At 58.9% G+C, this 57,671-nt stretch carries 49 protein-coding genes and 1 pseudogene (2 of these 50 cut by a window edge); 19 read left to right on the top strand and 31 right to left on the bottom strand.

Going from position 1 to position 57,671, the window contains the following annotated elements; all coding sequences use genetic code 11:
- The 19 genes and pseudogenes from tssK to tssA all read right to left on the bottom strand — a co-directional run.
- Positions 1-1,083, bottom strand: partial view of a type VI secretion system baseplate subunit TssK gene (gene tssK / locus ACR0KL_RS11535; RefSeq protein WP_170378397.1) — the 5' portion only. 258 nt of this gene lie to the left of the window's left edge; 1,083 of the gene's 1,341 nt are visible here — the first part of the coding sequence; it begins with the start codon at positions 1,081-1,083; the stop codon falls past the left edge of the window.
- Positions 1,084-1,122: 39 nt separating this feature from the next.
- Entirely contained in the window at positions 1,123-2,550 is a 1,428-nt protein-coding gene (gene tagH / locus ACR0KL_RS11530; protein WP_170378399.1) for a type VI secretion system-associated FHA domain protein TagH, read from the bottom strand.
- Positions 2,551-2,560: 10 nt separating this feature from the next.
- A complete protein-coding gene (locus ACR0KL_RS11525) occupies positions 2,561-2,866 on the bottom strand; it encodes a PAAR domain-containing protein (RefSeq protein ID WP_170378401.1) in 306 nt (101 codons plus the stop codon).
- Between the two features lie 2 nt (positions 2,867-2,868).
- On the bottom strand, positions 2,869-3,480 hold the full coding sequence (locus tag ACR0KL_RS11520; RefSeq protein ID WP_480777047.1) for a DUF6931 family protein: 612 nt from the start codon (positions 3,478-3,480) through the stop codon (positions 2,869-2,871).
- A gap of 12 nt (positions 3,481-3,492) precedes the next feature.
- Positions 3,493-5,595 (bottom strand): type VI secretion system tip protein TssI/VgrG, encoded by a 2,103-nt coding sequence (locus tag ACR0KL_RS11515; protein ID WP_170675842.1) that lies wholly within the window; start codon positions 5,593-5,595, stop codon positions 3,493-3,495.
- 34 nt (positions 5,596-5,629) lie between these two features.
- On the bottom strand, positions 5,630-9,484 hold the full coding sequence (locus ACR0KL_RS11510) for a type VI secretion system contractile sheath domain-containing protein (RefSeq protein ID WP_480777067.1): 3,855 nt from the start codon (positions 9,482-9,484) through the stop codon (positions 5,630-5,632).
- Positions 9,485-9,544: 60 nt separating this feature from the next.
- A pseudogene (tssB, locus tag ACR0KL_RS11505) lies at positions 9,545-10,045 on the bottom strand (type VI secretion system contractile sheath small subunit); the annotation flags it as partial.
- On the bottom strand, positions 10,038-10,895 hold the full coding sequence (locus tag ACR0KL_RS11500; protein ID WP_170676137.1) for an ion transporter: 858 nt from the start codon (positions 10,893-10,895) through the stop codon (positions 10,038-10,040). The gene ACR0KL_RS11500 and the pseudogene tssB (ACR0KL_RS11505), both read right to left, overlap by 8 nt.
- A 57-nt stretch (positions 10,896-10,952) precedes the next feature.
- The gene (locus tag ACR0KL_RS11495) at positions 10,953-12,170 is read right to left on the bottom strand and encodes a hypothetical protein (protein WP_170549437.1); all 1,218 of its coding nucleotides are present in this window, start codon (positions 12,168-12,170) and stop codon (positions 10,953-10,955) included.
- Between the two features lie 83 nt (positions 12,171-12,253).
- Positions 12,254-13,810, bottom strand: coding sequence for a hypothetical protein (locus tag ACR0KL_RS11490; protein ID WP_170675844.1), 1,557 nt, complete (start codon positions 13,808-13,810; stop codon positions 12,254-12,256).
- A 41-nt stretch (positions 13,811-13,851) separates the two neighbouring features.
- Positions 13,852-16,569: a type VI secretion system ATPase TssH gene (tssH, locus tag ACR0KL_RS11485; protein ID WP_170675845.1), complete on the bottom strand. Its 2,718-nt coding sequence runs from the start codon at positions 16,567-16,569 to the stop codon at positions 13,852-13,854.
- Between the two features lie 2 nt (positions 16,570-16,571).
- Positions 16,572-17,642: a type VI secretion system baseplate subunit TssG gene (gene tssG / locus ACR0KL_RS11480; RefSeq protein WP_170675846.1), complete on the bottom strand. Its 1,071-nt coding sequence runs from the start codon at positions 17,640-17,642 to the stop codon at positions 16,572-16,574.
- Entirely contained in the window at positions 17,606-19,483 is a 1,878-nt protein-coding gene (tssF, locus tag ACR0KL_RS11475) for a type VI secretion system baseplate subunit TssF (RefSeq protein ID WP_480777046.1), read from the bottom strand. The genes tssG and tssF overlap by 37 nt, the downstream gene beginning before the upstream one ends.
- 5 nt (positions 19,484-19,488) lie before the next feature.
- Complete coding sequence (gene tssE / locus ACR0KL_RS11470; protein WP_170378426.1) at positions 19,489-19,983, bottom strand: type VI secretion system baseplate subunit TssE; 495 nt, start codon at positions 19,981-19,983, stop codon at positions 19,489-19,491.
- Positions 19,976-20,797, bottom strand: a complete 822-nt coding sequence (locus ACR0KL_RS11465) for a type VI secretion system accessory protein TagJ (RefSeq protein WP_170549421.1) — start codon at positions 20,795-20,797, stop codon at positions 19,976-19,978. Before ACR0KL_RS11465 ends, tssE begins: the two co-directional genes overlap by 8 nt.
- 81 nt (positions 20,798-20,878) lie before the next feature.
- Positions 20,879-21,373: an Hcp family type VI secretion system effector gene (locus tag ACR0KL_RS11460; RefSeq protein ID WP_170378430.1), complete on the bottom strand. Its 495-nt coding sequence runs from the start codon at positions 21,371-21,373 to the stop codon at positions 20,879-20,881.
- A gap of 97 nt (positions 21,374-21,470) precedes the next feature.
- Positions 21,471-22,967, bottom strand: coding sequence for a type VI secretion system contractile sheath large subunit (gene tssC, locus ACR0KL_RS11455; protein WP_170378432.1), 1,497 nt, complete (start codon positions 22,965-22,967; stop codon positions 21,471-21,473).
- Positions 22,968-22,970: 3 nt separating this feature from the next.
- Complete coding sequence (gene tssB, locus ACR0KL_RS11450) at positions 22,971-23,486, bottom strand: type VI secretion system contractile sheath small subunit (RefSeq protein WP_480777045.1); 516 nt, start codon at positions 23,484-23,486, stop codon at positions 22,971-22,973.
- Between the two features lie 67 nt (positions 23,487-23,553).
- A complete protein-coding gene (gene tssA / locus ACR0KL_RS11445) occupies positions 23,554-24,600 on the bottom strand; it encodes a type VI secretion system protein TssA (protein WP_170467426.1) in 1,047 nt (348 codons plus the stop codon).
- 367 nt (positions 24,601-24,967) lie between these two features.
- On the opposite strand from tssA, the gene ACR0KL_RS11440 reads away from it, so the two are divergent.
- The 5 genes from ACR0KL_RS11440 to ACR0KL_RS11420 are packed head-to-tail and all read left to right on the top strand — an operon-like array spanning position 24,968 to position 28,203.
- Complete coding sequence (locus tag ACR0KL_RS11440) at positions 24,968-25,384, top strand: hypothetical protein (RefSeq protein WP_480566656.1); 417 nt, start codon at positions 24,968-24,970, stop codon at positions 25,382-25,384.
- Positions 25,385-25,387: 3 nt separating this feature from the next.
- A complete protein-coding gene (locus ACR0KL_RS11435; RefSeq protein WP_170378447.1) occupies positions 25,388-26,008 on the top strand; it encodes a MotA/TolQ/ExbB proton channel family protein in 621 nt (206 codons plus the stop codon).
- Between the two features lie 10 nt (positions 26,009-26,018).
- Positions 26,019-26,447, top strand: a complete 429-nt coding sequence (locus ACR0KL_RS11430; protein ID WP_480566660.1) for an ExbD/TolR family protein — start codon at positions 26,019-26,021, stop codon at positions 26,445-26,447.
- On the top strand, positions 26,444-26,854 hold the full coding sequence (locus tag ACR0KL_RS11425; protein ID WP_480777044.1) for an ExbD/TolR family protein: 411 nt from the start codon (positions 26,444-26,446) through the stop codon (positions 26,852-26,854). The genes ACR0KL_RS11430 and ACR0KL_RS11425 overlap by 4 nt, the downstream gene beginning before the upstream one ends.
- Positions 26,851-28,203 (top strand): DUF4384 domain-containing protein, encoded by a 1,353-nt coding sequence (locus tag ACR0KL_RS11420; RefSeq protein ID WP_170675851.1) that lies wholly within the window; start codon positions 26,851-26,853, stop codon positions 28,201-28,203. The genes ACR0KL_RS11425 and ACR0KL_RS11420 overlap by 4 nt, the downstream gene beginning before the upstream one ends.
- Positions 28,204-28,215: 12 nt before the next feature.
- Here ACR0KL_RS11420 and ACR0KL_RS11415 read toward each other — a convergent pair whose 3' ends face one another.
- Entirely contained in the window at positions 28,216-31,767 is a 3,552-nt protein-coding gene (locus ACR0KL_RS11415) for a PA14 domain-containing protein (protein WP_480777043.1), read from the bottom strand.
- Between the two features lie 181 nt (positions 31,768-31,948).
- On the opposite strand from ACR0KL_RS11415, the gene ACR0KL_RS11410 reads away from it, so the two are divergent.
- From ACR0KL_RS11410 to ACR0KL_RS11400, 3 genes are read left to right on the top strand one after another with little or no spacing between them, the layout of a single operon-like run.
- A complete protein-coding gene (locus ACR0KL_RS11410) occupies positions 31,949-33,655 on the top strand; it encodes an ABC transporter transmembrane domain-containing protein (protein ID WP_480777042.1) in 1,707 nt (568 codons plus the stop codon).
- Positions 33,652-35,742, top strand: a complete 2,091-nt coding sequence (locus ACR0KL_RS11405; RefSeq protein ID WP_480724336.1) for an ABC transporter transmembrane domain-containing protein — start codon at positions 33,652-33,654, stop codon at positions 35,740-35,742. The genes ACR0KL_RS11410 and ACR0KL_RS11405 overlap by 4 nt, the downstream gene beginning before the upstream one ends.
- Positions 35,743-35,744: 2 nt before the next feature.
- Positions 35,745-37,073 carry an HlyD family type I secretion periplasmic adaptor subunit gene (locus ACR0KL_RS11400; protein WP_480777041.1) on the top strand — a complete coding sequence of 443 codons (1,329 nt, stop codon included), beginning with the start codon at positions 35,745-35,747 and terminating at the stop codon, positions 37,071-37,073.
- Between the two features lie 6 nt (positions 37,074-37,079).
- Here ACR0KL_RS11400 and ACR0KL_RS11395 read toward each other — a convergent pair whose 3' ends face one another.
- From ACR0KL_RS11395 to ACR0KL_RS11385, 3 genes are read right to left on the bottom strand one after another with little or no spacing between them, the layout of a single operon-like run.
- A complete protein-coding gene (locus ACR0KL_RS11395; protein ID WP_170675856.1) occupies positions 37,080-37,874 on the bottom strand; it encodes an iron chelate uptake ABC transporter family permease subunit in 795 nt (264 codons plus the stop codon).
- Positions 37,874-38,614 (bottom strand): metal ABC transporter ATP-binding protein, encoded by a 741-nt coding sequence (locus tag ACR0KL_RS11390; protein ID WP_170675857.1) that lies wholly within the window; start codon positions 38,612-38,614, stop codon positions 37,874-37,876. Before ACR0KL_RS11390 ends, ACR0KL_RS11395 begins: the two co-directional genes overlap by 1 nt.
- A 2-nt stretch (positions 38,615-38,616) precedes the next feature.
- Positions 38,617-39,129 (bottom strand): transcriptional repressor, encoded by a 513-nt coding sequence (locus tag ACR0KL_RS11385; RefSeq protein WP_480777040.1) that lies wholly within the window; start codon positions 39,127-39,129, stop codon positions 38,617-38,619.
- Between the two features lie 57 nt (positions 39,130-39,186).
- Between ACR0KL_RS11385 and ACR0KL_RS11380 the strand changes: the two genes are divergently transcribed.
- Positions 39,187-40,287, top strand: coding sequence for a zinc ABC transporter substrate-binding protein (locus ACR0KL_RS11380; RefSeq protein WP_480777039.1), 1,101 nt, complete (start codon positions 39,187-39,189; stop codon positions 40,285-40,287).
- A 155-nt stretch (positions 40,288-40,442) separates the two neighbouring features.
- Entirely contained in the window at positions 40,443-42,626 is a 2,184-nt protein-coding gene (locus tag ACR0KL_RS11375) for a Tex family protein (RefSeq protein WP_480777038.1), read from the top strand.
- A gap of 2 nt (positions 42,627-42,628) precedes the next feature.
- Here ACR0KL_RS11375 and ACR0KL_RS11370 read toward each other — a convergent pair whose 3' ends face one another.
- From ACR0KL_RS11370 to ACR0KL_RS11350, 5 genes are read right to left on the bottom strand one after another with little or no spacing between them, the layout of a single operon-like run.
- Entirely contained in the window at positions 42,629-43,741 is a 1,113-nt protein-coding gene (locus ACR0KL_RS11370; RefSeq protein WP_170675861.1) for a TonB family protein, read from the bottom strand.
- A complete protein-coding gene (locus ACR0KL_RS11365) occupies positions 43,738-44,115 on the bottom strand; it encodes an ExbD/TolR family protein (protein WP_170488189.1) in 378 nt (125 codons plus the stop codon). Before ACR0KL_RS11365 ends, ACR0KL_RS11370 begins: the two co-directional genes overlap by 4 nt.
- 4 nt (positions 44,116-44,119) lie before the next feature.
- Positions 44,120-44,446 carry a biopolymer transporter ExbD gene (locus ACR0KL_RS11360; RefSeq protein ID WP_170549377.1) on the bottom strand — a complete coding sequence of 109 codons (327 nt, stop codon included), beginning with the start codon at positions 44,444-44,446 and terminating at the stop codon, positions 44,120-44,122.
- 31 nt (positions 44,447-44,477) lie between these two features.
- A complete protein-coding gene (locus tag ACR0KL_RS11355; RefSeq protein WP_170549375.1) occupies positions 44,478-45,143 on the bottom strand; it encodes a MotA/TolQ/ExbB proton channel family protein in 666 nt (221 codons plus the stop codon).
- Entirely contained in the window at positions 45,140-45,574 is a 435-nt protein-coding gene (locus ACR0KL_RS11350) for a hypothetical protein (RefSeq protein WP_480554946.1), read from the bottom strand. The genes ACR0KL_RS11355 and ACR0KL_RS11350 overlap by 4 nt, the downstream gene beginning before the upstream one ends.
- Positions 45,575-45,805: 231 nt before the next feature.
- On the opposite strand from ACR0KL_RS11350, the gene ACR0KL_RS11345 reads away from it, so the two are divergent.
- The 9 genes from ACR0KL_RS11345 (at position 45,806) to ACR0KL_RS11305 (ending at position 55,110) form a co-directional block, all read left to right on the top strand.
- The gene (locus ACR0KL_RS11345) at positions 45,806-46,156 is read left to right on the top strand and encodes an MbcA/ParS/Xre antitoxin family protein (RefSeq protein ID WP_170378480.1); all 351 of its coding nucleotides are present in this window, start codon (positions 45,806-45,808) and stop codon (positions 46,154-46,156) included.
- On the top strand, positions 46,156-46,668 hold the full coding sequence (locus ACR0KL_RS11340; RefSeq protein ID WP_170675862.1) for an RES family NAD+ phosphorylase: 513 nt from the start codon (positions 46,156-46,158) through the stop codon (positions 46,666-46,668). Before ACR0KL_RS11345 ends, ACR0KL_RS11340 begins: the two co-directional genes overlap by 1 nt.
- Positions 46,669-46,750: 82 nt before the next feature.
- The gene (locus tag ACR0KL_RS11335; protein WP_170675863.1) at positions 46,751-48,271 is read left to right on the top strand and encodes a caspase family protein; all 1,521 of its coding nucleotides are present in this window, start codon (positions 46,751-46,753) and stop codon (positions 48,269-48,271) included.
- Positions 48,241-48,942 carry a hypothetical protein gene (locus ACR0KL_RS11330; protein WP_170675864.1) on the top strand — a complete coding sequence of 234 codons (702 nt, stop codon included), beginning with the start codon at positions 48,241-48,243 and terminating at the stop codon, positions 48,940-48,942. The genes ACR0KL_RS11335 and ACR0KL_RS11330 overlap by 31 nt, the downstream gene beginning before the upstream one ends.
- Positions 48,943-48,953: 11 nt before the next feature.
- Complete coding sequence (locus ACR0KL_RS11325) at positions 48,954-49,358, top strand: hypothetical protein (protein WP_170675865.1); 405 nt, start codon at positions 48,954-48,956, stop codon at positions 49,356-49,358.
- A 220-nt stretch (positions 49,359-49,578) separates the two neighbouring features.
- Complete coding sequence (locus ACR0KL_RS11320) at positions 49,579-51,675, top strand: hydantoinase/oxoprolinase family protein (RefSeq protein WP_170675866.1); 2,097 nt, start codon at positions 49,579-49,581, stop codon at positions 51,673-51,675.
- The gene (locus ACR0KL_RS11315) at positions 51,672-53,312 is read left to right on the top strand and encodes a hydantoinase B/oxoprolinase family protein (RefSeq protein ID WP_480777037.1); all 1,641 of its coding nucleotides are present in this window, start codon (positions 51,672-51,674) and stop codon (positions 53,310-53,312) included. Before ACR0KL_RS11320 ends, ACR0KL_RS11315 begins: the two co-directional genes overlap by 4 nt.
- On the top strand, positions 53,309-54,376 hold the full coding sequence (locus ACR0KL_RS11310; RefSeq protein ID WP_170675868.1) for an aminotransferase class I/II-fold pyridoxal phosphate-dependent enzyme: 1,068 nt from the start codon (positions 53,309-53,311) through the stop codon (positions 54,374-54,376). The genes ACR0KL_RS11315 and ACR0KL_RS11310 overlap by 4 nt, the downstream gene beginning before the upstream one ends.
- Entirely contained in the window at positions 54,373-55,110 is a 738-nt protein-coding gene (locus ACR0KL_RS11305; RefSeq protein WP_170675869.1) for an aspartate racemase/maleate isomerase family protein, read from the top strand. The genes ACR0KL_RS11310 and ACR0KL_RS11305 overlap by 4 nt, the downstream gene beginning before the upstream one ends.
- Positions 55,111-55,114: 4 nt before the next feature.
- On the opposite strand, the gene ACR0KL_RS11300 is transcribed toward ACR0KL_RS11305, so the two are convergent.
- From ACR0KL_RS11300 to choW, 3 genes are all read right to left on the bottom strand, one after another.
- Positions 55,115-56,470, bottom strand: coding sequence for an MmgE/PrpD family protein (locus ACR0KL_RS11300; RefSeq protein WP_170675870.1), 1,356 nt, complete (start codon positions 56,468-56,470; stop codon positions 55,115-55,117).
- A 127-nt stretch (positions 56,471-56,597) separates the two neighbouring features.
- On the bottom strand, positions 56,598-57,623 hold the full coding sequence (gene choV / locus ACR0KL_RS11295; protein WP_170549346.1) for a choline ABC transporter ATP-binding protein: 1,026 nt from the start codon (positions 57,621-57,623) through the stop codon (positions 56,598-56,600).
- 3 nt (positions 57,624-57,626) lie between these two features.
- Positions 57,627-57,671, bottom strand: the 3' end of a protein-coding gene (choW, locus tag ACR0KL_RS11290; RefSeq protein WP_170378502.1) for a choline ABC transporter permease subunit. The gene runs 786 nt beyond the window's last position; only the last 45 of its 831 coding nucleotides appear in the window; the start codon falls outside the window, past its right edge; its stop codon occupies positions 57,627-57,629.

Genomic DNA, 57,671 nt, shown 5'->3' with positions numbered 1-57,671 from the left:
ACGGCGTACGTCCTCAGCCGGGATATCCGCATTCACGGCCAGCACGAAACCGGCGTTGCCGATCAGCTTGCGATCAGCAATCACGCCCACGCTGATGCCATATTTCCGCGCCTCCAGCGGGATTGAGACCGCTGTCTGCTCCAACACGGAACTCAGATACTGTCGCAGGGTCCGAATGACTGGCGCAAACGAGGCGGTCAGGTCGTCATGCTGATAGGCCGGGAATTGCACGGCCTCTTTCTCAGTGCTCATGAAGGTCGCCAGCTCACCGGCGAGCGCAGCGCAGACACGGTAGACATGTTCGGGATGCACGTTCTCGATATTGGCGAAATGGCGCACCAAGGGCAGGTTTCGGTTGATCGTCATCAGCAGCAGGAAGTCCGAAATCTCGGCAGCCCCCTTTGCCGGTCCGCCATCCGAAAGACGCCCTGCCAAAGCCTGCATGCGGTGCGACAGCATCCCTTCAAGTTCATTCATGAACCCGGCCAGTGCAGCAGCGGCGCGTACGTCCAGCACCGATGGGATGAAGCCGCGATCCAGAATAATCTCTTTGTCCGGGCGCACTTCGATGATCTTGGCAATCGGGATCGCCAATTTATCCGCCAAATCATCCACTTCCAACGCGAACTGCAAGCGGAGTTTGCCGACGCCCAGAGTGACAGGCTTTTTCTGCTGGCTCATCACATCGGTGATTTCCTGCTCAGCCGGACGTAGACGGCTGACCGATTGTTCGGCCCCGCTCAGATCCACCTCTGAGGCACCCTGCCGCCGTTGGGGAACCGTCAGGTAAACAACGCAGTCCTTGATCGTCTCGGGCACTTCCAGAGCGGGCGGGTGATCTTCGGCCTGCGGCACGCGAAATACTTGCCCATCCGGCGTCAGGCCCGAGCAGGATTTCAAGGCAAACTGACCGACCTTAAGCACTTCATCATCGATCTCTAACGCACTGACACCCCAGGCATAAGGCGTGACCCGGCGTGCGAGACCGGCCACCAGCGCCTCGGTATACCGATCCGCTTGCTGAAAGTGATGGGGCTGCAGAAACAACCCTTCGGTCCAAAGCACCTTGCTGTCCCAGGACAATGGCTGCCCTCCCTTGTTCTTACCGCCCGCGAAGGGGCGTTACTTCAGCTTTTCCAGCTGTTCTTTATACGCGCGTGCGAATTCCCGGCTGAAGAGATCGTGAAAGTCATTCTCTGCCTGATCCGAGATATCGGCATACATCTTCTCGTACACTTCCCAGTATTGGGCCTTTTTACCTTTAAAAAGTGACCCAAGTTTGCCGGAACCTTCAATTTTTCCTGCCAGCACCTCGGGGTCAAGCCGAGCCAGAACGCCCTTGAGCGCGGCCTCCATGCCCGTGACCATCGCGACCTCATGCGCCTTGATATCGTTCAGCGCCTGTTCGGTCGCCTCTTCCGAGGCAAGGTAGCCTTTGACACGCGGTTTGACCAACGCCTCAATCGCCTGTTCGGGGCTGATCGAGAACTTCAACGGGTTGTTTCCACCCGCATTGATCATGGTCTGTTCGATGCGGAACTCGGACTTGATCGAGGTGCGGGTCATCAGGATTTCCCGCAAGCCGGTGATCATCACCCGCAACACACGGCCCATGCGGCCCATCGTGGCAGGCAGATCAGCGTCGTCGATGCGCAGATCGTCGACCTCCAACGCCTCGAGCAAGGCACGGGCAGCGGATTGATCGCCACCGCCGGTCGGAACGGTTTTCTCTGCCTCAACCGGTTCGGGGGGCGGAACTACATCGGCCTGGCCGCCCGGCTTTGGCTTGATCGGAGGCGGCGCGGTGGGTTCCGGACGCGCCGGTTCAGGCGCGGCAAACGGGTCCGAGTTCGAGCCGCCCGAGGGCGACAGCAGATCATCATCCCAGTCATCAGGGATCAGGTTCGAACCGCCTGCAGAGGGTGCGGTAAACGCGTCGCTGGCCGATGGGTTATGCATCGCATCGCTTGCGCCCATATCCGCATGCACATCCTTGGGCTTTGCAAAGAACGGATCGTCATCCTCCAAGGGCGGCAGCAGTTCATCCATCGGGTCGGGCGTGGAAATCTGCCCGGGCCCTTTGGCGTCACCGCCCAAAAGATCATCCAGAAAATCCCCGCCCGGAGCGGCATCGTCCAGCAACGCCATCGGATCTGGCGCGTTCTGGGACAGACCCGGAGACACCCCCGCCTGTTGCATAGGCTGCGGGATCGAGTCTTCGAAACTGGGCAGGTCCGCCCCAATTTCAACAACCATCTCATACCCACCCGCGACCAGCACATCGCCATTATTGAGCGGCGTCGGTGTCCGACCCAGAGGGATTTTTGAGTAGTTCAGAAAAGTTCCGTTCGTCGACAGATCAACAATCACCACGTTTCCATTGTGATCCTCAATCACGAAGTGGCTTTTGCTCAGCGTCTTTTCAGGGTCAGGCAGAACCAAGTCATTAGCTGGCCCACGCCCTACGGTCAAAGAGCCCCCCTGCATCGAGACCGGGCGCCCGTCGCCCGGCACCACGCCGGTGGATTGGAATTTCAAAGTGACCGTCATTCGTTTGTCTTCATCCTCCGACCAGTACGGTAAGCTCGCCCTTGATGATCGGGCCACCACAAGCGCAGGTATCCGTCACACGGGCGGCAGGTAGCTTGCCGATCAGAACGGTGGCCGAGCCCTTGATGATCGGGTGCGGAAACGCCGGCGTCGCCATATCTGACAGACGCGCTGCGGGCAGTTTTCCCACCAGAACCGTCGTACAGCAGGGCGGCATGATCGGCATCGGCACCGGAGCAGGCGGTGGCGGGGCTGGCGGAGGAGCAGGCAGCGTACACGCATGCAAGTCCAAGATTCGTGCTTGCGGGAATCCCATGCTTACTCCTCTTTCTCAGCGCTGGCGTTCTCGCGGTCCAGCTTACCATTTCCACCCCGAGCAATATCGACCCCACGGTCAATCAGCAACTGCACGTAGGCATCAAAATCCTCTTCATGTTTGTCCATTGCAACAACATTCATCGCAAAGGCCACAACTTCGGCCGCGCCGAGAGGGGCCGGGACATTGGCTAGTTCACCCGAACCCAAGGTTCCGTCCGAGTATAACACGCCCATGGCGCAATTTACCGTCTCATCATCTGGTTCGGCGAGATCAATCGTCGCGCCCGCCTTGTCGCGGTTTTCTGGCGTAGGGCGAAACACCCATTCCTCGGACGCCGCCAGTGCGGGTGTATTGTTGTCCGGGGCCTCACCGATATAGTCGCGCGCGGCCAGACAAGACCACCACACACGCTCTCGGGCAGGCAAGGCCACCCCCAGAAGGCGTAGGATATCGATCACTGCGCCTTTCTCATCCAATTCAGTCAACACCACATCCAAGGGCGCACTGGCCGGGGCCTCAAGCTTGACGCTCAGACGGGCGTTGGCATCGGCCAACATGCGCGCAGCAGGCATCTGGGGCGTTTTGGTCATTCCGGAAAAACGGTCTGTCATCGCGTTGCCCCCTTAGTTGATCATTGTCAGGCCGCCCTTGAGGGTCAGCATGGCGTCACCGTTGACCGTCGTCATCGGGCTTTTTGCATCCAACTTGGCATTGGCCTGGACTTTGATCATCGTGCTCTTGATCGTAATGCTTGTCGGGTCCAGTTTGATCGAAGAGCCACCAACCTTCAATTCGATCGACTTCATTGCCGTCATTGTGATCTTACCCAATTTGGCATCGACCTGAATGTCACCCATCTTGACCGTCGTGGATTTGTCGCCTTCCTTGATCGTTTCGGCATGATTACCCGTCACTGTGCGGGTGGACTTGCCCTCGATGGTCTCGGTCTGGTCAGTCTTGATGCTGACCGTCTGGTTACCCTTCTCGATGGTGAAGGTATGGTCACCTTCCTTGATCGTCTCATCCACGTTCTTCTTGACCACCTGGCTGAGGCAGCCGTCACCGCCATTGCCACCCTTGTCCAGCTTGTCGTAGCCAATGGTAATCGTGGACATATTCTTGACCAGCTTCTCGTGATCCTTCTGCGCCTGAAAGCGCACGAGTTCAGCGTCTTTCTTGTCCTCGAACATCAGTTCGTTGAACGTCTCGGCACTGCCCTGTTTCGAGGACCGCGTCTTGATCCCGGTTTGCGTCTGGTTTGCAGGCAAGGCATAGGGTGGCATGGTGTCGGCATTATAGAGCATACCCGTGCAGATCGGCCGATCCGGGTCACCCTCTTCGAACTGGATGACAACCTCCTGCCCGATCCGGGGGATGCTGACCATACCCCAGTTCTTACCCGACCAAGGGGTGACAACCCGCACCCAGCAGGTGGTCTTTTCGTCCTTCTTGCCTTCGCGGTCCCAATGGAACTGCACCTTGATGCGACCGTATTTGTCAGTCCAGATTTCCTCACCAGCCTTGCCGGTTACGATGGCCGTATGCAGGCCCGAAATCTCGGGCCACGGGATCGTGCGCAGCGACTTGAATTCGGTTTTGCCGGGCTGGGCTTCAAACTCAACCATGAACATCTCATTGCTGTCCTCCGGAAACTCCAGCGCACCGGTGTCCAGATCTTTATCGTTCTTGGCAAATCCATAACCTTCGGTGGTCTGAAGAAAATACCGCGCCTTGGTTATCAGGTATTCCGTGTTCTCCGCCTTGTCGGGATGATCCTGCAGCGTGAACTTGCGCCCGGTTTCCAGCGCCCGGACCGAAGCCCGCCCACGCCGCCGGTCGAACAGAGCATCCTCGGCCGTCATCCGCACCTTGGCCAGCGTATTGCCCGGCCCGGTTTCCTTGTAGTGACCGGGGATATCGTAAAGCTCCAGCTTGTCCTTGAACCCGTGCTTTGCGCCGGTCGGCGTTTTGGCCCGCGCATCCAGCGATGCTTTGGGCTTTTCGAAATCAAAATCGCCTAGCGAGACAACTCCGGGCCGGATCGTCTCGGACGCGGCCCATTCGGTGACCGAGTCACCAAGACGTTGGCTGTAGTCATCCCCGCCTCGGAATTCGACCTTTGCGTCACCGGCAATCGGCGTATGCGCGTTTGGTCCGTCGCACATGACCAGCGTCTCATTCTTGTCTTTGGCATTTGTGTAGTCGAAATAGTAGTAGATGCCCTCTTCCTGCATCAGGCGCGAGATAAAGTCGAAATCCGTTTCGCGATATTGCACGCAATATTCGCGCTGCTGGTAAGTGGCGCGCAGGCTTTTTCTGAAATCCGTAAGCCCGTATTCACCGAAAATCTTTTCGATGATCTGCACGGCGGTCATTTCCTGAAAGATGCGACTGTCGGTGGTCTGCGTCAGCAGCCAGAACCAAGGGCGCAATTCGGCCAGAAACTGTACATAGCCATCGCGCAGCGCCAGCCGCTCCACCCTCACGATCGTGCCAGTGAATTTACGCTCGGCCCCGTCAGCAGCCAGATGGATGGTCATCACCTTGCCCAGTAGCTTGTCCAACGCAATCGTCGTCTTTTCCGACAGGAATTCGACCTGAATTTCGGTCAGTTTTCCCAGTTCTTCCGAGACGACGGCCCGCCTGATGACAAGATCATCCTCACCATAGCTATACGACCCCGTTATCCGAAGCGGCCACTCTTTACTCTGCAGACTCTCAGCCATTTACCGTTCCTTCCAATTCTCGTTCACCGCGCCGTCACAAATCGTTCAGCAGTGCAGCAAGTTCGGGGTCCATATCTTCATCATCACTATCGTCACCGTCATCATCGTCGCCAAATGACGCAAGCAGATCGTCAAGATCGCCGCTGTCGTCATCTCCAAGGTCCAGATCGAGGTCGAAATCATCGTCGTCGCCCGTGTCGAGGTCCAGATCCAAATCCCGATCGTCATCCTCATCAGCCTCTGGCGCAGCAGGCACATCTGGCGACGGAGCAGGCGCGGGCATACCGGACCACGGGCCCAGAATCTCCTGCCCGGCAACCGAGTTGAACGAGCCAAGCCGGATTTCATCGCGGCCTTTGACAGACAGAACAGGCATATAGCCGCGCTGGACCGAGTGTTCGTGCTTTGCCAGCGTGATATTGCGTTCCGTACACGGCAGCGCCACCTGATCGCCGTAGCGGTCATTGACGAAATGGTACGGTATACCACCCAGGCTCATGACCGAGCCCAAATTCATCGCTTTGCCATTTTGCTTGAAGGACCGCGCCAACAAGATCGTCACCAGAACCGCCGGATTGGCCCAAAGCATACCACGCAGGCCTTCAGACTCGGTGAATTCCTCAAAATCGAACTCATAGATCGGCTCGGACTTCGCTCCGTAAGGCCGCCGCAGCAAGAACCTGGGCGACGCCAAACCAACATGCCCGGCTTCGGGCATCGCGCGCAGAGTATCCCAGGCTTCGACTACTAGCGGGTGGCGATCCTCGAGCTTAACATCCAGATAGGCCGGGGTGATTGCACTGACGAACGGCGCATCCACATGGGCTGCGACGCGGCCAATACGGCCCAGCAGTTCCGCATGTGGTGGTGTTTCCTCAAAGGTATAGAGCCCGATCAGCGCCGAATATCCGTCACGCCCGTTTTCTTCGTCCAGCGGCTCTTCGGTCAGCAACCGAACCAGACCGGTTTTCGCCAGATCTTCCTCGGCGGCCAAATCTGCCGCGATCTCTTCAGCCGAGACGTCATACAAAACCACGTCTAGCGTATCATCATCCTCGACGCTGCGCGCAATCAGATCGAGACTGCGCCACTGTGCTTCGACGGATTGGAACTCTGGGTGATGCAGAACCATGCGCATGGCTGCGCTCAGCGCCTCATCCACGGCCTTTTGCATCGCCTGCACATCGGGGCTGGGCAGTTTGCGAATATGCGGGCCGACCACGCGTTTCAGCAAGTCATCAACGGGTGAGGCCTGCGCCAGCTCTCCCGACGTATCACCAATCAGCTTCTGAAAATCGCTGAGCTTCAGGTCAGCACGAACTGTGTTACCGCCCGAGGATTTGCGTGGCGGCACAACCGCCTGCCCGAACTCTTCCCCCCAACCGATCAGCTGTTTGGCGGCGTGATCTGCAGTCCCACCCGCGCTCAGCTGGCTTTTCAGACCCGAGAGGCCATCGAACAGCTCGACCTTTTCATAGAGTTCGTCGGGATGCAGATCGTCCAGCTCTTTCAGTTTCACTTCGATCCCGGCCCCGTCCTTGCCGATCGGCAGCACGAGATCAGTTGCGAACCCCTCGATCACCTCTTCGACCGTATCGGGATCCAGAATGATCGGCTTACGTGCCGCTAGGGCGTCGCCGGTCTCGATTTGCCCCCGCGCCGCGCGGCCCGAGAAATCGCCGAAGATCGCGATCCGGAATCGGGTGCGTTTCAGCCGTTCCGGGTCAGGTCGATCCGCGCTCATGCGGCCAAAGGCCAATTGCGGCTCGTCGTCCAATTCCGCTGTTTCATCTGACGCGTCATCGGCATCGAGGTCACCCAGCAGAGCGTCCAGATCATCAGATCCGCCCTCGTCGTCTAGGTCTAGATCGCCCAGCAAGGCATCCAAGTCATTTGTCGTTTCGTCAGAGGATGCCTCATTATCCTCATCTGCGCCCAAATCATTCAACAGATCACCAAGGTCGTCTGAACCGCCCTCATCATCGCCGAGATCCGCCAGCAGAGCGTCCAGATCATCAGCTGACCCCTCCTCAGACGCACTCTCCTCGTCCGACCCTAGGTCGTTCAGCAAGGCGTCCAGATCATCTCCGCCAGCATCCTTATCCTCAACATCGTCGCCAAGGTCTGCCAGCAGCGAATCCAGATCATCTGTATCCACATCTTCGGTCTCATCACCGCCTTCAAGATCACCCAGCAAGGCGTCAAGATCGTCCGCGCCGGTATTTTCATCCTCTACATCGTCGCCAAGGTCCGCCAAAAGCGCGTCGACATCATCTGTATCCGCATCTTCTGTCTCATCGTCGCCTTCAAGATCACCCAGCAAGGTGTCCAAATCGTCTGCAGCGGCATCGCTGTCCGGCTCGGATTCCAAATCACTCAGAAGCTCATCCAGATCGTCAGACGCATCATCTGACGTCTCTTCGAGATCACCCAGCAGATCTTCCAGGTCATCGGCCGCTTCATCCGTCGGTGCAGATGTATCCTCATCCGACCCAAGGTCATTCAAAAGATCATCCAGATCGCCGTTAGGCTCTTCGGCTAAATCTGCAAGAACGTTTTCTACGTCAGCTTCGTCGACCTCATCAGCTTCGGGTTCCACCAAATCCCCGAGGATGTCGTCCAGAACATCCTCCTCCGGCTGTGCTTCGTCAGCAGAATCCGCCAGATCGGCAAGCAAATCATCCAGGTCGGACGCTTCTGCCTCTGGATCAGGTTGATCGTCGCTGGCCAGATCACCGAGGATGTCCTCTAGCGGATCGGCCTCATCCTTGCTGTCCAGTTCGGGTACCGAGGCGAGTATGTCGTCTGCCGCAGGCTCATCCGCTTCATCGGGAGCCTTCTCCGCCAGATCATCCAGCAGACCGTCCAGATCAACGTCGTCCGCCGCTTCATCAGGAGCAGCGTCGGCGAGGTCGGACAAAATGTCCGAATGATCTTCTTCGGCCTCTTCAGCGGCATCCGGAAGCGATGAAAGTGCCGCGTCCAGTGCGCCGTCCTCTTCCGTCTCCTCCAGCTCCAGATCGGCAAGTTCAGAGAGGATATCATCGCTCTGATCCGTCTCAGATGCGGCTTCAACCTCGGGCACTGAGGCGAGCACATCGCCGAGCGTGTCCTCTTCGACCTCAATGTCCAGCGCGGCATCTGCAAGGTCTGCAAGGATGTCATCGGACCCATCAACCTCATCCGCGACATCACTTTCCGGCAGAGACGCGAGGGCATCGGACACAGAGCTGTCTTCGACCTCTTCCGTGTCCAGATCGCTGAGGTCAGCCAAAATATCAGAAGTCACATCCTCAACCTCGGTCGTCTCGGGCACAGCATCGGCCAGATCGGCAAGAACCTCCGCCGAGTCTTCCGACACGTCGGGCAGCTCAACCTCTGGAACAGAAGACAGAGCATCCGCGACCGACGTATCCTCGGGCTCATCATCAGGCTCAGAACTGGCCAGATCGGACAAGATATCATCCGACGCGTCCTCTTCCGCCGTAAGCTCGATATCTGGCAGGCTGGACAGGATGTCATCTGCGGCGGTGTCTTCAACCTCATCAGCCGGTGCAGCGTCGGCCAATTCCGCCAGGATATCGCCTGATGTGTCGGCTACCTCAGTAACCTCGGTTTCCGGCAGCGAAGACAAAGCGTCCGAGAGAGAGGTATCCTGAGCCGTTTCCTCGGGTGCGGAAGCTGCCAGATTGGACAGGACATCCGCGCTGTCATCCACAGGCGCTTCGGGTTCAACCGAGTCGGGCAGTGAGGACAAAGCATCTGCGACAGTTGTATCTTCAGGTGCGTCTTCGGGAGCTTCAGCCGCCAGATCGGACAAGATGTCAGCCGATTGATCCTGTTCCTCGGCGGTCTCAACCTCGGGCAAAGACGCAAGCGCATCCTCCATCGAATTGTCGGCAGGGGAATCCTCGGGCATCATATCCCGCAAGGCGTCCAACGTGGCCTCATTGTCCTGCTCTGGGAGCGAACTGCCCGCAAGCGCGCCCAGAAGGGCCGGGTCGGCCAGCACTTTTTCGATCAGTGTCTCGGCCCCGGTCTTCCCATCCATATAGGCCATCAAGGTCGACAATTGCGTGCGGGCCTCAAGCAATTTACGCAGAGGCTCGATTTTTGACGCGATCTGGGCCGGGGTGAAATCGGCCATTTTCTCGAAAGTCAGATCGACGGCCAGATTGCCCTCACCTGTCAGTGTATTGGGCACGGCAAATTCGACACGCGGGGCCATGGCCTTCATGCGGTCGTCGAAATTGTCGACATCAATCTCAAGGAATTTACGATCCGAGACTGCGGGCGTTTCGACCGTTGACTTGCCGGAGAGATCGCTCATCACGCCCATGACGAAGGGCAGTTGAACCTTTTTCTCGGCCCCGTAAAGCTCCACATCATATTCAATCTGAACGCGCGGCGCCCGATTGCGGGCGATGAATTTCTGAGAGCTGTCAGCCATCGGCCTGACCTTTCAACTCGGACACTTCACGCCGCAGGGCGCGAACTTCGACCAGCAGTTCCTTGACGCGATCGTCTACGATATCGGTCTCGCTGCGCACCAGTTCTCGCAGATGCGAGAACTCCTCAACCGACTCGTCCTCCACAGCGGATTGCATAGTGTTGACCAGCAGACCGATGAACAGGTTCAGAACCGAGAAGGCAGTGATAACGATGAAGGGTACGAAGAAGATCCAGGCGGTGGGATGAACCTCCATCACTGGGCGGACGATGCCCATCGACCAGCTTTCCAGCGTCATGATCTGGAACAGGGAATAGAGCGATTTGCCCAAGGATCCGAACCATTCCGGGAAATCCGGGCCGTACATCAGAGTCGCCATGACGGCAAAAACGTAGAACACGATTGAGATCATGATGATTACCGCGCCCATACCTGGTAGCGCGTCCAGCAAGGCCTGGACCACCGCCCGCATCTGCGGGATGACCGATAGCAAACGCATCGCCCGGATGACCCGCAACCCACGCAGCGCGGACAGCCCGTCGCGGTTGGGCAGCAATCCCAGCGTAACAACAACAAGGTCAAAGATGTTCCAGGCGTTGTTGAAGAAGCTGAACCGGTAAGCATAGAATTTCATCAACAGCTCGGCCACGAAAATGCCCAGCACGATCTTGTCGATCACAACCAGGGTCGGGCCAATACTCGATTGAACCGAAGGAGAGGTTGATAGCCCCAGCGTGATCGCGTTGAAAATGATCACACCAAGAATGGTGTTGGTTACAGCCTTACGCTCGACAAACTCGCGCACGGTGTCGCGGAGCGTTTCGCTCTTCTCGATACCGGGTTCCACCAACACCTCCTGTTGCTTTGGGTGTCGGGCACGGCGATCCGCACCCGAAGATTTACGTGTTTAACCAACGACGTCGCTGATTCCGTCCACTAGTTTGTAGACCCCTTTGACCGAGGTAAACATTGTCTTGGTCTCTTTCAGAACCGTCATCTTGTCCAGCTTCTTCAGCTTGTCCATGATCGTGGTGTCATCCACTTTCAGACCGTTGCCTTCCATCAGAGCCTCCATCTCGGCCAGGAACTTCTGACGTTCCTCGAGCTTGGCGGCCATGGCGCTGGCCTCGCGCTTGACGGCCATACATTCGGCCCCGAGCTTGACGCCCTCTTTCAAGGTTTTCTGCGACTTCGCAGCCTTCATTAGCTTGTCAGCGGCCTTGCCCAGATCATCGACCTTGTGGCGCGTTTTGGTCGTATGCTCACGATAGAGCGCGCGTTTCTTGTTCGAGTCCTTTTGATAGACCTGATAGCCCTTGATCGCGAAATCCGCGATTTCCTTGGCGATCTTCTTGGCGTCCCGGCCCTTGGTGACCTCATCCCCCATGGCGAGCGCCTTGGCGGTCAGTTTCTTGATCGCCTCCATCGGTTTCTTGACCGAGATACCGGACGTATCGGTAATCCCCTGCCTCTCCGCCGCTTGCATGATCGAGGTGCCGCGCAGCTTGATGTATTTCTGGATGGCGCCTTCTAGGTCCTTGCGCAGTTTTTCTTCACCCTTCAACTGCTGCTGAACCTCTTTGCCCAGATCGTAGACCTGTTTGACAATGGTCTTGTAGGCCATGACGTCCGCGCCCGAGGTCGCCACAAGCCGCGTGACAGCCGTGCCGATCTTGATCACACCAGCTGTCACCTTCAGCGTGGTCTTGACCCGCGCTTCTTTCAGCAACTTGTCCTTGTTCGCCTCAACCTTGATCTGCTTTTCGATCGCCACCTGAGCGGCCCCTTCGGCCGACCGCAGGGCGTTCTTGATCATCTGGTTGGTGGCCTGGATCATCTTCTCGGCTTCGGCCTGAGATTTCTGACCCGGCGTCTTCATCAGCTCGGCGACTTTCTTGTCGAGCTTGACGGCCTCTTGGCTGATCACCGTCTCATAGCGTTCCAGCTCTTTCATGCCGGCCGCTTCAAGACGTTTTAGCGTGGTCGACGGCACCGGACCTTTGGCCGTGACTTCGAATTTGACGTCAACGCGGTAGCTGGGGATCTCGATATACTGAAGCTTGGGCTTCGACCGGATGAGATCGACCACGTAAAACTTGTGAGGTGTAACTGTCTGCTTTGCCATTTTTTCGCGCCTATATTCCGTTTCGTTCCTGCCGGATGAGGTCGGCGCCACGTGGCTTTGGGCCACGGGCGCCGCCCCGTCGCTTAGCCGATCGCTTCTTCCAGCTGATCCTTGCCTTCCGAGGCAATGTCGTTGAACAGCCCAAGCGCCGTGTTGACCGTGTCGAGCGTGCTGGACGCTTCTTTGAAGCCAACCCCGGCATTTGCACCCGCCAGCGTCAGGTTGACGACAACCGGGAATACCTTGTCGAAGATCTGCGCGTATTTCGGATTGCTCGAATTCAGCGCATCCAGCATCTTCTTGAGGTTCGGCGCGTTCTTGTCCGCGTCCGAGACCCGCTTCATCATATCCGAACACCCGTCCAGACCCTTCTGCAACGAGGCACGGGCTTTTTTGAGCTTGTCCAGATACTTACCAGCCTTCTTCGCGTCCGCCTGTTTCATGGCTTTCTCAAGCTTGTCGCATTCCTGCAGGCCCTTCATGATCGCCTGAGACAGTTTGCGCCCGCCAACTTCAAGTCCGGCAACCTTGTTCTGCCACAGGCCATAGTTCTTGTCGCATTTTGGCAGAGTGGCCAGGAACGGCGTATCGGTACCCAAAATACCCTTGAGGACTGAGGCACCAACCTCGGCACCGCCTTGAACCTGCTTTTTGGCCTCGCCTTCCGCGGTGCGATACCGCTTGAGCAGCGTGTCCAGATCGCTTTTGAGGTTCTTCTCGACCTTCTCGGCCTCTTGCGCGGCGTCCTTGATCTTGTCGGCCAGTTGCGCAACACCCCGCACCAGCGAGACAATCCCCAAGGCCAGCGATGCGCCACCTGTTGCGGCCGCACCGGCCACACCTGCGGCACCGCCGACGACACCCAACACGCCAAGCGTGATGTCAAAGCCAGTTTTGACCTTATAGTCCTTGTACTGCTGCTTGCGCTTCACAAAGGCCTGCCAGCGCTTGGCAGGGATCGACTCATAGTGCTTTTTGGCACCGTTCATGATGGTCGCGAGCTTGTCGTCGAACCCTTTAATCAACGCCGCGCGTTTCTTTGCGTCGCTGGCCTTCTTGATAGCCGCATCCGTCGCCATCAGCTCTTTGGCGATCAAGGCAACCAGCTTGTCGGTCACAGCATTGGCGTCATCCACCATCTGCTGCGGCGTGACATAGTCGCCTTCATCTTCCAGAACATCCAGAAGATCATCGTTCAGCTTCAACTGGAACGCATAACCCTTTAGCTCTTTCAGCCAGTCGGGCTTGTATTTCTTGGTAATCTCGGTGCCCAGATCCTTTTTCCAGATGACAACCGACTTACCCAGTTTCTGCTTGGGCGCATCACTCGAGGCCGACTTAGCCCGAGCCGCTGCGTCCTTTTTCTTTTCCTCGAGTTCCTTTTCTTTCTTGTCGATGATCTTGGGGTACTTTTTCAGGACCGTCACTGTATCCGAGTGCTTGCTGCCCGCGAGCTTCACAGCCTCGGCAACCTTGCGCTTGACGTTGGACAAGGCTTTCAAAGTCTTGTCCCAATCCATCTGATCTTCGGCGACCTGGTATGCTTTCAAAGCATCGCCCAGGCCGGTTTTCTTCATCAGCTTCGGTTTGTTCTTGGACCACCATTTCTGATCCAGTTCCGGTGTCATAGTCGCCTTCATAAAGTGTCCCCTTTCTCGGTCAGACGCATCATGCGTTGCGCTCAATCAAACCCGTAAGTGAAGTCCCCGTCTGTGACGTCGATCACGACTTTGGAAACTTCTTCGCCCTCCATCATTCTTTTCAGGAATTCTGCCGATATATCCGGCAGCATTGTATTGGTCACGATCGCGTCGATCATACGACCACCGCTGTCCAGCTCCTGACAACGGTTGACGATCTCGTCCACCACGGCGTCGGTGTATTCGAATGGTACACCATGAGCAGATTCGACGCGCTTTTTGATTCGCCGTAGTTGTAGCTTTGTAATCTCGCCCAGCATCTCGGGGCTGAGCGGATAATAGGGAATCGTCACCAAACGACCCAACAGCGCTGGTGGGAACACCTTCAGCAGCGGATCGCGCAGCGCCTTGGCCATGCCTTCGGGATCGGGCATCAGATCCGGGTCCGCGCACATATCCATGATCATCTCAGTGCCGACATTCGAGGTCAGCAAGATCAGCGTGTTCTTAAAGTCGATCACGCGGCCCTCGCCATCCTCCATGACGCCCTTGTCAAAGACCTGAAAGAATATCTCGTGCACGTCCGGATGGGCTTTTTCGACCTCATCCAGCAGCACGACGGAGTATGGCTTGCGCCGCACCGCTTCGGTCAGCACACCACCTTCGCCGTAGCCGACATAGCCCGGAGGGGCGCCTTTCAGGCTGCTGACGGTGTGGGCCTCTTGGTATTCCGACATGTTGATGGTGATGACGTTCTGTTCGCCGCCATACAGCACCTCGGCCAAGGCCAGAGCGGTTTCGGTTTTACCAACGCCGCTTGTACCCGCCAGCATGAAGACACCGATGGGCTTGTTCGGGTTGTCCAGCCCCGCGCGGCTGGTCTGAACGCGCTTGGCGATCATCTTCATCGCGTGGTCCTGACCGATTACACGCTGGGCCAGACGGTTTTCCAGATTTAGGATCGTATCGATCTCATCCTTGACCATGCGGCCCACGGGGATACCGGTCCAGTCACCAACCACGCTGGCCACCGCCTGATGATCCACGATGGGCAAGATCAGCGGGCTGTCGCCCTGCACTTCTTCCAACTCAGCGTTCTTGGCTTTTAGTTCGGCCAATAGTGCCTCACGGTCGATGGGCTGTGCGTCTGGAGCCTCTTCGGTCGCGGCTTCGCCTTCGGCGGTACCCGTTCCTTCGATCTCCTGCCCGCCAGCGCGGAGCTTGGCGCGTAGGTCGAGGATTTCTTCGACCACTTTCTTCTCGGCCTCCCAACGCCCGTTTAGTTCGGCCAACCGCGCCTCTTCCGCCTCTTTCGCGGCATTCACCGCCTCGCGCCGGTCGGCGATGTCATAGCCTGCGGTCTCGTCCCGTTCGATGATTTCCAGTTCGGTGGTCAGAGCCTCAATCCGGCGCTGGCTGTCGTCCACCTCAGCCGGAACCGCGTGCTGAGACACCGCGACCCGCGCGCAGGCCGTATCCAGCAGGCTGACCGATTTGTCCGGCAACTGCCGCGCTGGGATATAGCGGGCGGACAGCGTCACTGCGGCTTCGATCCCCTCGTCCAGCACCTGCACGCGGTGGTGTTTTTCCAGCATCGAGGCGATGCCGCGCATCATCAGAACCGCTTTTGGGATATCGGGCTCTTCCACATGCACCACTTGGAAACGGCGGGTCAGAGCCGGGTCTTTCTCGATGTATTTCTTGTACTCAGCCCAAGTGGTCGCGCCGATGGTGCGCAGAGTGCCACGCGCCAGCGCCGGTTTCAGAAGGTTGGCCGCGTCGCCGGTTCCGGCAGCGCCACCTGCCCCGACCAAAGTATGCGTCTCATCGACAAACATCACAATCGGAGTGGGACTGGCCTGAACCTCATCAATCACCTGACGCAGGCGGTTTTCAAACTCGCCCTTCATCGATGCGCCCGCTTGCAACAGGCCCACATCCAGAACCAGCAAACGCACATCTTTCAGCGCCGGAGGCACGTCGCCCCTAGCAATCCGGAGGGCAAACCCTTCGACCACGGCAGTTTTACCAACGCCCGCCTCACCGGTCAGGATCGGGTTGTTCTGACGGCGGCGCATCAGCACGTCGACGATTTGGCGGATTTCTTCATCACGGCCCACGATGGGATCAATCTCACCATTGCGCGCCTGTTCTGTCAGGTCGGTGCAGAACTGCTCCAGCGCTTCGCCCTTGCCCATCGCTCCGGGGGCCATTGCGCCGCTAGCCTCCCCCGGCTCGGCGCCGCCGCCCACGTTCGAGCCATCCTGCGCGCCGAGCGTATCCTCGGGTGAACCATCGGTAGCCTGAGCAAAGCTGTCAGCCAGATCATCCGCTCCGATCTTAGCCAGTTCCGGCGACATGCTGGCCAAGATGTTGCGCAAAGCAGGCGTCTTGAGCATGCCCAGGATCAGATACCCCGTCCGCACCTTGCTGTCGGAATACAGCAACGAGCCCCAAACCCAACCGCGTTCCATCGCGTCCATTAGGTGATCCGAAAGGTCCGAGATCGAGGACGCTCCGCGCGGCAGCATATCCAGGCTGCGCGTCAACTCCGACGCAATCTTGCCCGGATCCAGGTCGTAGTGCTGAATGATGCGGTGAATGTCACTGTCCTGGCCGTTCAGGATCTGATGCAGCCAGTGTTGGATTTCGACATACGGATTGCCCCGCATCTTGCAGAACACGGTGGCCCCTTCGATGGCCTGATAGCCCAGCTTGTTCAGCTTGCCGAACAGCGATACGCGGCTGATTTCCGTCATCTTCAATACCTCTCGTTATGGGCCAGTTCTTCGGCCTCGAATTCTTGTGATACGTATCCCGGATACAGGATCAGATCATCCGCATCCGGGCGGTTCTGTTCAGGATCATCGCGGGTTCGAATCCAGCTGGTATGACCCAGCTGCGTCGTTCCACCCAGCGAGGCGCGCGGCACCTCATCACCGGCCAGCACCAGATTGACCTCCCAATCTAAGGTGTCACCGGCATAGGTGCGGATAATTGCCTCCATCCGTTCCTGAGAAACGCCGCCGGGGAGCAGGCGTTTGTAATCTTCCAGCGACAGTGGCCCGATGCGAATACGGAACTTGGCCGCGCGTGACCAGACGCGGTTGCCGATGCTGGTCGATTGCCCCAATCGCGCGGGCGAGCCGAGCTGCCAAGTGTCGTCCGGCTCCAACTCCAACCACGAGCCGACGAATTGCTGCACATGCGATTCGACCCCGAAATAGTCCGACAGGATCGCGATCATGCCTTCGACCGTTTTCGTCCCTGACCCGAGATGCCCCGCAAAGAAACGGCGCAGCATGTCTGGCATCGCATCGCGGTCGCTATAATCCGCACCCTTGAACCCGGCCAAAGCCGCCACGCGCTGTTCAAACGGATCATCGCCCCGGTCAAAGCTGGGGGCAGGCTCTGCAGCGGCCCAGGCACGATAGAGCAGACTCATCATCCGGTGGGTCAGCATATCGGCAAAGGCCACGAAAGTCGGGTCGCGGTGGTTGCGCTGCCGGTCGCGGGCGAACTCAGTCAGGTGAAGGGGCAGAGGGCCTTGCGGACCGAAAAACCCAAAGAACAGGTTGTTGAGTTTGCCCGGTGCGCCGTCGGTCGCCGGTTCAAACCGCGTCAGCGTGTTGGGCGGAAAGGCCAGTGAGACATCCTGCCCCAAACGCACGCGATCCTCGCGCGGGCGGCGCGATTCACCCAGGCGCGGCGCATCTGCATAATGCGCTTCGATCACCCTTAACGCCTGAAAGACATGATGCCTTTCAGGATCAGCCGCCAGCGCGGCCAGCAGGCTCAGATGATCCTGCCCAGTCCGGCCGCTGGTCGCCATCTGGCAATCTCTCCTCGTCGTTCGGTTTTCAGCACGGTTTCCGTGAAGCTGTTGATCGTGGTGTATTTGCGGAAGAACCGCTCGAGCACCGCGCCCAGCACATAGACGCTGGTGCCTTCGTAGAAACTTTCGTCGAATCCCAGCGTGATCTCTAACCCGCGCACTGCCGTGCTTAGGACCTCGTCGCTCATCCGGCGGACGATGGGGCGACTAGAGACTGAGACCACACCTTCAAGCTGTTTCTCGGTCACGCGGTTGCCGAGCGGTGCATAGATGCCGAGCAACTCGCGCAAAGCGCCCGCCCCGCCTTCTTTCCCGTCGCCTGCAATGGACAGGTAGTTGAGGCTGAGGTGGCTGATCAGCTTCCACGCAGCATCACCCTGCGCCAAGGTCGCGTGTGGGCGCGTGGGTGTGACCGGCGTCCGGATTGTCTTTACCGGACCACCGTCAGGCAGGTGGAAGACGTCATCGCCGCCTGCGGCCAGCAAGAGGGGCAAATCGCGGTTGGAGCACAGCGCCTCAATCGCCAATTGCTCCAACGATCCGGGATAGGGCGCTTGTGCCCGGTCGACCAATGTCAGGTAGACCTCGGACCCCAGATATGAGGTCCGCACGCCCCGCAACCGTTCCTTTTCATTACGCTGCCGCATCCGGCGTTTGATCGTGTAATAAGCCGAGTGATTGTCGCCCGCAGCCGTCAGATCGGTGTCGCTATAGAAGGGGCGGAAAGGAATATCCCCCTCTTCATCGGATTGAATCCCGGTGACACGTTCAATCCCAAAAATCTCATAGTCGAGACCCGCTGTACGGTTGGGCACCACGTGATGCTGCATGTCCATCTGGGTGATATGCACCCGATCGCAGCGGCGGTGGAACAGGTTCACCGCGGGCACCGCGTTCAGGGCAAAGGCCGCAGGGGTCACGGCGGGGGCGACATCGCGCACCCCGTCCTGCAACAGAATGTAGATATCCACATCCGTGCCCGCCGATTTTTCGAGCGCGGGTCGCAGGCCGGTCAGTTCCACAAAGAGGAACCGTTCCGGCATCGCAAAATATTCCTGCAGTAGGCGATAACCGTCGAAGGACTGGCGCGGGGTTGGCAACAGGGCCTCATCTGCCTCAAACCCTTTGGGCACCACATCCGCAGTCGTTAGCCGAGTGGTCCAATCCGCGCGGCGGTCCGTCGAGCGGCCCGTCAGCCCAACACATTGGGTGGCCAGCAGTTCATGCAGGGCCCAAGCCTTGCCGCTCTGGGTATCCAGATGCATCACAAGGCTGTCCATTCCCAGTTCGGCCATCGGCTCACCGTCGGTGCGGTTCAAACGCAGGCGAATACCGGCGCGCGCGTCGGTGTCGCGCGCCACCCCGGCAGCCACCAGCTCTCCCCGGCCGTCAATGTACTCGGCTTCGGTGATTTCAATCGGCCAGAGGGTGAGGTCCGAGGACGTGGTGAACTCACACGCAGTTTGTTCGCCCTCGGCCAGGCGCGCGCGCAAAGTGGTGCCACGCGGGATCGGGTAGCCTTCTTTCAGGGCGGCATTCCCGACGTCGGGCTCCATCTGTGCCACCATCATCGACGGTGTCGGGGCCAGGTAATGCGGATAGACAATCTCGAGCAGGTTCGAGGTGAAGGTCGGGAACTGCATGTCCAGTTCCAGCTGAACCCGAGCCGCCAGAAACGCGCTACCTTCGAGCAGACGTTCGACATAGGGGTCGACAACCTCGATCCCCTCCATCCCTAAGCGAGAAGCGATCTTGGGATAGGCATTCGCAAACTCGGCCCCCATTTCACGCAGGAAGGCCAGTTCGGTTTCGTAGTGTTTCAGAAGCCGTGTATCCATCGCGCCTAGCTCCGCTCGATCGAGACTTCGCCGGTGGTCACGTCGACCCGGCTGCGCAGATACAATTCCAAGGGCATGGGCTGCGCCCACATCACCGCGCGGATGTCATAGTCCACATGCATTTCGCCCGATTGCTTTTCCGAGCGCAATTCGACCGCGACCGAGCCTTTCACAATACGAGGTTCAAACACCTCAATGGAATCCGCTATGGATTTCTGAATGCGCTGGGCCTGACGCAGGGTTGAGAACGAGCCCGAGGTCTGCCGGATGCCGTAGTTCAGGACCGACTTCGATGCGTAAGGATAGACATCCTCATCGATCAGATCGGATTGATCGGTGGTGTTGAGCAACATGGACAGATCGCGCTGAATGATCTCGCGCAGGCGCCCGACGTCAATCACGCGGGAATCCCGCCCCTCTTTCAACTGATCCGGCGCGTCATCCGTCAACCGATCCAGAAGCGAGGGTTGCAGGCGTTCGGCAAGGGTCTTCTCAGCCATCTCCCGCCGTTTCCCCGGCACCGGTCGCCACGTCCAGAACCAGTTCGCGAATGTCCAGAAGCGCGATGTCGGACTTATCTGTCGTCAGCAAACGCTGGCCCAGCCCGACAAAAGTTTCGCCGCCGGCATCGACCCAGGTGGTCGCCCGCGCCAGACGGGCGGCATCATCGCCCTGCTCAGTCGAACCGGCATAACGTGTTGGGATCAGGGCGGCGAGTTCTCCTCCGCTGGCAACGGTCAGTGTGCAGGCTGTCCAGACCGCGTCACGCAGGTCGCTGGGCGGTTCGATGTCGATCCGCACGATCTGGGAAAAGGGCAGCCAGAAATAGCGGCCGTTCACAATCGCTTCGAGGACCGGCCCCAGCCGCATATCGGCATCAGCGATCCATTCAAAAGCTTCGCCATTGACCGTGCCGGATGTTGTCGGCGCTGCATCGAACGCTTTTGCGCGTAACTCGGCGGCCTGGTCGAAATGTCCGCCAGCTGTCAGTTTCTGTGCCTCGATCAGATGGGCCAGCCACTCTTCTGGCTCACCAAAAATCATCGGGGTCTTTTCCCCGGCAAAGACTTTTTCGCGATAGACTTCGCAAATGATGGCCTCGCGGTAGGTTTTGGCCATCATCGTGGCCGCTTCATCCATCTCCGCGCTCAGTTTCAACTGGGTGATCGCGCGTTTCCAGTCGCCCATTACACAGAGCAGCTGAAACAGAAAAATCCGCAGCTTGGCGTCTGCGGGATTGGCACGGACTTTATCTTGCAGAGTGGCCAATGTGGCCGCCAGATCGCCTGATTTAAGATGCTCTTCCGGCGTCATGTAACCCTCGCGCAGTCAGGATGGAAAAAGTGCAAAAGCCCCGGCGGCAAATGCCACCGGGACCTGTAGTTGTTTGAAACCTTAGCTGACGTCGCCGGTTTCCAGGTTCCACAGGAACTCGTTGCAATCGCTGAGCTTGCCGGTTTTGAAGTCGGCGATCTTGTATTTGACCGAGATGCCACGATACGCGACGGTCCAGGTTTCCGACGGGATCGAGTCTTCGCCGCCATCGACCGAGTAGCTGTCCACGATTGCGTCACGCAGCTTGATGATCAGATAAGGCTCCATGCCTTTCTTTTCGTCGTCGCCAGACCGGCACATATGGATGAGCATTTCCGAGTTCGACTTGCCCGACGCGACATAAGTCATGATCTTGGCAGACGCTTTGCTGAGTTCGGTGTTCAGGGTCACTTTGCCGAAGTTCGCGTTGGCATAGCCGCGCTGCGTGGTGCCCATGTCGGACATGTCCAGCGTCCGCTCAACCTCCCACGAGATCGACTTAACCGCGATCCAATCTTTGTGCTGTTTTTCCCGTGCTTCGCCCGGGAAGTCCATCTGTACAAATACGTTTTCCATTTTAGCCTTCCTCTTTTCTAGTTTCTAAACCCGGTTTACCGGAGGGTCGTAACGACGGCAGTGAAACACATCACATGCCGCCAATTTTTTTTGACCTTTATCCAGCTTTTTCGGACGGAAGTTTCGATACGAGACGCAGAGAGACCGACAGGCCTTCCAGCTGATAGTGCGGGCGCAGGAAGAATTTGGACGTGTAGTAGCCCGGATTGCCTTCGACATCTTCCACAACCACTTCGGCCGAGGCCAAAGGCTTACGTGCTTTTTCCGCTTCGGCCGAAATATCGGCGTTGAAGTCCACGTATTGGTTGATCCAGCCCTGCAGCCACGACTCCATATCCTGACGGCTTTTGAACGAGCCAACTTTGTCACGCACCATGCATTTCAGGTAATGCGCGAATCGGCAGGTCGCGAACAGATAGGGCAAGCGCGCAGCCAGGTTGGCGTTCGCGGTTGCATCCGCATCATCATATTCCGCCGGCTTGTGCAGCGATTGCGCGCCGATGAAGGTCGCCGAATCGCTATTCTTGCGGTGGATCAGAGGCATCATGCCGTTTTTAGCCAGTTCCGCCTCGCGACGGTCCGAGATCGCGATCTCGGTCGGGCATTTCATGTCCACGCCGCCATCGTCAGTTGGGAAGGTATGCGCGGGCAGGCCCTCGACCGTACCGCCGCTTTCCACGCCACGAATGCGCGAACACCAGCCATATTCCTTGAAGGACCGGTTGATGTTCACCGCCATACCATAAGCCGCGTTGACCCAGTTATATTTGTCACTGGTTGCACCGCTGGTGTCTTCTTCGAACGCGAATTCCTCAACCGGTTCGGTTTTCGAGCCATAAGGCAGACGACCGAGGAAGCGCGGCATTGCCAGACCGACGTATTTCGCATCTTCACTGTCGCGCAGCGACCGCCATGCGGCATACTCCGGTGTCTGGAAGATCTTGGTCAGATCGCGCGGGTTGGCCAGTTCCGACCAGCTGTCCATCTGGAACAGGCTGGGCTTGGCCCCGGTAATCAGAGGTGCATGCGCGGCAGCGGCGATCTTGGACATCTCGCCCAGCAGCTCAATATCCTGCGGGCTGTGGTCGAAGTGATAATCCGCCACCAGCGAGCCATAGGGCTCACCACCAAACTGGCCGAACTCTTCTTCATAGAGCTTTTTGAAAATGGGCGACTGATCCCATGCAGTTCCTTTGAACTTGCGCAGGGTCTTGTGCATGTCCTTCTTCGAGATGTTCATCACTCGGATTTTCAACATCTCGTCGGTTTCGGTGTTGTTCACCAGATAATGCAGACCACGCCACGCGCTTTCCATCTGCTGGAAATCTTCGTGATGCAGGATCAGGTTGACCTGTTCGGTCAGTTTCTTGTCGATCTCGGCGATGATACCTTCGATCGACCGCAAAGCGTCGTCCGAGATCAGGCCGGTATTGGCCAGCGCCTGTTCGGCCAGCGTCTTGACTGCGCTTTCAACAGCGGTTTTCGCCTGATCCGACTTGGGGCGGAACTCTTTCGTCAGCAGAGCCTCGAATTCAGAGGACCCAAACGCGGTTGCGCCTTCGGCGGCTTCTACCTTGGCTTCTTCTTCGGCCATCTTTTACTCCTCCTCGGCGGCGTCAGCGCCGGGTTTGGGCTGGGCTGCCAGTGTCTTCAGCAGCGACGGATCCTGCATGATTTTCGAAATCAGATCCTCGGCCCCGGTTTTACCATCCATATATGTCAACAAGTTGGACAGCTGGGTGCGCGCATCCAGCAATTCCTTGAGCGGCTCAACCTTCGCGGCAATCGCGGCGGGGCTGAAATCATCCATGCTCTCGAACGTGATGTCGACGGCCAGATTGCCTTCGCCCGTCAAGGTGTTCGGCACGGTAAAGGCCGCGCGCGGCGCCATCGACTTCATCCGGTCGTCGAAATTGTCGACGTCAATTTCCAGGAACTTGCGGTCGGCCACGGCGGGCTGCTCGACCTCGGATTTCCCGGCAAGGTCGCTCATGACGCCCATGACAAAGGGCAACTGGACCTTCTTTTCGGCACCATAGAGTTCAACATCATATTCGATCTGAACCCTCGGAGCCCTGTTCCGGGCTATAAATTTTTGTGAACTGTCAGCCATCTGATGCTCCTCGATTCATCCATCAGTGTTTCTTTTCAATCCGGTGTTCGGCTTGCGCCCAAACGGATCAATAATCGTCATCGTCGTCTTCTTTTATGCCGCCGATCTGGCGCACCTCGTCCAGACCCTCTTTTGCCATGTCTTCGATAATCGTAAGAAAATCGGCATTAACAAGGCGTTTGGCGCGTTCCAGCAGAATGGGTAGCGGACTGGAAGGTTCGCATCGCTCGTAGTAGTCCATGATGCGTTCGAGCATTCGGGTGACATCCTCGGGCGTGTTGATCGCCCCACCGCCGCCACCGCCCGACGCCATCGGCGCGGCCGGGGCACCCGATGGGCTACTTGGACTGTCATCGTCGCCGGAATCGTCTTCTTCGGCCTCGCCCACATCGGCATAGCTGGCCAACGCCTGCTTGATGCTTTTCAGCGCATCAGACAGAGGCGTCAGATCCGGACCTTCGCCGGGAGTTTTGTCACTGAAAACAGCATCGATTGCCTCGACATCGTCCAGAGCCGTGGACGCCGCATCGGCATTGGCCTCCAACACCTCGTCATCGGTGTCCTTGAACGCCGCGGCAACCCCGGTTGCATCCGGAGCGTCGTCCAGATCTGCGGGCATGTTGATGCGACCTTCGGCGACATCCAGATGGCGCAGGGTCATCCGACCGAACATGCGGCTGTCCGTCAAAGCGGTCCGACGCAAGGCGCGTACCATCCGATCTGACGAGGCCAGACCGCGCACCGCATTGATACGCATGGTGGCATCGCCGTCGTCTTCATCCAACTCGGGGTGGCAGGTATCCCAATTGTCTTCCAGCAGAGATTTCACATAGCCCACGGCTGAGGCAAAGGCGGGAAGGCCCTTTGTGTGCAAAACAGCCTCGGCCAGATAGATCGCGGCGCGAATGTCATGGCTTTTTTCCATGACGGCGAGGGCCTTTTCCTCGACATCGCGCCAGTCCTGTTCTTCGGCCGCAACGACCTCATCGCCCATCTGACGCTCTTCGCCCGGCTGGGCCGCGATCTCAAGGTCCGTAAAGGCCGGATCGTATTCCAGATTTTCTCCGCTGGGGGGTTCGTCGTCTCTGGGCTCCAGATAAGATGAAAGGTCCATTTTATTCCCAATACCGTCCTGTTCGATCGCAGCTTGTTGTTCTTGTTGAATCGCTTACAGCAGCGCCTGCAATCTTGTGTATGAATTAGTTCACATGATGGCGAAACTCGCAAACACTTCCAGTTTCCTCCGCGGCTTGTGTGGTTAATCGGTCGCAATGCGCGGACCAAGTCGAGATCAATATACACATTTTCCCGACCCGCCGTACCGTTTGTTTACGCCAGGGCAAGTTCATTGTTCCACCGCGAGCGCGACCCACTGCAAAAATATCTTCCCGCATGCGCCCTGTTTCTGCAATGTTCAGTGCTAAGACCCGCGACGCAAGACATCGGATGTGGGTTCAACGACCGGCAGCAGAGGTAGGAAGATGAGAAAATCGCTTTTCGGCGCAGTTGCGTTGACACTGATGGCCGCAACCGCGCAGGCCGATGAGGGCCGCCTTGGAATCGAACTGAACAAATTCGAACCCGCCGACAACGGCGGATGCCGCGCGTTCTTCCTATTTCGCAACCGGACTGACAACAGTTTCGAAGAATTCGAGATGTCGCTGGCCATCCTCGACAGCAATGGTGTGATCGACCGGCTTCTGTCCATCGACGCGGCCCCCCTGCCCGTTCAACGCACCGTTCTGAAACTGTTCGAAATCCCCGAGATTGAATGCTCCAATATCTCGGAGGTACTGCTGCATGACCTGCCGGCCTGCAAGCCCCAGAACGCCGAGCCTCTGGATTGCTTCCCACTGCTGGCGCTGGGCAGCAAGACCTCAGCCAATCTGGCGCAATAGATCATGTTCGGGCTGGAGACACTGGGCGCAGGAGGCCCAATCATCGCAATCCTTGGCGCGTTGTCGCTGCTCTCGGTCACTTTGATTGTCATCAAAGCGATGCAACTGGCCCCGGTTCGGTCCGGCGGAGGCGCGAGGGACACGGCGCTGGTGCAATGGTCCAAGGGCGACAAGCAGGCGGCACAGGCAGCCGTCGCTGCGGGGAAATCTCCGGCTGATCGCGTATGCGCCTATGCCATGCAGGCGCTGAACGATGGGTTCAAGGGACCCGCCTTGATGGCCGAACTTACTCGTCGCGGCAATCAGGAATTCGCCGCCATGAACACATGGATTCGCGTGCTGGAGCTGATCGCGATGATCTCGCCCCTGCTCGGCCTGTTGGGGACTGTGACCGGTATGATCCAGTCGTTTCAGGAGCTGGAGCTGGCGCAAGGCGCGGCCAATGCCTCGGTCCTTGCGGGCGGGATTTGGCAGGCCCTGCTGACCACCGCCGCCGGTCTGCTGGTCGCCATCCCCGCAGCTGTCGGCGCATCGCTGCTGTCGGGCCGAGCAGAAGCGGGCGCTCAGGCGATCGAGAACGCGGTCGGGCAGCTGATGGTGATCGAGGAACGCGGCACGCAATAGGGGATCACACATGTCCGCCGAGCTTAGCCTGAACAGACGCAGACCGACACGGCCCCTGATCTCACTGGTGCCGATGATCGACGTGATGCTGATCCTGCTGGTGTTCTTCATGGTGACCTCGACCTATCTGAACCTCGACATGATCCCAGCATTGGCTCAAGCGGATCGGTCTGCACCCTCCGGCACCTCGGGTGAACCCGCCAGCGCCATAGTGATCCGTATCGGAGGCGACGGAGCGCCCTATTTCCGCGGGCAAGCGCTGACCTCTGAGGACCTTGAGGCGCTGTTGTCCGACAGAATCGCCCAGGCTCCGTCAACTCCGGTGATCGTTCTACCCACCGGCAGCGCCCGCATGCAGGCGCTGGTCACTGTCATGGACGTCATCACCCGCGCAGGCGTGACCAATATGCGCGTCGTCCGGCTGGAGGCGCGCCCATGAGGATCACTCGTCCCGCCCCGCGCCATCACCCCGAAACCATCATCGCCCTGATAGATGTCGTCTTTTTTCTACTGGTCTTCTTCATGCTCATCGGACGCATGGACGCCACCGCGCCATTCGACGTGACCCCGCCGGTGTCGCAATCCGGAGCGGATATGCCAGCGGGCGGATTGACCCTGTCGGTGAGCGCTGATGGCCAATTGGCCCTGGACGGAACAGAGCTTTCGGCGGATCAGATCGCGCAATCGGTTGAGGCGGCGCTGTCCGAACAGCCCGACCTGCTGCTCCGCATCAACGCCCATCAGGATGCCGCCCTACGAGAGGTCTTGCCCTTGATCGTCACGTTCGAGGCGATGGGCGCGCGGGATGTGGTGCTGGTCGTTACACCTCCGGGTCCGGTCCGGTGACGCGCACTCCTTTGATATGGGGCGTCGCGCTGTTCTGCTCGGTCACAATTCACGCCGTGGCAGCGGTCGTTCTGCTTTGGTCTACTGAGCCTGAACCCGTGATCGAGCAGCCCGTACCGGAAACACGGATGCAGCTTTCCGCGCATCAGGTGAAACAAAGCACCGCCGCGCAAGCGCAGCCGGATACAGCGGCGACCTCAACCGAAGAAACCAGCGGCGCGCGGCTGGCCCAAGGTGCTATTCCGCAATCCTCGGCCCCAGAGATTACCGCGAATGCCCTAAGCCTAAGTGCCAGCGACCAGGTGGCCAACCAAACGCAGGCTTTGGCGGCCGTTCCGGACAAGCCGCAACCTGTCGTTGCCGAACAGGCGGTTCCGGTAACTCTGGCCTCGGCCGAGTTGCCGGTAACCACGTTGACTTCTAACCTTGCTCCGACGGACTCGGTGGCGTTGACCCAACCTTCTTTTGATGCCGCTCAGGCCGTGCAGGCGCGGCCCGTCGCTTTGACCCAAACCCAACCGGACGTCCCAAAGGCCAAGGCGGCCGATGTGTTTTCGGCAACCGGCGATTCCCCGATTGATCCCGTAAGCCTCGCCGCCTTTCAAAGTTTCACGCGCCCCGAAGATGCGGGTGAGGCGGCTGAAGACCTGCGTGATGGCATAGACGGTCTGCTGGCCCAGGTACCCTGTTCACGCCTTCAGGTGCAGTTCCTTCCAGAAACAAATACCCTCGAACTGATCGGTCATATCCCAGAAAACGGCCTTCGCGGGCCTGTCCTTTCGGCGCTTCAGGCGCAGATGGGAGCCAATATTCAGGTCACCGACAATCTGCTGATCCTTCCCCGACCCCAATGCGGCGCGCTTAGCGGGATCGTCGATGTGGGCTTGCCACAATCGACCGACCAGATCACCAACCCCCTGCTGGTGGGCGATGATATTCACACGCGGGAGTTTCGCTACGCCTCAGGTCAGCAACTGGTCCTTGATCTGACCGGAGCCGACTACGACGCCTATATCTATGTCGACTATTTCGACGCCGACGGTCAGGTCATACATCTCAGCCCAAACGCATCGGTCCCGCTTGCCAGAACGCCCGCCAAATCTGCATTCAAAATTGGCGCTGAGAAACAAGGCGATCCCGGCCTTTTCATCACCATCGGCCCTCCATACGGACAAGAAATCGCAGTGGCCTTTGCAGCGTCGACCCCGCTCTTTGACGAGGAAAGACCCTTGATCGAGCCGGCAGGACCTTACCTTGAGTTCCTCAAGGATCGAGTCGCCGACGCCCGCGCCAACGACCCGGAATTCAAAGGCGAATGGGTCTATTTTTTCATAACCACGTCCGAATAGGTCAGCCGCGGGCTACCAATCGACCCTTTCATAGGCCTCCGTCTCTATACTCGTTATCTCGGCGTGTGATGGCGAGATAACGTCTTCATTCAGAACATCGTCTGTGTCGTTTTGCGCAGCGTCGGATGAATCAGCATCCCAAGATGCTACATCCCCGTTGCCCGAGGCATTCGCAAAAAACGCGAATTCATCCGGCGCATCGAGTTTCGTAAGCGCATCAACATCTCCAACCTCCATCGAAAACGCGGTTGTCGATGTCACCGGCGCGCCGTTAAAGCCGGTATCCGAGATCACGATCTGGCCTTCAATTGCGCCCTCGAACCCCGGTGGTGGCGAGATTTCAAGGTAGCCAATATCCCAGCCGCTCACATCAACCGGCCCCCCATCCGACATCACCGCGGCCTCTGCGCCTACAATCAGGCTGTTGGCTGGCAACCCCTCAATTGCCACATCCGCCTGATCGCTGGCACCCGTCAGGTCAATGCCAAGCGCCAAGGTCCCATTTTCCTCAATCGCCAACCCTGGATCCGCCTGGACTAGGGCGCGGCCCTCTGTATCAGGGCCATCCCATTCCAGTTTTAGACCCGCATGCCCGTAGTTTTCGAAATACCTAACCTCGATATCATGGATGCCCGGGTCGAGCTCGATCTGACCGGCTCGGGTCCTATAGGCGTGGAGACCATCATTCTCGATCACCTCGACACCATTGACGAATAATACGACGCCATCATCGCCTCCGGCAAAGAACGTGTATGTACCGCCTTCTTCGACCGAAATGCGCCCCTCCAAGCGGGCGCCGAATGTGTCTTTTGATCCGCCTTCCCAAAACGAGTCAGCGCTGTTTTTGTAGTTAATTTCAGACACGATTTCCTGATGTGCCGGGTCGGCGCTCCAATCAATGTCGTCCAATTTCGACAACCTACTTTCCGCATCGAAGTAACTGGCCTGAAATCCTCCAATCACTTGCGCAGTCGGGGCAAAAACCTGCGCCGGGTGAACCTCGAATGACACTGTCTGGACAGCATCTTGGCTACCACCTAATTCGGTTGGAGTGGAGGAACGTACCCCCACATCAATAGGGCCCGAGAAATCGAATGGAGGCTCTATGGTCAGCAAGTCCCCCTGCCAACCTTCCATTTCCAACGTGCCGTCCGGCCCTGCAACATGGGTCTGACCATCCACTTCAACCTGCGTTCCGGGCGGCAATCCATCCAAGGCAAACAGGATATCGTCGCCAATTTCCAAAGCCGCTGAGTCGATATCGAAGGCCAGCGGAGTCCCCGCCACTACCTGCGCCTGGGCGACATCCGGGGCCGAAACAAGCTGTCGACCGTCAAGGCCGGGGCCATCCCATTCCAGTTTTAAGCCTGCGTGGCCAAAATTCTCGAAATAGCGCACTTCAATCGAATGCGCTCCCGGTTCGAGGTCAATCTGACCTGATCGGGTTTGGTAGCCATGCAGACCATCGTTGTCGATGACCGGCACGCCATCAACTAGCAGCATAGCACTATCGTCCGCACCAAGATGGAAGGAGAAAGTCCCGCCCTCCGAAACCTGTACCGTTCCGGTGACCTCAACGCCGAACGTGTTTCGCGACCCGCCTTCCCAAAAGGACCCGCGGCTGATTTCGTAGTTAACCTCCGTCGTGACCTCCTGATGCGTTGCAGGGGCGTCCCAATTCACATCCTCAAGTCGCGTCACGCTGTGGCCGGCATCGAAATATTTGGCGTGAAACCCGGTGCCAATCGACATATCGGGCCTGTCTGCAATAGAGATCGAAAGTGTCTCGGTCGTGCTTAACCCGCCTTCGTCGATGACAGTCACGTCAATGGTCAAGGCCTCAGCCTCACTGCGATCAAGCGCAACATTTGGTTTCAGACGCAACTGCCCCTCGATCACTTCAAACCTATCGTCTGAGACTTCGACCCGGTGAGTGTCACCGTGATCAGGATCGTCGAACCGGACCTGACCAATCACGGCACCCGCGACATGTTCAGCCACGGTCAACTGCGCTTCGGTCAGAGTGATATTGTCGACCAATGCGCCATAAGAGTCATTCTGGTCTTCGGCCTCACGCAGGTCCAGCTTGTCTTGCCCTGTACCGACAACCTGTAGTTGGAACGTCTCCCAATCCGACGATTTGGGATCAAGTTCTGCAACCAGAGTGTCGTTCCAATACACCTCAACCGTATCGGTGCCATTCGCAAGGCGCTCGCGCAGGTCGAGGCCCAGATCATAGAGCTGCCCCTCTTGCGTCTGCACAACCTGAGAGATGCTATCCATGCCCCAGCCATGGTCCATCTCCATTACCTGATCACCGTCCGAGGCCTGCAGCCCTCCTAGGCGGTCCCAAATCTCGATCCCGTTGGCATCGGTCCAGGCACCGGATTGATCATCGTCAAACCCCCTCCACCGGCCCTGAGCAAGCTCGAATTCCTCAAAGCTGCCGTTCCGGATCAGGTTTTCTGTTCCGTTTTGAACAGTCAGATCAATCGGCGCTTCGTTGATATCCTGAACCGATATCGAGAAGGTTTCGGTGACGCTCAAACCTCCGGCGTCGGTCGCTTTGATACTGATTTCAATGTGATTTTCACCCTCGTGGTTCAACGAGGTACCCGGTCGCAAGCGCAATTGCCCGTCCGAGATTTCAAAGCGTTCATCCGAGATCTCAAAACGGTGGGTGTCATTCAGATCAGGGTCCACGACAGAAATGTTTCCGACCGTCGCCCCCATCGCGTTTTCGGCTAGGGTTGTGTTGTCCAAAGACACAGTTTCCGGGCCTTCGTTCACATCTGCAACGTCGATTGTGAAACGCTCAGTCAAGCTCAACCCGCCCTCATCCGTAGCGGTGACATCCACCTCTACGCTGCTTGCGTCTTCATGGTCGAGCGCAACGCCGGGTTTCAATCGCAACTGACCGTCGAGGATTTCGAATCGAGGATCAGACACCTCAAACTGATGCGGCCCATCCGAATCCGGATCGAACACCGTAATGGTCCCGACCACCGCGCCTTCATCGTTCTCTGATAGGCTTGAGCCATCGAGCATGACATCCTTGGGGGCTTGGTTTTGTTCTTCCAGTGGCTGAGGGGGCAAAGCCGCAGGAATTGTCGGAGGGGTGGGCGCGTTCGGCTCGACCGCAGGCGCAATTTCAGGCAACTCCGCCGATACATCGGCAGTAGGAAGCGGTCCGACAGTTGTTTCAGCAGAGGAGACCCTCTCTTGGTGATCCGATTGCCCACTTTCGCCAGATGGGCTCGTATTTAAGGGCGACCCAGCCCGTGCGACAACGCTTTGCGGTACGCTTGCTTTGCCTGTTTCAACACCTTCTTCAACCACCGTTTTCTCAGCGAAATTGACACCCGCCGAAGGTGCTCCGCCACTGGTCTGAGCTTCATCCAGCACCCCTTGCGCCTGTTCGCCGGTATGCAGAGTACTCCTGGTCGGGTCCTCAGCCGAACTTGCAGGTGCCCGTGAAAGATTTTCTGCAATATCCTGCTTTTCGCTTTGCTCAGACTTCGCGGAATTCGCTTGAAAATTCAGATTAATGTCCGGCTTTTTCATCGCAAAACCCCGATTTACCTACTGACGATTCCCAAAAAACCAGTAGCACGTGGAGATTTCTCAAAAGTTACTGAAATACATGCAATTTTTTCTAAACTCAGCGCATCCTGTGACCTGATGTTTACACGTTCTTAAACGCCGCGACCCCAGACCTAGGGGGCAAATAAACGGGCGTTAACACATGAAAGCGAACAGGTCGGTCAAGCGCAGCACAAGGCTGCGGATGGGTATTCCGCTTCTGGCGGCGTCGCTTTCCCTGAACATCTTGTCCCTTTTGGCGCCTATCACCATTCTGCTGATCTTCGACCGTATCATCCCCTTTCAATCGACCGAGACGTTGCGCCTCCTGACCTGGGCACTGGTGGTCTGTGTAGGGCTTGAGTTTGCATTGCGTTGGGCGCGTTCTGTTCTGTTGACAACCGGGGCTGAAGAGAGTGCCGTCGCCCGCCAACGCCAATTTCTGGAACAGGTATTGAACGCAAATCCGATCCGCTTCGCTCAGGACACCGCCAGCACCTATTTCGATCGCTACATGGCGATCAGCCAACTGCGAGAACACCAATCAGGTCAGAGCCAGACGCTCGTCATTGATCTGCCATTTACGATCCTGTTCGCCCTCATGATCGGCTTGATCGGAGGGTGGTTGGTTCTGGTTCCCATTGCCGCGCTCTGTATCGTTTTAGTGATTGCGGTTGTGATGAAGCATCAGCAATGGTCCCTGTTTGAGCGTCGCAAGGCACTGGATACCCGCCGCTATGCGTTCCTCTCGGCCCTGATGTCCAGCCTGTCCACGGTCAAAGCCAACCGGATGGAACCTCAGATGGCCCGAAGGTTTGAGTTGCTTGAAGACCAGACTGTCGACGTCAGCCGCAAGCTGATCCTGTTCTCGGGTTTTGCGCAGAGTTTTGGCGCTGTTTTCGGGCAGATCATGGTCGCGGCAATGGGCTTGTTGGGGGCCTATCTCGTCATTCAGAACATGATCGGAATTGCCGAATTGGCGGCCTGTATGCTTTTGAATGGTCGTATCATTCAGCCTTTGACCAAGATCATGGCGATATGGGTTCAGTCAGAAAGCGTCGCTTTATCCCGGCGGAAACTGCGCGAAATGGACAGTATCTCGCGGCAACCGCCAAGCTGGGCTACGCACAAAAAACTGAAAGGTGATTTGCGGGTCGAAGGGCTATGCCTGCCTCACCCGCAAAACAAACAGGCCCCCAGTCGCCCTGTGAGTTTTCACGTGCCAGCTGGCACTGGGATACTGATAGAAGCGGAAGAAAGCTGGATGGTCGGTGCCTTCTTCGCGACCATTTTGGGCAACCAAAAGCCCAATGCTGGCTCGTGCCTGATAGATGAGGCTGCAACAACCGAACGGCCCGCCCTTGTAGGTCGGGGCGGAATAGTGGCGCTGGAGCGCGACCCTGCGATCCTTTCAGCAACCTTGCTGGACAATCTGACCGCGTTTGGCGGCGCCGAAACGGCTGAACATGCCAAACAGATCGCTGCCACGCTTGGTTTGGAGCAGCGTGTTCACCGGCTGCCAGAAGGCTACAATACCCAGCTGGGCAAGGGGTCGAGTTTTGAAAGCGATCCGGTCAACCGACAACTGATCGCGCTGACCCGAGCCCTTGCTTTACGCCCTCGGATGTTACTGATGAATGAACCCTCGTCTGTTCTGGACGCACCTGAGCGTCAGGCCTTGGCAACCTGTTTGAAAACGCTTTCGCCGCGCCCCACTCTGGTGATCGCAAGCCCCGACCCCCGGTTGCACCAGCTGACGGATCAATCCGCCCAGCTGGGCAACATCCGGACCTCCGATCTGCTTCAATGGCAAGAGGATGCCTATCGAGACACTGATGAAGCGTGCCGCATGAAAAGAGGTGCCGCATGACCACTTTGACGATTGAAAACACCACTCAGCTTTTCCAGTCGCTCCTGCAGGCAAGTGGTTGGAAACATGACCGAGACAGCCTGATCGAAGCGTTTCCACACTTTTCCCAACGCCTGCAGCCGGGGGACATCAAACAAACCCTGGAAAATCTCGGAATACCATTCGCACAAGTCAGGTGTCGGATGCACGAGATCGCGGCCTCGGACTGTCCTGCCTTGGTCGTACCCGATCATGGGCCAGCCTTTCTCGCGCTTAACAGCAAAGGCGCGCATGTACTGGTTGATGATGCAAAGGCGGAAAATCCGCGGTTTCAAAAGCTTCCGCGTCACCGGTGCACCCTGTTTCGGATCGATCGTTTTGCCTTTAACCGAACCACGAAAACGCAGATCACCGTATCACAGGCCTTTCGCGACCTCCGCCCGATCCTGCCGGGTCTTTTGTTTGTCTCCCTGCTCAGCAACATTTTGGGCCTTTTCACCCCGCTGCTCATGATGGCAGTATACGACCGGATCATCCCGTCGGGATCTGTTGACATGCTGCTGTCACTGGCCGTTGGGGTCGCCGTCGTCGCGGCGACGGACATGGGCTTTCGCCACATGCGCACGCGCTCGCTGACATATATTGGCTGGCGCGGCGAACAAAAGCTGATGACAGCCTTGTTCCGAAAACTGATGTCCCTGCCACTGGGCCAAATGCAAAGCTCAGGCGTGAACCAACACCTGTCCCGGTTCCGCCAGTTCGAGGCCCTCCGAGAGATGTTTACCGGGCAGATGATTACCACGCTTCTGGACCTACCCTTTGCCTTACTGTTCCTCGCCGTTCTGCTCTATCTTGCGCCAAGCGTTGGGCTTTGGACATTTGGCTTGGCGGTGGCTTTGGCAATAGTGGGATTGATCACGATCCCACGTCAAAAACAGCTCGAAAGGAAAGCCGCACGGGGCGCCTCACTCAGCCAGCTGGCGGTACAAGACGCAATCGTCCATCAAGGCGCCTTCGCAAATCTCGGCATGCAAACGCCTTGGCTCCAACGCTGCATGCCTTTGATCGAAACCAGTGAGGAAAGCACAAAGCGCGCTCGGCAATTTCAAGCACTTGCGCAGTCATTGGGGCAAACAATTGCGGCCGTAGCCACAACCGGTGCAATTATATTGTGCGCCCATGCCGCGATGTCCGGAGCTTTGAGTTTTGGCGCTCTGATCGCCTCAATCGCCTTGGTGTCAAAGATCTTCGGACCCATTCAGGCGCTGTATACCGGATTTCCGCAGCTTATGTCTTTCCAGGCCAGCCGCAGCCAGGCAGACCGGGTGCTGTTCCTGCCGCAAGAGATGGAGCTTGGCCTCGGCTGGTCCCACCAAAAAGCGCTGAACGGTTCCATCGTGTTTTCTTCGGTTACATACCGCCCGGATCCACTCCGCCCTCCGATCCTGTCGCAAGTCAGTCTGGCATTTAAGCCGGGCGAAGTCGTGGTTGTCCTGAGCAGCGACACAGCCGCGCGTGCCGCCATTCTGGATCTAATCGATGGTCTGGCCTCCCCGATTGGGGGAACGATCGAGCACGACGGGATCGACATCCGCCAAATCGCGCGGGACGAGCTGCGCGAATCGGTCACCTACGCGACTTACGAGAAATCACTGTTCTATGGCACAGTTGCGCAGAATTTCCGTTTGGCCGCGCCGTCCATTTCCGACATGGGAATTCAAGCCTCGCTGGATCGGATGGGCTTACGACAAGGGCACAGTATGCTGCCAGACGGTGCGCAGACGCGCCTTTCCGATGAAGCCCTTTCGCAAATGCCAGATGAGATTTTGAAATCTCTCACCCTCGCACGTAGCATGGCACGACCAGCCTCGGTCTACCTGTTCTCGGAACCGACAAACGGACTGAACGACACCCGCCGTCAAGCGTTCAAAACATGGGTCAAGGATAAGGCCGGGGGCCACACTGTGATCATCGCGACCGCAGATCGTTCGTTTCTGAACATCGCCGATCGATTCATCTATCTCAACGCGGGCCAGGTTGCTGTGAACGACACCGGAGAAGTCGGGCGCAAGAAGATGTGGGCCGCCCTGAAAACGCTTGGAGCTTGAAGATGGTTTTCCGAACACATTCCGCAAACCGAGAAGGACTGCTTGACCGCAGCGCTCGACGAAAGCGTGCCCGCGCGCCTCGGTTCGCGGCGTTTCTCGCGCTAGCTATCACCGGTTTTCTTGCCAGTCTGATCGCTTTGTCATGGAGGACCGATGTCCCACAGATCACACGCGCGCCGGGCACCATCGTTCCCATGGGCCACTATGTTCAGATTGAAACCATGGAAGGCGGGATTGTCCGTTCAGTCCATGTGCAGGACGGTCAAACTGTGGAAATCGGTGATGTTCTTGTCCAGTTGCACCACCCGGAACTGACACAAGAGATGGAGGTCCTGTCCGCGCAAGCCTCCTCTGTCGCGCGGGATCTAGGAAATGCAAAGGCCGTGCTTGCCATGCTTGAAGGCGATGCTCCGCAGAGGTCCACCCAGATACAAACGCTTAGAAATTCAGGTCTGACGACGGCTGCAGCCCGTATTGAACTATTCCTGGAAAGCCAGAAAGTTCAGCGTGTTTCGATTGAGCAGCAAACCAAGACATTGCAAATCCTTGAAGGCGCCGCAGAGTTCGCGCGCCAAAGGGTCACAAAGAAAGAGCAGGTTCTGGATCGCTACGCGAAGCTGCAAACGCAGGGCCTTAAGTCTCTCAGCGATTTTCTGGAAGAAGAAGACGAAGTCGACGCCATGCGCGCCTTTGCCGAAGACGCTCGTGTGCGCGTTGCTGAGGCGCGCAACGCTTTAACCCTTGCAAAAGCGGCGCTCGCGGAAGAGGCCCTGACACTGAGAGAGGACGTGCTAACCCGCATCAACGCACTGGAACATGAACATCATCAGTTGCAGACCTCGCAGAAACTTTTGGAAACTAGGCTTGCCGACCTGCGCCTGATTGCTCCGGTGCGTGGTGTGATACAGTCGGTGGCCTCACCCAATCCGGGAGAGGTTATTGCCCCCGGCGAAACGCTTTATGAGCTGCTTCCGACCCGGCAGACCCTGATGGTCGAGGCGCGCATTCCCAATTCCGACGTGGGGCATGTGGCTCTAGAACACCCGGTGGCGATCAGCGTCGATACATTCGATGCCCGCCGCTTTGGCAAGGTCGAGGCGCGGTTGCAGTCGGTGCATCCTCTGCCCATGACCGACGAGAAAACGGGCGAGACCTATTTTCGGGCCTCCTTCGTCCTGGCTGGCTCAACAATCGGCATCGGCGCGTTCAACCGTCCGCTGCAGGCGGGTATGACCGTTGTGGCCGAGATGACAACGGGTGAGCAGACACTTCTCAGCTATTTGTTGAAACCGGTCCAACTGACCTTGGAACGCGCCTTTAATGAAAGGTAAGGCGCTCTAGCGCTTGTGGCCTTTCCATCCCAACAGGCTGAAACAGGCAAACAGGATTGCCGCGACGCACACAATTGACGGCCCTGCAGGTGTGTCGAACACGTAAGCCGCCCGTAAACCGGCTACGGCGGAAACCGCTCCGATGGCTGCGGCGATCAAGGCCATGGACTCGGGCGATCGGGCGAGGCTGCGCGCAGCAGCCGCCGGAATGATCAACAAGGCTGCGATCAGAAGAACGCCCACGACCTTGATTGCCACCGCGACGGTCACCGCCAGAGACAGGGTCAGGATCAATTGCTCGCGCTTGGGGTCGTACCCGCTAGCATAGGCCAGTTCTTCGTTCAGAGTCGCGGTCAATAGCTGCGACCAGCGCCAGCCGATCAAGGCAACAACCAGCGCCGCGCCGCCCCAGATCACGGCAAGGTCCGCGCGCGAAACGGCAAGGATGTCACCGAACAGATAAGCCATCAGGTCAATGCGGACGCCGGAAAGAAACGATACGGCAACCAAGCCAAAGGCCAGTGCAGAGTGGGCCAGAACGCCCAATAGTGTGTCCATCGCGTATCCCCGCCCGGACAGCAACGTAACTGTCAACGCCATTGCCAAAGCTACGGCCAAAGCGCCCGTGAAAACCGACATCTGAAAGGTCAGCGACAGCGCAACACCCAGAATGGCCGCATGCGCGGTTGCGTCGCCAAAATAGGCCATTCGGCGCCAGACCACGAAACATCCCAGCGGAGCCGCCGCAAAAGCCACACCAATCCCGGCCAATGTCGCGCGGGTCATAAAGTCATCCAGCATTATTCTGCAGCGTCCTGAGAGCTATGATCGTGGTCGTGATGATGATCGTGGTCGTGCCGATACAGCGCCAGCGCTCCTCCGGTCCCTGTCCCAAACAAGGCGCGATATTCAGGGGCTGAGGCCACAACAGCAGGCGAGCCTTCGCAGCAGACATGACCGTTCAGGCAGATCACCCGGTCCGAAGCGCTCATGACCACGTGCAACTCGTGGCTGATCATCAAAATGGCGCAGCCGGTCTCGCGGCGCACGGTTTCAATCTGCTGGTAAAAGGCCGCTGAACCCGGTTGATCCAAACCCTGCGTCGCTTCGTCCAGCAAAAGGATATCCGGGTGGTTGATCAAGGCCCGCGCCAGCAGCACGCGCTGGAACTGCCCGCCGGACAATTGTGTCATCTGCCGCTTCAACAGATCGGGCACGCCGGCTTCCTCAAGCGCCTCGGCACAGCGGGCGCGGCTGACGTGATTGGTCAGGCGCATAAAGCGCTCGACTGAAATGGGCAGGGTCGGATCGATATGCAGTTTCTGCGGCACGTAACCGATCCGTAGGCCCTGTTTGCGTGTAATCCGCCCTTTGGCCGGTTTGGTAGCCCCGATAATGGCGCGCAGCAGACTTGTTTTGCCGGACCCGTTCGGCCCGACAATTGTCACAATCTCACCGGGTTCGATGATCATATGGACATGGCGCAGCACGGTATTGGCCCCGTAGCTCACGCTCAGGTCTTCAACGGTGACAAGGGACATTGCTAGGCCTTTTCGGTGCAGTCAGAGCAGAGACCTTCGGCTTCTACTACAGTACGTTCAATTTCAAAACCCACGGCGCGGGCAGCATCGCCAAGGGCCCCGCTATCAACGGCCGAGGATGCCTCGGCCACCGCGTCGCACCCGCGGCAGATCATGAACACCGGTGAATGCGTCGCCCCCGGATGGGCGCAGGCCACAAAAGCGTTCAGGCGTTCGATCTTATGGACAAACCCGTTCTCGACCAGAAAATCCAAGGCGCGATAGGCCACCGGTGGCTGTGAACCGAACCCCTCATCCCGCAGGCGATCAAGGATGGCGTAGGCACCAAGCGCCCTGTGTTCCTGCAACAGCATTTCCAGCACCTTGTGGCGCACAGGCGTCAGGCGAAGCCCCTCGGCGTTGCACTTTGCCTCGGCCATGGCAAGGCCGGTTTCCACGCAGGACACGTGGTCATGATCATGGAACCCCACCGGCGCAGCTTCGCTGGTCAAGTTCTGTTGCCTCTGACTTGTCATGTTATCTTATATCATATATGCCGCGATTAAATGTTATAAAATCACACAGAGGGTCCAATGTCCAGAAACCTCCTTTCCTTTTCGATCACCGCTACATTGCTGGGCGGAACAGCCATGGCCGACGTCCCGAATGTGGCCGTTGATATTGCCCCGGTGCATTCGCTTGTGGCCCGTGTGATGGACGGGGTGGGCGAACCCAGTCTGATCGTTCAGCCGGGCGCCTCACCGCATGAATACAATCTGCGCCCGTCCGAGGCGGCAGCTTTGCAAGAGGCGGATCTGGTCTTCTGGATTGGCGAAGATCTGACGCCGTGGATGGAAAACGCTGTCGAAACGCTCGCTGGCGGCGCGGCTGTAACAACGCTGCTGGAGGCGGACGGAACCACTCTGCTGGACTTCCGCGAGGACGCGCTGTTCGAAGCGCATGATCACGGCGATGACGAGGATCATGACGATCACGGTCATGAAGATCATGGCGATGATCACAAAGACGAACATGCGCATGATGATCATGACGATCACAAGAATGAACATGGTCACGATGATCACGACCATGACAAGGAAGATGACCACGCGCATGACGACCATGGTCATGAAGAGCATGCAGACCATGATGATCATGACGACCACGAAGGTCACGCGCATGGCGAACACGATCCGCATGCCTGGTTGTCGCCTGCAAACGCCGGAACATGGCTGAACGTGATTGCCGCTCAACTCTCGGCTGCTGACCCAGAAAACGCTGGTAAATACTTTGAAAACGCAGCCGCCGCGCGCGCTGAGATGGAGGCGCTGTCAGCCGAGATCGCAGAAACGCTGTCCCCGGTTAAAGGTGGTAGCTTCATCGTGTTCCACGACGCCTATCAGTATTTTGAAAATGACTTCGACTTCCCGGCCTCCGGTGCGATCTCGATCAGCGATGCGTCCGATCCTAGCCCTGCGCGCATCGCCGAAATTCAGGGACGCATCAAAGAGGAAGGGATTGATTGCGTTCTGTCAGAGCCGCAGTTCAACCCAGGCCTGATCGCAACCGTGATGGAAGGGTCCGAGGCCAAAACCGCCGTGATCGACCCGCTTGGCGCCGAACTTGAGCCCGGCGCGGCGCTCTATCCCCAACTTCTGCGCAATATGGCGAACACATTGGCTGAGTGCCTTTAAGGTACACCAAAGCCCGGCCCGACCCACGGCCGGGCCTCGAACACAGGCAAAGGGGCAGACCGTTTCAGGAAATCTTGCCCCAATGCGCTGACCCTCTTCCCCTCTGCCAAAACGCTGTCTAAGAAGTCCTTCCGACCCAGTATCAGGAGGCCCCCTTGGACCGTATCGCCCGCACAATCGCCACCGAAATCAACGCGCGCGCGGATCAGGTCTCGGCCGCTGTACGATTGCTGGACGAAGGCGCGACCGTGCCCTTCGTGGCCCGCTATCGCAAAGAGGCGACAGGCGGGCTGGACGATACGCAGCTACGAACCCTCTCGGACCGGTTGACCTATCTGCGAGAGCTGGAGGCGCGGCGGCAGACAATCCTGACGTCGATCAAGGATCAGGGCGAGCTGTCGGACGATCTGGCGAAATCCATCGCCGGGGCCGAGACCAAGGCGCAGTTGGAAGATATCTACCTGCCCTACAAACCCAAGCGGCGCACCAAGGCGATGATCGCCCGCGAAAACGGGTTGGAGCCGCTCGCCGACGCTATTCTGGCCGACCGCAACGCCGACCCGGAAGCCCTTGCTCAGGGCTATCTGTCCGAGGCTGTTGAAACGACCAAGGACGCCTTGAACGGCGCCCGTGACATCGTGACCGAGCGGCTGACGGAAAACGCCCTTCTGCTGGGTAAGCTTCGCAATTTCATGCAGCAAGAGGCGCTTTTGTCTTCGAAACTCGTTGAGGGCAAAGAAAAGGAAGGCGCGAAGTTCAGCGACTACTTTGACCATTCCGAGCTTTGGGCGACTGCCCCCTCGCACCGCGCGCTGGCCATGTTGCGAGCCTCGAAAGAGGGGATCGTCACGCTGGATATCGCCCCTGAGCCCGAGGCGGGCGCGGCGCGGGCTGAGGCAATTGTTGCCTCGCATCTGCAGATCCGTGGCGATGGTCCCGGAGACAAATGGCTACGCAAGGTTGCAGGCTGGACATGGCGGGTAAAGCTTTCCCTGTCGATGATGGTTGAGCTGATGGCAGATCTGCGCAGCCGCGCGCAGGATGAGGCGATTCAGGTGTTCTCGCGCAACCTCAAGGATGTTCTGTTTGCGGCCCCGGCGGGCGCGCGGCCCACGCTGGGTCTGGATCCGGGCATTCGAACCGGCGTCAAGGCCGCCGTGGTGGATACCACCGGCAAAGTCGTTGCGACAGACACGCTCTATCCGTTTCAGCCGAAAAACGATCTGAGGGGGGCGCAGGCGGCGATCTTGGACCTGATCTCGGCCCATGAGATCGAGCTGATCGCCATCGGCAACGGAACCGCTAGCCGTGAAACCGAACGAATGGTCGCCGACACACTCAGCCTGCTGCCCAAGTCGGTCAAAGCCCCCACCAAAACAGTCGTATCCGAGGCCGGGGCCTCGGTCTATTCCGCGTCTGAACTGGCCGCGCGAGAGTTCCCGGATCTGGATGTATCCCTGCGCGGCGCGGTCTCGATAGCGCGCCGTTTGCAAGACCCGCTGGCCGAGCTGGTGAAGATCGAACCGAAATCCATCGGGGTTGGACAATACCAGCATGACGTGGACCAGCATCGCTTGTCCCAGTCGCTGGCCTCGGTCATCGAAGATGTGGTGAATGCGGTTGGTGTCGACCTGAACACCGCCTCGGCCCCGCTGCTGTCGCATGTGTCGGGCCTTGGCCCCGGTTTGGCCGAGGCCATCGTACAGCACCGGGATCACAATGGTGCGTTCCAGTCCCGCAAAGACTTGCTGAAGGTCGACCGCCTTGGGCCACGCGCCTTTGAGCAATGCGCAGGTTTTCTGCGCATCCGCGATGGAGAGGAGCCGCTGGATGCCTCATCTGTCCACCCCGAAGCTTATGACGTCGCCCGCCGCGTGGTCGCTGCCTGCGGCCGGGATATCCGTCAGATCATGGGACATGACGGGGCGCTGAAGGGCTTGCGGGCTGAACAATTCGCCAATGAGACCTTCGGCCTGCCCACCATGCGCGATATCTTTGCCGAGCTTGAAAAACCGGGCCGTGATCCGCGCCCCAGCTTTGTCACAGCGTCGTTCCGGGACGGCATCGAGGAGATCACCGACCTCAAACCCGGCATGCTGTTGGAGGGAACGGTAACCAATGTGGCCGCGTTCGGGGCCTTCGTGGATATCGGCGTTCATCAGGACGGGTTGGTCCATGTCAGTCAATTGGCGGATCGGTTCGTCAAAGACCCGCATGAGGTGGTCAAAACCGGTCAGGTCGTGAAGGTACGAGTTGTCGAGGTTGACGTCCCCCGCAAACGGATTGGCCTCACCATGCGCAAAGATGGCGGGGCGCAGCAACGGCGCGGAGCGCGCTAGGCTCAGCCGTTCTGGTAGTAGAAAGACAGTTTGCGGCTGACACCACCGGGCGGCGGCGGGAAAGGTGCGGCCCCCCTGACCTGCTCCTTCGCAGCCCGATCCACCTGGTCCGAGCCCGAGCTGGTGATGACCTCGACCCAGGCCAATGAGCCATCCGGGTCGATCTGAAAGAACACCTGCGCATAGCCGCGAACCGGTGCGTAAACCTGAGGCGCGCGGTTCAGATGCACCAGAACTTGTCCGGCATAGTTGGTCGTGGTGGAATTGCCCGGCCCTCGCCCGCCGGACTGGTTGCCCCGGTCATTGCGGGTGAACGCGTCAATCCCTTCGCGCTGATAGGCCGCCAATGGGGATTCAATGGTTTGTTCGGGGAATTTCAGGTTGTCGAAATTGCGCGTACCGGGCAGCGCAGGTTGAACCTCGTCCGAGGGCGTCCGATTGGGCAAACGCGGCCGAAGAGAAGTTGCCACCGCCTGCTCGGAGCCTTCGCTGTCCTCCACAGGTTCGGCTTCTTCCGGTAAAGGCTCCACCGCGATTTCTGGCTCAACAGCCTCTTGTTCCAGCGGCACAGGCGCAACCTCGACGGGCGGCAACGCGGCCAGTTGCTCGGCCTCTGGCGTTTCGACCGGCTCAACCGGCTCTGCGGCACTGGCTTGCGGGATTTCGACGACATCAGATGGCTCGGCCAGTGGCGTTGCGTCGACCTCATCACTTGCTGCCGTTTGCGTCTCCGACTGGTCAACGGATTCGGTCACCTCCGGCTCTGGCACCTCGGCCTGACCGCCATTGGAGGCGCCGGTGTCGGGCGCGAATGTCTGCTCTTGCGGATCGGGCGAAGCAACCAGAGCTTCGCTTGTCGGAATCTCCGCTTCTTCGGGCTCAGGCGAGGTTTCGACCGGAGGTTCGGGCACCTCCGCTTCTTCTGGCTCGATCGGTTCGGGTACCCGTTCGGCCAAATCCTCAAAGGCCGTGCCGAGGGTCACCGCATCTTCATCATCGCCCACAACGCTTGGCGAATTGGTCAAACTGGCTGTGGTCATGCTCAGCCCCAGAATATGCACCAAGAGCGAAACCAGAACGGCCACAGCGGCGATGATGGCCGAGGTGCGGATCATTCGATTGCCTGCTGGGTGACCAGAAAGACCGATTTCGCACCTGCACGCCGCAGCGCACCTGTCACCTCGATCAGACGCGGGCCCGAGGCCGCGCGGTCTGGCACGATGCGGACCTCTTCGCCCTCATGATCCGCCATGTATGTTTCCGCGTCCGTGGCCTGCCCGCGAAAGCTGAGCGATCCGTCTGCATGCAGGACCAGCGCATCCGGCGGCTCACGCCCCTCCAGCTCTGCGGTGTCGACCAGCTCAAGATCAGGGTCCAAAGGGGGGGCCACGGTGCCGGCGATCAGGAAGAAGACCAGCATCAGGAACACCACATTGATCAGCGGGATCGTGGAGTCGCGTCTGCGGCGCTGGGGTGTCTGGCGGATCATCGGCCTACTCCAACACCGTCACGGTCAACCCGTCGCGACCTCGTAGAGGAACCAATACATCGACAAGGCGTTGCGCCGAGGTATCGGCGTCGAGGCTGATCAGAACCTGCCCGGTTTCAACTTGCGTCAGCAGATCTGCCAAGGTGATCGAGGCCCCGTTCAGAACCAACCGATCCGGACCAAGCTGCAGAAACACTCGGTCCGCCGGTGCCGAGCCCGCGCCACTGCCAGCGGCGGCCTGCGTCAATTCAATCTCAGCAAATCGCGAGAAGGTGGAAGAGAGCATGAAGAACAGCAGCAACAGAAAGATGACGTCGATCAGCGGCGTCATCGACAAGGGGCGTCTAACAAAGGGCGCCGTGTTACGCATGTTCAGGGGCGGCGCGCGGGATCTGTGCCCCGGCCGTTGCCTGCAGCGCGTGACCGGGCACCAGAATGGTCCGCAGCGCTTTGTCCGCAAACACCCGCTCACGCGAAGTGCGGCTTTCCAGCCACGACAGAACCATCGAGGTCGGCATCGCCACCGCAAGTCCTACAGCCGTTGTCACCAGGGCGACCCAGATCCCACCGGCCAGCAGCGACGGGTCCACCGAGGAACCGGCGGTTTGCAGGCTTTGGAACGCGTTGATCATGCCAAGCACCGTTCCGAACAATCCAAGCAGCGGGGCAAGCTGCGCCACCGTGTCCAGCAGTCGAAAGCCGCGCTCCAACCCAGCAAGGGCAAGACCGGCCTCGGCATCCAGACGGTCATCCACGCCGGGGACGTCCACCCCATCCATCGCGGCCCCAACGATCGGTGCAAGGTAGCTGCTGCTGTCGTTCAACCGCGCACGCGCCGCGGCGCGATCCCCTGCATCCCAGGCAGCCAGCGCCTCGGACAGGACCTTGTGGCGACCAACACCACAAGCCGCGAACTGCCACAGTTTATACAGCGTGACCGAGAGAGTCAGAACCGACATCACGATCAAGATGCCAACGACCGGCCCGCCAAGCGCCAGAATTTCACGCAAAGTGCCCAAGAAATTCATCCCAAAAGCTCCACTTTGACCCGGCTGCTGAGGCTGAGCGTATCGCGACAGATAGTGCTATCCGCACCGTCGACCACGCAGGTATTGGCACCGTTGATCAAGGCGCGGCCCACCTGCGCGCAATCCCTTCCCGGCAGATCAAACTGCCGCACGCGCGGGCGATCCGCAGGAAGATCTCGGAAATCGAAAAGGGAAAGGCTGACAACGCCGCCTTCGGTGTCGAAGATCACGGTCTCGAACACGGCCTTGTCGATTGAGACCCCGGTTCCGTTCTGCACCAAAAACGTCAGACGGCAGGCATTGCCCACATTCTGTGCTGTGTTCAATTCGACGGACAGCGCCTCAGACGGTGCGCTTTCTGACTGCGCCCAACTGACGGCTGGCGACACGGCCGCGAACAATGCCGCAAAAGCGGTGCGATGAAACGACATGGATGGGCTCCCGCTGTTTTCTTGCCATTTGAGACCTCATACCCGAGGCTGCGAACAGGTAAAAGGGCCGCTCGGGCTGTCGTCAATCAACGGGTGGTCCCAAGTTGGTGAGGATCATGTCGTCTGCCAAGGGGTTTGATGAGGTTCGAGACGCAGCGACACGGTATGCTTCCTTGAAAATCAGCGATAGTGACGCTAAATACTGTCAAAGTAACAGGATTGGAGGGTGGCATGCAGATTGCTCAATTCGCCGAAGGCGGGCTGTTTGAGCCTCGGAAAATCGCGGCGGCTCTGCGTACATCCGCCGAAGAGGTCGCCTTGACCGTGGGGTTGGGCAAGGATGCCCTGCAACGCCGCACGCGCATTCAATCCGACAAAACGCAACGCCGCCTGCGCGAACTGGTCGAAGTTCTCAACAAGGTGCAACCGCGCTTTGGCTCGGATCTGATCGCCTATGCCTGGTATCGATCGGAACCCCTGCCCGGCTTTGACGGGCGCACCGCCATGCAACTGGTCCAGGAGGGTAAGGCGCAGCAGGTGTTGGAGTACATTGATGCCGTCGATGCCGGTGTCTATGCCTGATGCCGCTTGACGAGGGCTGGTATCGTGGGCCGCTTTTTCGCGCATTAAACCCGGTCTACGCGCGCGATCCCCTCTCGGGTCGCGGGGCAGAGAAATATGATGGTCGGTTCAACGCGAAGGGAACACCTGCGCTCTACACGGCGCTGGACCCGGCCACGGCCCTGCGCGAGGCCAATCAGGTCGGGGACTTGCAGCCGACGATACTGGTGTCCTACCATGCGGATTTAGGCCCGATCTTCGACACAAGAGACGAGGCCACCTTGACCCAATACGGAATGACCGCGCCCACACTGGCCGATCCCGGTTGGCGGTCAGCCATGCTGGATCGTCGCGCTGTCCCGACGCAAGATTTGGCCTCGCAATTGATCAAGGACGGTTTTCTCGGTTTGCTGGTGCGCAGCTTCGCGCCGGGGACGACACCGGCAAACCTCAACCTCGTCCTCTGGCGGTGGAGCAGTTCGGATACGCGGCTGACCGTTGTGGACGACGAGGATCGACTGGGCAGGCTATAGAGCTCCAATCTGTCTGTGCAGTCCAAAACCCATGCGCTAAGGTGACGGTATGACTCGGTTCCGATTTTTGCTAGTTTGCATAATGTCTTGTCTGGTTCTGGCGACAGGCTCGGCCCGGGCGGCTGATCGTGTGGCCTTGTTGATCGGCAATTCCGACTACCGCGCCCCGGATATGGCCTTGCGCAACCCAGTCAACGATGTTGAGGCCTTAGGCGCAGCGCTGCGAGAGCTTGGCTTTGCCGTGACCGAGGCTACCGACCAGAACGCAGCCTCGATGGATCGGGCCGTCCACGCCTTTGGGCAAGCGGCGCAAGGCGCTGAAATGGCTGTTTTCTTTTACGCCGGTCACGGGGTTCAGATCGGCGGTCAGAACCACCTGATCGGCACGGAATTCTCGGGCAGTGACCTGAACGCACTCAGCCGGAGTTCGATCACCATCGACCGCGTGCGCGATGTGCTTGCCAAGGCTGGGCCGGATGTCGGCATCCTTCTGCTGGACGCCTGCCGCAACAACCCGTTCTCGGAGAGAGGGATGGTCGAACAGGGCCTCGTCCGCATCCGAGGCGGTGCAGGTTTGCTGATCGCCTATGCCACTGACCCCGGCAACGTGGCGTATGACGGGCTGGGCGACAACAGTGTCTTCACCTCGAGCCTGCTGGATCATATTGCAACGCCAGATCTGGATGTGCGGCTGATGCTCGGTCGGGTGCGTCAGCAAGTGGTTTTGGACACAGAAGGCCGCCAGATCCCTTGGGTCGAAGAATCCGTTCTGGATGAACATAGTTTTGCGCCGGGTTTGCCCTCAGCTGGTCCCACGGACGCTTTTGAGGCCGATATGGCACATTGGCGGAGCATTTCCGCAAGCAGCGATCAATCTGACTTCAAGGACTATCTGCAAACATACCCCGATGGCCTGTTCGCCGCTTTCGCGCGTGACCGGATTGAGCTGCTGAGGAACACCGAAACCGCCCCGGCCGCGCCGATCAGCGCCACGCTGGCTGCTGCGGAACCCGACAAGCTGGCCGCGGCCCTTTCCACCCTTGGGCTGATGCCAGATGGGCCAAGCCGGAACCTTGAACCGGCCCTCGATCAGTATCGCCGTCGCTTGCCGCTGCAGGAAACCGCAACGCCAGAGCGTCTGTTTGAAGACGCCGCCGAAGTCTCGGTCTTTCTGGCCGCCACGACATTGCAGAGCCTGCGCACAGATATCGTTGCACTGCGCAGTGTCGAACGCACTCTGGCTGTTGCTGAAAACGCCTTGGGTCAAATCGAAGAGATCGCCCGCTCGGACCCTGCCGCGCTGCCGGTACTGCAACAGGCCCGCAATGATATCTACGACATCTATCGCTCACGCGGTGTCATTCTAAGGCGGCTGGATCAAAGCCGCAGTTATTATGATGAACTTTTGACCCGCGCCGTGGTGTTCTTTCCATCCGAGCCAGGCGCAGATTTCTTTGACGCTGCAGCAACTTCGCGTAACCTCGGGCAAGCTCACGCGCGCCTGAGCGAGGATGCCGCATTGTTTCTGCGCCATGTGGCGCAGGCAGAAGACAGTAAAAAAGGGAGTTATCAATGGCTGGCAGATCTTATTCCACCCGGCTGATCGCCTCCGTGTTAGGGGCATCGTTGGCTCTGTCCGCCTGCGGTGGCAGCAGCGAGCCGGAAACGCTGAGATCCGTAGGCGCTGGATCAAGCCAGGCCGAGGCCGATCTGGCAAAGCAAGCGGCAGCCTTGCAAAAGACAATCCTGCAAGGGGCGATTGCAGGTGGTGTAGCGGGTGGCGCGATCGGCTTTGGGCTGGGCGGTTCTGACGACGTAGGCACAGGCGTCGCCCTCGGACTGGGTGCTGGCGCTCTGGCAGGCACCTATGTGGCCTATGTGCAGCGCAGCTATGCCGGGCGCGAAAGACGGTTGCGTCAGATCAAATCCGATCTGGACCGGAACGCCGCCGAAATGCAGACCACGTTGAACGTGATGAACGAAGTTCTGGTGGCTCAAAAAGCCGAGTTGGACGCACTGAACGCCCGCGCGGCGGCAGGCACCGTAGATCAGGCCGAGTTGCAACGAGAGCTGACCGAGGCCAATGGCAATCTGAAACAGATGGAACTGGCCATTGACGGGGCAACCAGACGGCAGGCGGAATTTGCTGAGGCGCGCAGCCTGACGATCAAGCGCCGCCAAACCACTTCGCCCATTGACGGTGATCTGCAGGCTCTGTCCAACCAGATTTCGCAGATGCGCGGGATCGCCAGCGATTTGGCGTCGTCGCTGTGACAGGGCAGAACATGATCACACGCATTGCTCTGCCTTGCTTTCTTTTGGCCGCCTGCCAAACCACGACAGACCCGGCGGACGGAGGGTTCTTCGCCGGAGTATCCGGCATTGCGACCGGGGCCTATGATGACCGGATCGAGGCCGCCGAGGGCGATGTGGCGACAGCTCAGGCCCGCAACGACGCATTGGCCGCGCAGATCCGATCCTCTGAGACTGAACTGGCGCAGCTGAAATTGAAAATCCTGCAACAGCGCGATGCAATTGGCGGCGGAGACCCCGCCACAGCCGCCAGAATCGACAGGGTGCTGAACGCAAAGCCCCAAGGCACCACTGCCGAGGCGCAATTGCAGGCCCTACAGCGCAGTATTTCCGAGGCCCGCGCGCTAAGTGCGGATTTGGCGCGGCTGTCGGGGTAAGCCCTGCAGCGAAGTTCAGGTTTTACGTCGTTGGAATGCCGCGATGTCGCAAATGCGCTAGCAGTGACGTAAAAACCGCCCGACAATTCCTCATGACTTGTCAGTGCATCCCAACTCGTATGGATCGCCGGGCCACCGGCTGCAACTTGGTGGCACCGCGTCGGTAACAAGCCGAACGGGCGCCATGCCCTAACTGTTACAGACGACAACGGACCCCTCCATGACAACTGCTCTGCGCCTCGCCATAGATATTGGCGGCACGTTTACCGATTCCGTCCTCGTTTCAGGCAATGAGACGATACTGGCTTCGACCAAAACCCTGACCACTCACCAAAATCCGGCCGAAGGCGCAATGGAAGGGGCGCTGCGCGTCACGCAAAGCGCGGGACGGTCCCTGGCCGAGGTGACCGGCTTCATCCACGGCACCACACTGGCCACGAACGCTCTGATCGAGCGGCGCGGGGCCACCGTGGCAACCGTCGCGACTGAAGGCTTCCGCGATATCCTCGAAATCGCCTACGAACGGCGCTATGCGCAATACGATATCAAACTGGAAAAGCCCGACCTACTTGTCCCGCGTGAGCGCTCTCTGACCGTTCGAGAGCGAATGTCCGCGACCGGTGAGGTTCTGATCGAACTGGAAGAAGGCGCTATTGACGCGCTTCTGGCTGAAATCGACGCCAGCGGGGCAGATGCGGTTGCGATTTGCCTCATGCATGCTTACGCGAACCCCACGCATGAACGTCGGTTGCGCGATGCTCTTGCCAAACGACGCCCTGATCTGACCGTGTCGATCTCATCCGATGTCAGCCCCGAGGCGCGCGAGTTTGACCGTCTCTGCACTACGGTTGCCAACGCCTATATCCAACCGTTGATGGAGACCTATCTGACCCGCTTCGTCAAAAAGTTCGAAGCCGAAGGGGTCACCTGCCCAATCCTGATGATGACCGCAGGTGGCGGGATGTGTACCGTGCAGACGGCCATGCGTTTCCCGATCCGGCTGGTCGAAAGTGGCCCTGCCGGAGGGGCTATTCTCGCCGCGCACATCGCCGCTCGGGCCGGGTTGGATCAGGTTTTGTCCTTCGACATGGGTGGCACGACTGCCAAGCTCTGCCTGATCGACAATGCCCGACCCCAAACCTCGCGGCAGTTCGAAATCGCACGGGCCGCGCGGTTCATCAAGGGCTCGGGCATGCCGGTACGTATCCCCGTGATCGAGATGATCGAAATCGGCGCGGGCGGAGGTTCCATCGCCGGGGTGGACCGGCTGGGCCGTCTGACCGTTGGGCCAAAATCGGCTGGCTCGGAACCCGGCCCAGTGGCTTTTGGGCGCGGCGGGACCGAGCCGACTGTGACCGACAGCGATATCACTCTGGGCTACATCGTGCCCGACACTTTTGCCGAAGGATTCATCAAGATCGACCCCAAGGCGTCAAACGGCGCGTTGCAACGCGTGATTGGCACGGCGTTTGAAACCGACGCGACAGGGGCCGCTGATGGGGTCAGCCGCATCGTGGATGAAAGCATGGCCAGCGCCGGGCGGATGCATGCGGTGGAATCGGGCAAAGACCTCGGGGCCCGCACCATGATCGCTTTTGGCGGCAACGGCCCTCTCCATGCCAGCCGCGTGGCCCGATCTGCGGGTGTCAGCCGGATCGTGGTGCCCCCAAATCCCGGTGTTGGCTCGGCGGTAGGGTTCCTGTTTGCACCTGTGTCGTTTGAGATCGTGCGCTCGTACTATTCTCTACTGGGTACGTTGGATTTCACGGCGATCAACGGCCTTTTTGACGATATGATCGCCGAGGCCAGCGCCGTTGTTACCCAAGGTGCCGGAGATGCACCGACCGAAATCCGACGCTCAGCCTTCATGCGCTACAGCGGTCAGGGGCATGAGATTGAGATTTCGCTGCCCGACCGCACACTTACCCCCGAAGACCTCGCCCCGCTGACCGAAGCGTTTGAAACGGAGTACCGCAAGCAATTCTCGCGCCCCGTTCCGGGCATGCAGATCGAGATACTGAACTGGGCTGTGCAAGTCGCGACTCCGGACGCTGTCGTTCCCGAACTGCTTGCCAGCCCGGCGGTGACCACGATGACGCCTTCAGAAACCCGACCCATCATTTGTGATGTAGACGGGCAGAGGAAACAGGCTTGTTTTGTGGCTCGTGCCAATCTCAACCCCGGCGACCACATCTGCGGCCCCGCGCTGATCCATGAACCACAGACGACGACGCTCGTCTCAGCCGATTTTTCGGCCCATGTGGATGCCATCGGAAACCTCGTCCTGATCCGGAACCAGAAAGGAGGCACGCAATGACCCCTGCCCGACTACAAGTGATGTGGAACCGGCTGCTGGCGGTTGTCGAGGAACAGGGCCAAACCCTGATCCGCGCCGCCTTTAGCCCGATCGTGCGCGAATGCGGCGACATTTCTGCCGGGATTTTCGACGTGAACGGCCGGATGCTAGCGCAAGCCGTCACTGGCACGCCGGGCCATATCAACACCATGGCCGAAGCCGTTCAGCACTTGCGCACCGCCTTCCCGGTTCAGACGATGAAACCCGGCGACATCTATATGACGAACGATCCATGGCTCGCCTCGGGTCACTTGAACGACTTCCTTTTGATGATGCCCGCGTTCAAGGATGGCAAGGTCGTCGGCTTCACTTCATGCACCTCGCATCTGGTTGACCTAGGCGGGCTGGGCATGGGGCCTGAGGGTTCGGACATTTACGACGAGGGCCTGCTGATCCCGCCCTGCAAATTGGTCGAGGAAGGCACGCCGAACGCCCTTCTACTGGACATCATCCGCGCCAACAGCCGTGAACCGGTGGCTAATGAGGGCGATATCTACGCCTTGATCGCCTGCTGTGAGGCTGGGGTGAACCGGCTGGTGTCTATGATGGAGGAATTCGGCATCGACGATCTGGACGCACTGGGGGCCTACATCATCGAGACCTCACGCCGGGGCACTCTGGCCGCCATCGCCGAGGTGCCTACTGACGTCTATAAAAACGTCCTGAAGATGGACGGCTATGAGAATGAACTGGAACTGCACGCCACCCTGACCGTCACCGCCGACGGGATGCATGTGGATTTCACTGGCACCTCCGGCTGTTCGCGCAAGGGCATCAACGTGCCGCTGAACTATGCCACTGCCTATACCGTTTTTGCCCTGCGCTGCATTGTCGGGTCGGACATTCCCAACAATGCAGGCTCTCTGGAGCCGTTCACTGTCGATGGTCCCAAGGGCTGCATCCTGAATGCGCAGCGGCCGGTGCCCGTCGCGATGCGCCATACGCTGGGTCAGGTGACCCCTGATTTGGTTCTGGGCTGCCTGCATCAGGCCCTACCCGATCAGGTCCCGGCCGAGGGCGCATCCTGTATGTTCGACCTGCCCATGCGCCATGCACCTGAGGTCGCCCGTGACGGAGGCCGCGAATTCGCGGTGGAGCCCGTGCATAACGGCGGCACGGGCGCGCGGCCTCATGCGGATGGGTTGTCGGCAACGGCCTACCCTTCGGGCGTGTTCGGCAGCCAGGTGGAGATCACCGAAAGCGTCGCCCCCGTCACGATCTGGCGGCGCGAGCTTCGGCCAGACTCGGGCGGTGCGGGCAAGTACCGCGGCGGGTTGGGGCAGCGGATCGAGATGACCTCGGCCAACGGCGCGCCCTTCATAGTCTTCCTTTCGGTCGAACGGCTGAAATTCCCCGCGCTTGGTCGGATGGGTGGCCAACCTGGAGCGCCCGGACGCATCCGGTTCCGCGACAGCGACGCTGACATCCCCGGCAAGGGCGAGCTTCGGGTTGAAGACGGCGACTACCTGATCTTTGAAACCCCCGGAGGGGGCGGCTTCGGCGACCCGACAGACAGGAATCCTGACGCGCTGGCACTTGATCTCAAGCGTGGTCTGATCAGCGCCGAAGGGGCCAAAGCATACGGAGGAGGCTCATGATCCGGCCCGTCCCTCATGTTGGCGCCATGGCCGCCTATGCGCTGGCCGATCTTGGCGGTCCTCAGACGATTTCACTGGCCCAGAACGAAAGCGCTTTTGCCGCCAGCCCTGCCGCAATTGCCGCCGGACACGCGGCGATGGCCGACATGCCACTCTATCCTGATCCGGAATGGCCGGACCTCCGCGCAGCGATAGCCGAGGTGCATAGGCTGGACCCGAGCAACATCCTTTGCGGCGCGGGATCGATGGAGCTGATCGGTTGCCTGATCCGCGCCTATGCCGGGCAAGGGGACCGCGTGCTGGGTACAGACTACGGCTACGCCTTTGTTGCCTCAGCGACCGCGCAGGTGCAGGCGGATTATGTCAAGGCGCGTGAGGTCGACCTGACTGTTTCGGTGGATGGCATTCTGAGCGCAGTCACTCCAGAAACCCGCATCGTCTTCGTCTGCAATCCGGGCAACCCGACCGGAACGGTGATCCCGAACACGGAAATTCTGCGCCTACGGACCAGCCTTCCCAAGAATGTTCTGCTGGTCGTCGATCAAGCCTACGCCGAGTTCTCGGATGCCGAACATGAACCGGCAGAGATATTCGCTATGATTCAGCGCGGCGATACGGTCATCACCCGAACGTTTTCCAAAGCCTATGGGCTGGCGGGCGCTCGGGTCGGATGGGCCTATGCTCCGCAGGATATTGCAGCAGAACTGCGCAAGTTGTTGAATCCCAACAATGTCTCGATCCCCTCGCAGGCTGCAGCTGCCGCTGCAATGCGTGATCAGACGCACATGCGAGAGGTTGTGGCAACAACTGCCCAAATCCGCGATGAGTTCACCGAAGATTGCCGCGCTTTGGGGTTAACCGTCCTGCAAAGCCACACAAATTTCGTCTTACTGCGTTTTGCTGCAGTTGATCAGGCGCTGCGGGCCGATGCTGCTTTGCGCGCAGAACACCTGCTGATGCGCGGGATGGGCGGTTATGGCCTGGGCGATTGCCTCCGCGCCACGATTTGCACACCAGACGTGATGAACCGCGCCCGCGATGTGCTGAAAGGAGTGCTGACATGACCGAGACCCGAACCGCGGCCAAGATCGGCGTTCTGGTGCCTTTCACCAATACAAATCTGGAGCCGGATCTGGCATTGATGCGCCCGCCCAACACCACGCTGCATTTCCAGCGCATGGGCGGGTATGACGTGGACGAAATCCCCGGCTCGGATCAGATGGCTGGTCTGGGCGCGTCGGATATCAGCCATGATTTGCGGATGATTTCTGGCGTGCGGCCCGACATCGTTCTTTACGGCTGCACCTCGGCCACGCTGACCCACGGCCCATCTTTCGACGCCGAGTTGGCCGAACAGATCAAATCCGGTGCCAATGCCAAATCAGTCACAGCGGCCGGTGCTCTGATCGCCGGCATTCAGGCGCTGGCGGCCCGCAAAGTCGGCTTTTCGTCGCCCTATCTGGGCGAGATCAATACGCAGGCCATGGCGTTCATGGCCCAAAACGGGATCGAAACGGTCAAATGCGCCGATGTCGGCCGCGAATTGGGCAATTACGGTCAGGGAGAATTGACCCCGGGCGAAGTCTTCGACCTGGCCTGCCAGGCCGACCACCCACAGGCCGAGGCGATCGTTCTGAGTTGCACCGATATGCGGTCCGTTGAGGCCATCGAACGGATTGAAGCCGCGCTAGGCAAACCCGTTGTCACATCCAATCAGGCGATGATGTTCTACTTGCTGCGCGAACTTGGCCTACCACGGCATCAGGGGCTACCGGGGCGATTGTTCGACTGTGTTTGAGGGGCTAGGACCCGGACGGAGCGTCATAGATCAACGCCCCAAGATCCGAGAATGCCGATGCCGAATCTCTCAACCCCAGTATCGTGTCGCGTATGGACGTGGCCCTTGTTTCGCCGAGCGACGGCACCGCGAACTCCATGAATTTTGCGACCACTTCGGCTTGATCCATCGGGGCCTCGGGGCCGCCGCGCGCATGGACGTCGCCAGTTTCCAGCACCCGCCCGTCGTGCAAGCGGATCGTAACATCGGCGATGCGACACTCGGGGAACCGAGCCGAATGGCGCGCGTCTTCGGCAACGGAAATACGTTCCAACAAAGACGCCACCAAAGGATCAGACAGACCCGCGCCCGAGATATGCTCAACCCCGATCCGCCCATAGGCCATCATCACTGCCACCGCAAATGGCAGCGAATACTGCGCCTTTGAGGTGTCGTCGGGCATGCCCTGAAACAAGCAGGCGCTCTCGCGGAAGGTATTGACCTGCACCGAGTCGATATCTTCATGGCTCAGGTCATGGTCGCGCATGAGCTGACGGACAGCGTCGATCGCAGCGTGTGCCCAACGGCAGATCGGGTAAGGTTTCACATATTGATGCTGCATCTGCCAGAACTGGCCAAGGTCCTGCCAATGGATCGTGACCTCTTCGGCTTCGATTGTGATCGCCGGCGCGCCGGTAAAGCCTTTCTCGGCCAAAACCGCCGCAGACACACCGACCAAAGCCCCCCAGCCCGATCCGTCATGCAGCATTGTGGGGTTGGCGATCTCGCGCATCATCTGGCTGCGGGGGCCGTGATATTCAGCGATGCCCATGGCCTGCCGCAATTGGTCCACTCCCAACCCACGCAACCGAGCCGCGACGGCCACGACGCCCAAGGCGTTCCATGCCCCTGACGTGTGATAGTCGCTGACTGTATCATGCAGAGAAATCCCGGCGCGCCCAGCGACCTCATACCCGATGGTGACAGCGGTCAGAGCTTCGGGACCCGAGAAGTCCGGCAACGTTTCCGCCAGCGCACAAAGCGCCGGGACAACAACGACACCGATATGCCCTTTGGTCGGGTTATACCCGTCATGCCCATCCAGATTGTCAGTCTGCGTTGCGGCAGCATAGGCAGACCCTGCGGCGCTGACCCGGCGGCCATCAAACAGCATCCGCGCGCTGAGCGCCTGATCACCTGCCCCGTAGAGCGCAAAAGCGGTTTCTCTGGCGATACTCCCAGCCGCCATAGGACCTGACGCTATCGTAATGCCCAGCGTGTCGAGCAGCATTAACGCGGCGGCGTCAAGCGTCGCATCGGGGATATCCTCGGGTGTTATACCTAGGGTAAAATCAGCAACTCTTTGGAAGGTATCTGTCACGGCCTGCTCCTAGCTCAACACCTCTCAAGGCAGGTTAGGAGGTTTCGAATGGGATGGCACGAAAACAATTGAGAACGAACGGTCCGGCGTTCTAGTGTCGGACCGCCCCATGTTTAAGGTCAGAGGGTTACTGCCCCATCGGATCAACCAGCTTGTTCAACACACGGTCTTTTGTGACCTGACCGATGATCGCCCCGTTCTCGATCACGCCAACCGGTGCGTTGTTCTGGTCAAAGCCCTGAATGACGTCGCGAATATCCGTATCCGCATCAATCGAGCGGTCCGGCGTGCCGGTCGCAGGCTCCATCACATCCCGCGCGCGCAAAACGCCCAGAGGGTTCATATGCGCAACGAAATCGGCTACATACTCGTCCTCGGGTTTTGAGTAGATCTCGGACGGGGTGCCGCATTGCACGATGCGACCGCCCTCCATAATGGCGATGCGATTGCCGATCTTGAAGGCCTCATCAAGGTCATGGGACACAAAGATGATCGTGCGTTTCAGCTTTTCCTGAAGGCGCAGCAGCTCATCCTGCAGCTTGGTCCGGATCAGCGGATCGAGGGCCGAGAACGGCTCATCCATCAACAGGATCGGTGCCTGAGTGGAAAAGGCTCGGGCCAGACCGACGCGTTGTTGCATACCGCCCGAAAGCTCTCCGACCTTACGGTCGGCCCAGTCAGACAGACCGACCAGAGCGAGCTGTTCATCGGTGCGCTGCAACCTCTCAGTGCGGGACATGCCCGACAGCTCCAGCCCTAGCCAAACGTTTTCACGAACCGTGCGCCACGGCAGCAGTCCGAATTGCTGGAACACCATCGCAATATGGTTCTGACGCATCCGGCGCAGGGTGCGGGCGTCGGCGTTGGTAACATCCACCATCTCCGATCCGTCCGAGACCCGCACCGCGCCGCGGATCACCGGGTTCAACCCGTTCACTGCCCGCAGCAACGTGGATTTGCCCGAACCAGACAGCCCCATCAGCACCAGCGTTTCGCCCTCATGCACGGTCAGCGAGCAATTGTGGACGCCCAGCACTTGCCCGCAGGCCTCTTTCACCGTTGCGCGGTCTTTGCCCTCGTCCATGAAGGGCAACGCGCTTTTGGGGTCGTTGCCGAACGCGATTGAAACATTGTCAAATTCAACTGCGGTCATGGATCAATGCTCCACTCTGAGGACGCGATCGAGGATGATCGCCACAAC

It is taken from the genome of Ruegeria sp. C8 (assembly GCF_056537565.1).
Note: the sequence above shows the minus strand (reverse complement) of the source record. Positions and strands in the feature narration are given on the sequence as shown.

Bases quoted from the DNA above. Each gene is read 5' to 3' on its own strand.
- ACR0KL_RS11345 (WP_170378480.1), top strand. From the start codon at position 45,806: ATGCAGATTGCTCAATTCGCCGAAGGCGGGCTGTTTGAGCCTCGGAAA.
- tssF (WP_480777046.1), bottom strand. From the start codon at position 19,483: ATGGATACACGGCTTCTGAAACACTACGAAACCGAACTGGCCTTCCTG.
- ACR0KL_RS11330 (WP_170675864.1), top strand. From the start codon at position 48,241: ATGGCTGGCAGATCTTATTCCACCCGGCTGATCGCCTCCGTGTTAGGG.
- ACR0KL_RS11335 (WP_170675863.1), top strand. From the start codon at position 46,751: ATGTCTTGTCTGGTTCTGGCGACAGGCTCGGCCCGGGCGGCTGATCGT.
- ACR0KL_RS11400 (WP_480777041.1), top strand. From the start codon at position 35,745: ATGGTTTTCCGAACACATTCCGCAAACCGAGAAGGACTGCTTGACCGC.
- ACR0KL_RS11510 (WP_480777067.1), bottom strand. From the start codon at position 9,484: ATGGAGGATGCGCTTGCGTCTTTGCCCGAGGTTGAGACCGCCGAGGAA.
- tssC (WP_170378432.1), bottom strand. From the start codon at position 22,967: ATGGCCGAAGAAGAAGCCAAGGTAGAAGCCGCCGAAGGCGCAACCGCG.
- ACR0KL_RS11460 (WP_170378430.1), bottom strand. From the start codon at position 21,373: ATGGAAAACGTATTTGTACAGATGGACTTCCCGGGCGAAGCACGGGAA.
- ACR0KL_RS11310 (WP_170675868.1), top strand. From the start codon at position 53,309: ATGATCCGGCCCGTCCCTCATGTTGGCGCCATGGCCGCCTATGCGCTG.
- ACR0KL_RS11435 (WP_170378447.1), top strand. From the start codon at position 25,388: ATGTTCGGGCTGGAGACACTGGGCGCAGGAGGCCCAATCATCGCAATC.
- ACR0KL_RS11355 (WP_170549375.1), bottom strand. From the start codon at position 45,143: ATGAATTTCTTGGGCACTTTGCGTGAAATTCTGGCGCTTGGCGGGCCG.
- ACR0KL_RS11465 (WP_170549421.1), bottom strand. From the start codon at position 20,797: ATGACGCCGGAAGAGCATCTTAAATCAGGCGATCTGGCGGCCACATTG.
- ACR0KL_RS11410 (WP_480777042.1), top strand. From the start codon at position 31,949: ATGAAAGCGAACAGGTCGGTCAAGCGCAGCACAAGGCTGCGGATGGGT.
- tssB (WP_480777045.1), bottom strand. From the start codon at position 23,486: ATGGCTGACAGTTCACAAAAATTTATAGCCCGGAACAGGGCTCCGAGG.
- ACR0KL_RS11360 (WP_170549377.1), bottom strand. From the start codon at position 44,446: ATGACGCCGCTGATCGACGTCATCTTTCTGTTGCTGCTGTTCTTCATG.
- ACR0KL_RS11520 (WP_480777047.1), bottom strand. From the start codon at position 3,480: ATGACAGACCGTTTTTCCGGAATGACCAAAACGCCCCAGATGCCTGCT.
- ACR0KL_RS11490 (WP_170675844.1), bottom strand. From the start codon at position 13,810: ATGAAGGCGACTATGACACCGGAACTGGATCAGAAATGGTGGTCCAAG.
- choV (WP_170549346.1), bottom strand. From the start codon at position 57,623: ATGACCGCAGTTGAATTTGACAATGTTTCAATCGCGTTCGGCAACGAC.
- ACR0KL_RS11395 (WP_170675856.1), bottom strand. From the start codon at position 37,874: ATGCTGGATGACTTTATGACCCGCGCGACATTGGCCGGGATTGGTGTG.
- ACR0KL_RS11315 (WP_480777037.1), top strand. From the start codon at position 51,672: ATGACCCCTGCCCGACTACAAGTGATGTGGAACCGGCTGCTGGCGGTT.
- ACR0KL_RS11325 (WP_170675865.1), top strand. From the start codon at position 48,954: ATGATCACACGCATTGCTCTGCCTTGCTTTCTTTTGGCCGCCTGCCAA.
- ACR0KL_RS11425 (WP_480777044.1), top strand. From the start codon at position 26,444: ATGAGGATCACTCGTCCCGCCCCGCGCCATCACCCCGAAACCATCATC.
- ACR0KL_RS11320 (WP_170675866.1), top strand. From the start codon at position 49,579: ATGACAACTGCTCTGCGCCTCGCCATAGATATTGGCGGCACGTTTACC.
- ACR0KL_RS11515 (WP_170675842.1), bottom strand. From the start codon at position 5,595: ATGGCTGAGAGTCTGCAGAGTAAAGAGTGGCCGCTTCGGATAACGGGG.
- ACR0KL_RS11305 (WP_170675869.1), top strand. From the start codon at position 54,373: ATGACCGAGACCCGAACCGCGGCCAAGATCGGCGTTCTGGTGCCTTTC.
- ACR0KL_RS11370 (WP_170675861.1), bottom strand. From the start codon at position 43,741: ATGATCCGCACCTCGGCCATCATCGCCGCTGTGGCCGTTCTGGTTTCG.
- ACR0KL_RS11440 (WP_480566656.1), top strand. From the start codon at position 24,968: ATGAGAAAATCGCTTTTCGGCGCAGTTGCGTTGACACTGATGGCCGCA.
- ACR0KL_RS11430 (WP_480566660.1), top strand. From the start codon at position 26,019: ATGTCCGCCGAGCTTAGCCTGAACAGACGCAGACCGACACGGCCCCTG.
- ACR0KL_RS11495 (WP_170549437.1), bottom strand. From the start codon at position 12,170: ATGGCAAAGCAGACAGTTACACCTCACAAGTTTTACGTGGTCGATCTC.
- ACR0KL_RS11385 (WP_480777040.1), bottom strand. From the start codon at position 39,129: ATGACAAGTCAGAGGCAACAGAACTTGACCAGCGAAGCTGCGCCGGTG.
- tssG (WP_170675846.1), bottom strand. From the start codon at position 17,642: ATGGCGACCAGCGGCCGGACTGGGCAGGATCATCTGAGCCTGCTGGCC.
- tssH (WP_170675845.1), bottom strand. From the start codon at position 16,569: ATGACGGAAATCAGCCGCGTATCGCTGTTCGGCAAGCTGAACAAGCTG.
- ACR0KL_RS11340 (WP_170675862.1), top strand. From the start codon at position 46,156: ATGCCGCTTGACGAGGGCTGGTATCGTGGGCCGCTTTTTCGCGCATTA.
- ACR0KL_RS11415 (WP_480777043.1), bottom strand. From the start codon at position 31,767: ATGAAAAAGCCGGACATTAATCTGAATTTTCAAGCGAATTCCGCGAAG.
- ACR0KL_RS11390 (WP_170675857.1), bottom strand. From the start codon at position 38,614: ATGTCCCTTGTCACCGTTGAAGACCTGAGCGTGAGCTACGGGGCCAAT.
- tssE (WP_170378426.1), bottom strand. From the start codon at position 19,983: ATGGCTGAGAAGACCCTTGCCGAACGCCTGCAACCCTCGCTTCTGGAT.
- tagH (WP_170378399.1), bottom strand. From the start codon at position 2,550: ATGACGGTCACTTTGAAATTCCAATCCACCGGCGTGGTGCCGGGCGAC.
- ACR0KL_RS11405 (WP_480724336.1), top strand. From the start codon at position 33,652: ATGACCACTTTGACGATTGAAAACACCACTCAGCTTTTCCAGTCGCTC.
- ACR0KL_RS11365 (WP_170488189.1), bottom strand. From the start codon at position 44,115: ATGATCCGCCAGACACCCCAGCGCCGCAGACGCGACTCCACGATCCCG.
- ACR0KL_RS11380 (WP_480777039.1), top strand. From the start codon at position 39,187: ATGTCCAGAAACCTCCTTTCCTTTTCGATCACCGCTACATTGCTGGGC.
- ACR0KL_RS11525 (WP_170378401.1), bottom strand. From the start codon at position 2,866: ATGGGATTCCCGCAAGCACGAATCTTGGACTTGCATGCGTGTACGCTG.
- ACR0KL_RS11350 (WP_480554946.1), bottom strand. From the start codon at position 45,574: ATGTCGTTTCATCGCACCGCTTTTGCGGCATTGTTCGCGGCCGTGTCG.
- tssA (WP_170467426.1), bottom strand. From the start codon at position 24,600: ATGGACCTTTCATCTTATCTGGAGCCCAGAGACGACGAACCCCCCAGC.